The following is a 57,176-nucleotide window of genomic DNA, read 5'->3' as shown; positions in this document are numbered from 1 at the left end:
CGTAGCGGCGCACCTCGGCCCGGCAGTGCTCGGGCGAACCGTGCAGCACCAGTTCGTCGACCACCTCGTCCGGCACGGCCGCCCCGGCGCCACGCCGGTCACCGGCCGCCCAGGCGGCCCACATCGGCCCGAGCGCCGACTCCCGACCGAGCCAGCGGTGGAACTCGGCGTACGCGGGGACGGTGAGGTAACTGGTGATCAGCCGGCGGCCGAGGGCCCGGGCGTAGCCGGCGTCCTCGGTGGGGCAGACGAAGATCCGGGCGACGACCTCGAAGTCCGGCGCCCGGCCACCCAGCCCGGCGAGGGCCTTCGGCACGTCGTCGGCGGCGAGCCAGTTGAGGATCACCCCGTCGGCCTCGGCGGCGGCCAGGCGCAGCATGCCGGGGCGCAGCGCGGCCAGCAGCACCGACGGCGGCACGGCGGGCGGGCGTTCCAGGGTGAACCGGCGGACGGCGAAGGTGTCGAACGCGCCGTCGACGGTCTCCCCGCGCAGCGCCGTCTTCAGGAAGCGCAGCACGTCCCGGGTACGCCGGAACGGCTCGGTGAACTCGACGGCGTTCCAGTCGCCGACCACGACCGGCGAGGAAGCGCCGATGCCGAGGGCGAATCGGCCCGGCGCGGCGTCGGCGAGCGCGGCGGCGCTCATCGCGAGCAGCCCGGGCCCCCGGGTGAAGACCGGCGTGATCGCGGTGCCCAGGCGCAGCGTCGGTTGCCAGGCGGCGGCCAGGGCGAGCGGGGTGAACGCGTCGGCGCCGTTGACCTCCGACGACCAGACGTCGGTGAAGCCGGCCCGGTCCAGGGCCGCGTAGACCGCGGCGTGATCGGCGAGCGGGATGCCGCCCAGCGGCACCGTCATGCCCCATCGGTTCGTCATCCGGTCGATCGTGCCCGTTGCGCCGCAGCGGGACAAGAGCCTGATCCGTTCGCCGCCCGCCGTCCCGGCCTCCGGGATGCCCGGACACCGGCCGGACCGGACCGCCGGGATGCCCGACACCGACGGACGAGGCCTCGGCATGCCGCGGGGACCGGGCGGACGACATCGCCGGGGATGCCACCACGCCGGGCGGACGTCCGGATGTCACGAACATCGGGTGGGCGGTGCCGCCGGGATGTTACGAACGCCAGGTGGGCCGGGCCGAGGGTGAACGGCGACGATCGTGACGAGCGGGACGGGGGCCGGGCCCCTCCCGCTGGCCGGGCCGTCGCAGCGGGCGACCTTCCTGGAGCTCTTCTTCGACCTGGTCTACGTCTTCGCGCTGACCCGGATCTCGTTCCGCGCCTTCGAGGACCTCGCGCTGGAGCCCGGGGGCGCCGAGGGCTGGTCGCCGATCACCGGGGGCGGCAAGACGCTGCTGCTGCTGTTCGCGCTCTGGGCGGTCTGGCAGGGCACCTCCTGGACCACCAGCCGGTACGACCCGCGGCACATCTGGCTGCAGACGCTGGTGGTGACCGCGCTGATGTGCAGCATGGTGATGGGGGTGGCGGTCCCCCGCGCGTTCAGCGAGGCCGCGCTGGCGTTCGCGGTGGCGTACGTGGTGGCCCAGGTGTCCCGCCCGGGCATCCTGCTGCTGGCGTTGGGGCAGCACCAGTACCGGCGGCTCAAGTGGCGGATGCTGATCACCTTCTGCGTGACCGGCGTGCTGTGGGTGACCGGCGCGCTGCTGCCGACCAACCCGCAGGTGGTGCTCTGGGCGTCGGCGCTGGGCCTGGAGTACCTCGCGGCCCGGTTCGGCTGGCCGGTCCCGGGGCTGGGCCGCTCCACGATCAGTCGCTGGGACATCGCCGGGGAGCACCTCGCCGAGCGGTACCAGCAGTTCTTCCTCGTCGCCCTCGGCGAGACGGTCCTGGTCAGTGGGCTGGCGTACAGCAGGGGGGCGTTCGAACCCGCACAGAGCTCCGCGTTCGCGGTGGCGATGGTGACCTCGGTGCTGTACTGGCGGATCTACGTGCAGCGGGCCGGGCTGATCCTGGCCGAGGCGGTAACAAAGTCCCGGCACCCGGCGGCCACCGGCCGTTCGGCGGCCGACACCCATCTGGTGATGGTGGTCGGGCTGGTGGCGACGGCGATCGGCTACGAGCTGACCATCGAGCATCCGCTGGACCGTCCGGAGGCGGCGTGGGTGGCGATGGTGGTGGGCGGCCCGGTGCTCTTCCTGGCCGCCCGGGCCCGATTCGAGTACGAGGTGTTCGGCCGGGTGTCGCCGTCACGCTGGATCGCCGGCGGGGTCCTGGTGGCGCTGGTGCCGCTGCTGCTGCACGCTGCCCCGCTGATCTCGGCGGCGCTGGTCGCGGTGGTGCTGCTCGCGGTCGCGGTGGCCGACGCCCGCCGGGCCCGGGGCCGGCCGCCGGAGGAGGCGTCGCCACCGCTGTGACGCCGGCGGCCCCGGCGGATCGTTGGTACGGGGGCACGTGGGCCGTCGCCGGCCGGCGCTAACCTCCACGGGTGACCTTCTCGATCGTGGCCCGCTCCGCCGACGGACGCCTGCACGGCGTGGCGGTGGCCAGCAAGTTCCTCGCCGCCGGCGCGCTGGTGCCGGCCGCCGAGGCGGAGGTGGGCGCGGTCGCCACCCAGGCGCACGTCAACCTGGCCTACCGGCAGCAGGGGCTCGCCCTGTTGCGCAGCGGCGTGGCCGCCCCCGACGTGGTCGCCGGTCTGGTCGCCGCCGACCCCGGCCGGGACGACCGCCAGCTCGGCGTGGTGGGCGCGACCGGCGTCGGGGCCACCTGGACCGGCCCGCGTTGCCACCCCTGGGCGGGCGGCCAGGCCGGCGACGGCTGGGCCGCCCAGGGCAACATCCTCGCCGGCCCGCACGTCGTCGACGCGGTCCGGGACGCCTGGCTGGGCGGCGCGACGCTGCCGTTCGCGCGGCGGCTGCTCGCGGCGCTGCGCGCCGGGGACGAGGCCGGCGGTGACCGGCGCGGCCGGCAGAGCGCCGGCCTGCTGGTGGTCGAGCGCCGCGGCGGGTACGCGGGCACCGGCGACGAGCTGGTCGACCTGCGGGTCGACGACCACCCCGACCCGACAGCCGAGTTGGGCCGGCTGCTCGACATCCACACCATGCTCTTCGACCGGCCCGACCCGGCCACCCTGCTCGACCTGGCCGGTCCGCTCGCCGGGGAGGTCGCCGCCCTGCTGGCCGCCGCCGGCCACCCGGTGGCGGGCGCCCCGGCGCCGGTCACCGCCGGGCACCCGGTCGGTGCGGTGGCGGCCCCCGCCGGCCCGGTGGCCGTCGCGCTCGACGAGGCGCTCGCCGCGTGGGCCGGCTGGGAGAACCTGGAGGAGCGGCTGGTGCCGGAACGAATCGATCCGCTCGTCCTGGAGCATTTGCGCCGCAGCGCAGTGCACCTGCCGGCCCCGCGTGCGGGGGACTGACCGACCCTGCCCGCCCGGCCGGTTCAGCCGCCGAAGGAGAGCCGGCGGAAGCCGGCCGCCTCGACCACGGCCCGCTCCCCGGCCGTCAGCGGCGTACGGCCGGTGGCCTTGCGGATCAGGGTGAGCGGGTCCCAGCCCAGCCGCGCCGGCGCCGGCCGGCCGGCGGCCAGCAGATCGGCGACCACCCGGGCGGCGGCCGGGGTCAGCCAGGGTTCCCGGTGCAGCGCCTCGGCCAGGTCGAGGCCGTGCACCCCCACCTCCACGACCCGGGTGACCAGGAAGTCGGTCAGCGCCATCGCGTCGCCGTGCCGGGTGCGGACCAGCCGGCCGGGCGGCGCCGCCGCGAGCGCCGCGTCGGCGCCGCGCCAGGCGGCGGTGAAGGCCGCCGCGACGGCCGCCACGTCGACCCGGTCGCGTGCCACCCGTCGGGCGCCGTCGACACGGGCGGCGTCCACCTCCGGGACGAACTTGGCGGCGCCGAAGTAGCCGGCCGCGTCCATGTCGGCCCGGGGCGGGGCCGCCGCGGCGAGCATGTCCGCCAGGCGTCCGGCGCCGGTGCTCACGTGCGCGACGAGGTCGCGCACCGCCCACGGCGGGCACGGGGTGGGGCGGTCCAGGTCCGCCTCGTCGAGGGTACGCAGGACGCCGTCCAGCCGGGCGCACTCGTCGCGGAAGGCAGCGTGCGCGTTCTCCACCGTCGTACCCTCTCACGCGGTTTCGTCGGCCGGGCGACGGGTACGCGCCGGGCCGACGAGAGGGGGCGGGTGAGATGGCCGGGATCATGCTGCGCAGCACCGCGTTCACCGACCACGACCAGCTGCCGGGGCGCTTCGGCCGGGAGGACGGGAACGTCTCACCGCCGCTGGAGTGGTCCGACGTGCCGGAGTCGGCGACCGAACTGCTCCTGCTGGTGGAGGATCCGGACGCGGGGCGCAGTCCGTTCCTGCACTGGCTGGTCACCGGCATCTCCCCCACCTCGGGCGGGGTCGCCGAGGGCGCGGTGCCCGAGGGCGGCCGGGAGTGGCCCAACGGCTTCGGCACCACCGGCTGGGGTGGTCCGCACCCGCCGCAGGGCGAGGAGGCACACCGGTACTTCTTCCGGCTGTACGCGCTGGAACGCCCGCTGGACCTCGCCGACGCGCCGCAGGCCGCCGACGTGCACGCCGCCCTCGCCGGCCGTGAGCTGGCCAGCGGGACCCTGGTCGGGACGTACCGGCGTTAGCCCTTGTGCCGGGGCACCAGGCGGTGCACGGAGAGCAGCACCAGCGCCGCCACCACGCCCATCGTCCCGGCGATGCCGGCGGCGCTGCCCGCGTACCCGGTGAACAGGGTCCGCCGGCTCAGCTCGTCGACGGCGACCTGCTGCTGGTCGAGCAGCGATGTCACCGCCAGCCCGGAGACGACGACGGCGGCCAGGCCGCCCACGCCGAGCACCGTGGCGGCGACCCGGTGCGCGTCCTCGCCGGCGACCTGCGCCTGCTCCCGCTGGAAGACCAGCAGCAGCAGCCCGGCCAGCGCCGCCCAGACACCGACCACCAGGAACGCGGCCACCGCGTCGCTGGGCCGGTGCCAGCCGGCGGAGAGGGTGGCCACCCCGGCGACCGCGGCGTACGCGACGCCGAGGAACGCCCCGAGCGCACGCACCTTGGGCGGCAGCACCAGGATCAGCGCCAGCGCCACCGACGCGGCGATGGTGGTGTGCCCGCTGGGCAGGCTGTTGCCGACGGCGTCCCGCTCCGGGTCGATGCCGAGGGCGGGCCGGTCGATGACGTACTTGAGCACCTGGGTGGTGACGTTGGCGCCGGCGATGAGCAGGGTGGCGGCGAGGGCGAGCGCCTTGCGTCCCCGGATCAGCGCGATGAAGCCGATCACCGCCGTGGTGGCGAGCAGGGAGACCACGGACATGGCGTCGAGGATCCGGTTGACCAGCCCGTCGATGCGGTCCTGGCCGATCCGGTTGCCGGTCAACGCGACCGTGTCGAGCCACTGGCCCGTCCCGGTGTGCACGGCGAGCCGCCACACCACGGCCAACGCGGCCGCCTGGGCCAGAGCCAGTACGACCAACCAGACTGCCGTCCAACCCCTCGCCGTCGCGCGCACCCGCACACCGTAGCGGTACACCCGGCAGGTCGCTCGCGGGACCACCGGTGCGTCCCGGCTACGTTGGGGCCGGAGCACGGGAGGTGACGGTGGGCGGCACGTCGGAGCGGGAGCGTACGGGCGCGGGACGGCCGGAGTCCCTGGCGGATCTGCTCGGCGGGCGCAGCGGCGCGGTGGACGCCACGCTGCCGCCGGTGGCGTTCACCGTGGGCTGGCTGCTGACCGGCCGGTCCGTCGTCGGCGGGGTGGCGGTGGCCGTGCTGGCCGGTTCGGCGGTGGCGCTGTGGCGGTGGCGTCGCGGTGACCGGCCACGGTCGGTGCTGATCGGGCTGCTCGCGGTCTGCGTCGCCGCGCTGGTCGCCCTCCACACCGGACGGGCGGTCGACTTCTTCCTGGTGCAGCTCTTCTCCAACGCGGCCAGCGCGCTGGTCTGGGTGGTCAGCATCGTGGTGCGGTGGCCCCTGCTCGGGGTGCTGGTCGGGGTGGCGCTGGGGCAGCGGGGCCGCTGGCGTCGGGACCGGGCGCTGCTGCGGGCGTACGGCCGGGGCAGCTGGGTGTGGGCGGCGACGTACGCGCTGCGGGTGGCGGTGTTCCTGCCGCTGTACCTCGGTGGTCAGGTGGTCGCGCTGACGGTGGCCCGGGCGGCGCTGACCTGGCCGCTGGTGGCGACGGCGCTGACGGTGAGCTGGTTGGTGATCCGGCGGTCGCTGCCGGCCGGCCATCCTGGGCTGCGGCACCCGGTGACGCCCTCGGACGGGTGAGGCCCGGAACGTAAGAGGAGAGGCCGCCACGGGGGGAGCGGCCTCTCCGAGAAATACGGTACTCCGTCGTGGGGCGTCGTGTGATCCCACGACGCCCTCTTTTTTCGCGGCGTCCGCACGACGACTGGAACGGCGGACGGTGGGGTGGGCCTCCCGATCCGCTGCGTCGACCGGACGGTCGACCCACCCCCGGCCTGACCGTGGGAATCAGGCCGCCCGCCGACCGGGCGGTCCGCTCCCCCGGGCCCGGTCGGCCTCCGGGTGGGTGGCGCCGCGCCACCCACCCGGAAGGGTCACCTCACCCGTTCGGGAACAGGTGGCCGTAGTCGGCGTACGCCATGGCGACGTCGGCCTGCGCCCAGAACCGGTGGTAGTTGAAGACCGGCTCGGGGCCACCGTCGAGGTAGGCCTGGACCTTCGGCCAGGCGGGGTCGTTCTTGTAGAACGACCGGATGTCGGTGAAGCTCTTGCCGGCGGCGATGGCGTCGCCGTTGGGCATCCTGCCGGTCCAGCCCGGCGGGACGTAGAGGCCCTGGCCGGTGGCGGCGTCGTAGACGTCGTCGAAGCGCTTGTAGTCGCCACGCTTCTCCGGCATCGAGACACCCTTGTCGTCGCTGGCCGCGTGCAGCGCGTCCAGCAGACCCTTGGCGGTGTTCTTCGCCGACACGTTGCCGGACTTGGCCGCGTACGCGATCAGCGTGCGGGCGTAGGCCGCGGCGACACCGACGTCCTGGCCCTTGACCGTCACCTCGACGTGCAGGTTGGTGTTGGGCTGCGGGTTGGTCGGGTTCCAGTTGTTGGGCTGGCCGGTCCACTTCATGTCCGACGGGATGGACCAGTTGGCGCCCAGCGTGGTGTTGGCGATGGCCCACGGCACCCACTTGTCGAGCAGCGCCTTGGCCTTGGCGTTGCCGGTCTCCAGGTAGAGCTCGGCGATCCGCTGCATCGACCAGGCCTGCATGCCGAACCACTGGTTGGACGGCGGGTCGTTGTAGACCGGGTCGACGTCGTAGTACATGCCGTAGAAGGTGGCGGTGCCGGCCGGCGGCTGGGCGTAGCTGCCGTCCCAGCTGTTGGTGGCGCCACCGGCGATGCCGCCCTCGGCGGACTGGAGCCAGGTGTAGAACTCCAGCTGCCGCTCGAAGCTCTTCTGCCAGTCGGCGACCGCGGTCGGCGACTTCGGCTTGAGGGCGTCGACGTTGGTCAGGGCCCAGGCCGCGAACGGGTTCTGGTAGCCGAAGTGGTTGTGGCTGGAGCCGATCCGCCAGGACCAGTTCTGGCCGGCCTCGTACGCGCCGCCCCAGGCGTAGTACCAGGACATCAGGTAGTGCGCCGAGTCCTTGCCGGTGCCGGCCGGGCAGGTGGACGCGCCGACGCAGTTGCCGATCTTCTTGAAGTACTTGTCGAACATCGCGTAGCGCAGGTAGTCACCCATCTTGGCGGCCTTGGCGACGGTCGCCGCCACGTCGGCCTCCTTGCCCTGCGCCTTGGCCCAGGTCATCGCCCAGTACGCGGCCTGCACGGCGCGCGCGTCGGCGTCCGGGGCGTTGGTGTACTTCCACTGCTTGGCCGGAGCGTTCGACTCCTTGATGAACAGGTCGAGGTAGCCGTACTGGCCGCCGTGCTTGAAGGTGTCGCAGGACGGCTGCGGCACGGTCTCCCAGACCGACTCCTGGGTGCCCCGCTGGAAGGTGTTGATGTACGCCGGCCGGGTGGTGCCGTCACCGCAGCGGCCGAAGCCGTAGACGTTGTCGACGTCCAGCAGCCAGTGCATGCCGTAGATGTCACCGGTGCCGTAGGTGGACTGCAGCTCCGAGCGGAGCGGGTCCTGGCCGACGGGCACGCTCGGCTCGAGCTGCGACGGGTACTGGTTGGGCAGCGGGTGCTCCGAGGCGTACTGCGGGGTGCCGGCGGCGCCGGCGGTGGGCTGGTCGGCGTGCGACGGGATGATGTACTTCTCCATCACCGTCCAGGCGTTGTTGAACGGGGCCCAGTTCTGGGTGACCCGGCCGTAGTTGGCCTCCAGCCAGAGCCAGAAGCTGAACGCCTCCGAGGTGGTCTCGTGCCCGTGGTCGGGCGCCTCGACGATCAGCGTCTCGATGGAGTGGTACGGCACGCCCTCCGGGCTGAAGTACCCGGAGTTCTTGATCTTGCCGTACTGGTCGAGGAAGCGCGTGATGTAGGTGTTGTCGCCGCCGGGGGTGTCGTTGTCGATCTCGGTGGCGGTGATGGCGAGCGGGGCGAGCCCGCTGGCCGAGGCGGTAATGGTGGCGGTGCCGCCGACGGTGTCGGAGTCCTCCGCCGCCGCGACCGTGACGGTGACGCCGGTGTTCCAGTTGCTCGGGGTCAGCGTGACGGAGGTCGGCGAGACCGTCACGTCGGTGTCCCCGGTACGGGCCAGGGCGACCGCCACGTTGGCGCTCGGCGCGGCGCTCAGCTTGAGGTTGACCGTCGAGCTGCCGCCCTCGGTCACGCTGACCGCCGACGGGGTGGCCACGAGCACCGGGCCGGAGGCCGGGCTGACCGTGAACGCCTTCTCGGCGACCGCGCTGGCGTTCGCGTTGTCGTACGCCTTGGCCTGGACGGTGTAGCTGCCGGCCGGCAGGTCCTCCAGGGTGTAGCCGTACGGCGCGGTGGTGTCGGTGTTGACCAGCAGGCCGTTGCGGTAGAACTCGACCTTGCTGATCGTGCCGTCGGGGTCGCTGGCGGTCGCGGTCAGCGGCACGTCGGCCGGCGCCTCGAACGGTCCGGCGGGCACCCCGAGGGCGACCGTCGGCGGCTGGTTGGCGCCGACACCGTTGCAGGTCACCCCGTTGAGGGTGAACGAGGTGGGCTTCGGGTTGCTGCCGGAGTAGGCGCCGTTGAACCCGATGGTGGTCGAGGCGCCGGTGCCGAGGCTGCCGTTCCACGACTCGTTGGTCGCGGTCACCTCGCTGCCGGACTGGCTCCACTTGGCCGACCAGCCCTGGGTGACGCGCTGGCTGGTGTTGGGGAAGGTCCACTTGAGCGTCCAGCCGTTGACGGCGTCGCCCAGGTTCTTGATGGTGACGTTGCCGGTGAAGCCACTGCCCCAGTCGTTGGTCGCGTAGACCACGTCGCAGGCGGGGGCGGCCTGCGCGGCGCCGGCCGGCAGGGTCACCCCGCCGATGGCGAGGGCGGTGGCGGCGAGCATCGCCATCCGGCGACGTCTTGCCATGAGTCTCATGTGCGCGGTGTCTCCTCGGACCGGGCCGGGGCCGTACGGGCCGCCGGCGAGGCGCCTCCACGCGAGCAGGGTTCGCGGGGGGACGGAGGCGCCCGGGAAGGTGGTCGGTCTGGATCGGCCGTGCGCTGCCCAGCGGCAGCGTGCCGTCTCCTCGGGTGCCGTCCGGAGAACCGGATGCCCTCGGCGACCCGCGCTCGCGCGAGCTGGCTCCGCGTCGCGATGGCGACAGTGTGCCATGGAAGCGCTCCCACAACAACACCGCAGGTCAGACGCAGATCCATGTTTCGATCTGGTTTAGGGTCTTTCACAAAGCGGTGACGGGCGTTACAGTCGCTGCATCGCCGATGGGAGCGCTTCCATCGACGGAGATGCAATTAGTTGGATCGACCGTGGTCATCGGCCACGGGGTACAGCCCGAGGGGCTGACGACGGGCCAGCCCGGACACCGTCGTCAGCCGACACCCACCAGCAGGAGGGAGGTGGAACCAGAGCCACTCGCGTGGCCCGGCTCCCGCGCGACACGCACGGTCGGACAGCCAATTCCACACGTGCGTGTGTGCACCACAGGTGGGGACGGGGGTTGCCCTCCCCCGTCCCCACACTAAACCCCCGTACTCGACGGGAAAAGAGGCCGACGGGACAGGCGTGCGCGCCACCCGGCCGGCCTCGCTCGCTATCTGCGCACCGTCACAGGCCCCGGCCGAGCGGCCGACCCTGCGACCCCTCCCACACACCCCCATCCCGGCCACCCGCACGGGTCCGGCCCTTCTAGGCTGGCAGTCCGCCCGACGAGACGGCCGGGTCGCCACGCGCCCGATTTGGGAGCGCTCCCGGCCGTCGGGTGGCCCGCACCCGAGGAGAATCCCCATGTCGATGCTCACCCGACGGCGACTGCTCCGCCGCGCCGCGCTCTCCGCCACCGTCACGGCCGGTGCCGGGCTCTCCCCCGTCACCGCCGCCGCGGTCGGGGCCGCGGCCACGAGCTGCGACACCCCCACCGGGCCCGACGCCGACCCGACGGCCGCCACGGCCGCGCCCGGCCTGCGCTTCCCCCGCGACTTCGGGTGGGGCGCGGCCACGTCCGCGTACCAGATCGAGGGCGCCGCGAAGGAGGACGGCCGGGGCGAGTCGGTCTGGGACACCTTCAGCCGTACGCCCGGCCGTACCCGCAACGGCGACACCGGCGACGTGGCCGCCGACCACTACCACCGCTGGGTCGAGGACCTGGACCTGATGCGCGACCTCGGGCTGCGCAGCTACCGCTTCTCCATCTCCTGGCCCCGGATCCAGGCCGACGGCACCGGGCGGCCCAACCAGCGGGGACTCGACTTCTACCGGCGCCTCGTCGACGGCCTGCACGAACGCGGCATCGCCCCGATGGTCACCCTCTTCCACTGGGACCTCCCCCAGTCGTTGGAGGACGCCGGAGGCTGGGAGAACCGGGACACCGCCTACCGCTTCGCCGACTACGCCGACGCCGTCTTCCGAGGGCTGGGCGACCAGGTCCCGGTCTGGCTCACCGTCAACGAGCCGAAGACCGTGGTGCAGAACGGCTACCTCTGGGGCCACCACGCCCCCGGCCGGCAGGACCCGGAGGCGGCGTACCTCGTCGCCCACCACCTCCAACTCGCCCACGGCCTGGCGGTCCGCGCGCTGCGCGCCGGCGGCTCGGACGCCCGCATCGGCCCGGCACTGAACCTGCACCCCTGCTACCCCGCCGACGACACCCCCGGCGCCGCCGCGGCCACCCGCCTCTACGACGGGTACGAGAACCGCCTCTACCTGGACCCGATCCTCACCGGCGCCTACCCGGCGGACGTGCTGGCCGACCTCGGCGAGGGCAGCCGGATGGCGCGCGGCATCGCCGACGGCGACCTGGAGATCATCTCCAGTCCGGTCGACCTGCTCGCCGTGCAGTACTACACGCCGATCTACGTGACCGCCGACGGCGCCACCACCCGGCGCTGGTCGACCTCCGAGGCCGACTGGCAGCAGATCTACCCGGACGGGATGTACGACGTGCTGACCCGGGTCACCCGCGACTACGGGCCGGTCCCGATCACCGTCACCGAGAACGGCCTGCCCTGCCCGGACGTGCTCGGCCCCGACGGCACGGTCGACGACGCCGGCCGGGTCGCGTTCCTGCGCGACCACTTCACCGCCGCCCACCGGGCCATCGCCGAAGGCGTGCCGCTGGAGAGCTACCACGTCTGGTCGCTGCTCGACAACTTCGAGTGGGACCAGGGGTACGACCAGCGTTGGGGCCTGGTCTACGTGGACTACGCCACCCAGCGCCGGGTCCTCAAGCGCAGCGCGCACTGGTACCGGGGCGTCATCCGCGACAACGGGCTCTGAACGGCCGGCGGATCACCCGAGCCGGGTGGGCCGGACCGCGTGGGGGCGGTCCGGCGGGCCGGACGGCATCGCGTCAGCGGGGCAGCGCCTGCTGCAACTCGGCGCGCAGCGCCGGGGTGAGCATCTCCCCCGCCTGCTTGGCCAGCCGGGCCATCTCGTAGCCCACCACGCCGATGTCGGCCTCGGCCCCGGCCAGGGTGGCCAGGATCGAGCCGTCCCGGATCTGCATGACCAGGAAGTAGCCGCGGCCCATCTCGACGACCGTCTGCTTCACGATGTCGCCGTCGAACATCTGCGCCGCCCCGGCGGTGATGCTCATCAGCCCGGAGGTGACCGCCGCGAGCTTGTCGGCGTGGTCGCGCGGCAGGTGCGCCGAAATGGCGACCAGCAGCCCGTCCGACGAGACCACCACCGCGTGGGCGACCCCCGGCACCCGCTCGGCGAACGCGTTGACCAGCCAGCTCAGGTCGCGCGCCTCCTGGCTCAACGTCGTCACTGTCGTCCCCCTTCACTGCCCACGCCGCCCGGCGGCAAGATTATCTCTCTGGTCTCCTCGGCCTCCGCCTGGCGGACGCCGCTGTACAGCCGCGACAGCATTCCGCCGACCGCCTCCGGATCCGGATCCTCGCGCGCCGCGGGGACCGCCGCCCGGGCGGGCTCGGTGACAGCGGAGAGCTGCGCCATCGGCACCCGCACCGGGAGCCCCTGCGCGTTGGTGCCTCCGGTCACCGGCGTCGCGGGCGGCTCGGGCGTCACATGACCGGTCGAGGCGGGCGAGGACGGGGCCGGCCCCTGCCGGGACCACCAGCCGCCGCCGGTCGGCGCGGGCGGGGCCGGCTCGACCGCCGGGGCCAGCACGTCCTCCGCCCGCAGCGGCAGCGGACGACCCGCCACGGGCGTCGGGTCGGGGCGCCGACCGGCCACCGGCAGGTCGGCCGCGTAAGCGCGGCCCGCCCGGGGCAGGGTGCGCCGCCGGGCCGTACCCCCGCCGGCCGAGGTGAGCATCCGCTGCGGCGCCGGCGGGTCCAGCTCCGGCGCGGCGACCGGAGCAAGCAGCACCGGTGGGAGCAGCACCCGGGCGACCAGTCCCCCCGCGCCGCCGGAGAGATGCACCCGCACCCCGTGCCGGGCGGCCAGGTGGCTGACCACGAAGAGACCCATCCGCTCGGAGGCGGCCACGTCCGCGGCCGGCGGGGTGGCCAGCACCTCGTTGGCGGCCTTCAGCGCCGCCGGACTCATCCCGAGCCCCTGGTCGACGATCTCCACCAGGGCTCCGGGGCCCTCCCGGCGGGCGGTGACCCGGACCACGGTGTCCGGGCGGGAGAAGGCGGTGGCGTTCTCCAGCAGCTCGGCGAGCAGGTGCACCAGCTCGCCGACGGCGTGGCCGACGACGTGCAGGTCGGCCACCACGTCGTGGCGGACCCGCTGGTACTGCTCGATCTCCGCGCTGGCCGCCAGGAGCACCGCGCCGAGCCCGATCGGGCGGTTCCACCGCCGGGTGGACTCGGTACCGGCCAGCACCAGCAGGCTCTCGTCGTTACGGCGCATCCGGGCGGCCAGGTGGTCGAGCTTGAACAGGTTCTCCAGCTGGTCCGGGTCGCCCTCCTCCCGTTCCAGGTCGTCCAGCAGCTCCAGCTGCCGTTCCACCAGCACCTGGCTGCGCCGGGCCAGGTTGACGAACATCGCGTTGACGTTGCGCCGGGTCTCCGCCTGCTCGACGGCGACGCTGACCGCGCTGCGGTGCACCGCCACGAACGCCTCGGCCAGCTCGCCGATCTCGTCGAGCGAGGTCACCACCGGGGGCGCCACGTCGATCGCGGGCACGCCGCCGCCCTGGATCAGGCGCAGCCGCTCCAGGGCGTGCGGAAGCTCGATCTGGGCGATCCGCAGCGCCTGCCCGCGCAGCAGCTGCAGGGAGTTCGCGATGGACCGGCCGATCAGCAGGGCGAGCAGCACGGCCAGCCCCAGCACGACCAGGATGCCGCCCACCACGAGCAGGGTGGCCCGCAACTGCTCCCCGCTGACGTCGTCGGCCCGGGTCACCGCGTCGTCGAGCACCCTGGCCTCGATCTGGCGCAGCAGCTCCTGCCGCGCCGCGCTGGCGTCCCACCACTGCTCCGCGGGCAGCACCGCCGGACGGGCGCCACCGCCGGCCAGACTCCGCTCCTCCAGCTTCGTCGCCGCGACGAACGCCGGGTCGACGGAGGTGCGGTCGTAGAGCCGGATCTGCCCGGTGGTCGCGGCGACCCGGAACGCGCCGAGCGCGGAGAGCTGCTGGGCCCGCAGGTCGGTGAGGGTGACCTGGTCGTCCAGGTCGTACCGGCCGGCCCGGCCGGCGGCGTAGAGCTCGGCGCGCACCCGCGACGACAGCTCCTTGACCCGGGCCAGCTGCACGTAGCGCAGCACGGCGTCGGTCAGCTCCGGCTGGCCCTCGCCCGGCGACGGCTCAGCCAGCAGGTTGAGCAGCGCCTCGACGGCCCGGTGGTAGTTGCTCAGGATGGTGTCGTTGTTGAGCACCGCCGGCAGGATCGCCGCCCGGATGTAGCGCACCTGGTCGTACGCCTCCAGCACTTCGCCGTAGCCGACCCGCCAGGAGGCGTCGGCGTCGGCCAGCGGCTCGGCGGCCCGGCGCAGCTCGCTCACCGCCGCGTCGGTGGCGTCCTGCAACGGCCGCAACGCCAGCGCCGACGCGGCCCGGTCCGAGGCGAGCCCGTCGCGGCGCAGCTCGGCCAGCTCACCGGCAGTGCGGTCGCGTTCCTGCTGGATCCGGTCCACCAGCACGGTGATCTGCCGCCCGATGCCGACCTGCTCGGCGAAGTCGCTCAGCGCCGTCGTCCGCCCCACCAGCGTCGTGGTCTGCACCCCGGCCAGCACCAGGAACGCCACGGACGGAATGACCAGCACGGTGGCCAGCTTCGTCCGCATCCGCCAGTCCCGCAGCCGGAACGGCGAGCGCCGCCGGTGGGGTGCGACCCCGACGTCGGCCCGCCCACCGGGCTGCTCGCCGCCGGTCGTGTCGGGACCTGCGCCCACGCCTGCCTCCTCGGTCCCGCCCGACTCCCCCTCGCCGGGGAGCGGGGTCCATCCAACCAGGCCCGCGAGCTGTGTCAACGGCCCCCGGGGGCAACCCGTCAGGACGGGGCGCCGGAACGGCTCGGCGGAGCCGGGGAGGTGACCTCCTCCGTCCGGCCAGGGCCGGCGAGCCGCTGCGCCTCGGCGACGCGACCGAGCGCCACGAGCGCCGCTCCGGTCGCCCCGATCTCCGGCTCCGAACGGTGTCGCACGGGCCGCGGGGCGAGCGCCGCCACGAACGCGGTGCGCCACCACGAGGACGCCGTCACCGCGCCTCCGCCCAGCACCACGTCGACCGGGGCGTCCACGACGGACTCCAGCACGGTCAGGTCGTCGGCGATCATCCGGCACAGCCCGCTCATCAGGCCGGCCAGGATCTCCACCGCCGAGGTGGAGAAGCTGAGCCCGCGCAGCTCGCCCGCGCCCGCCGGGGCGAGTCCCGGTGGGCGGTCGCCGCCCAGGCGCGGGTTCGCGACCACCCCGCCCTCCGGCGGTACCCGGGCCAGCGCGGCCTCCAGCTGCGGCCCCCGCGGCAGCCGCAGTTCCCGGTTCGCCCAGGCGAACAGGTTGCCGCCGGAGGAGTAGGCCGCCCCGGTCACCACGTGCTCGTGGTCGACCCGGTACCGCCAGAGCCGCTCCGGCAGCGGCGGCAGCTCCGCCCCGGCCGGCACGCGCTGCACCAGCCGTACCGCGGCGGAGGTGCCCACGGTGACCGCGACGCGGCGCGGATCGACGCAGCCGGAGCCCACGTTGGAGGCGGCGCCGTCGCCGACCGGCGCGGCCCAGCGGGCGTGCGCCAGCTGGGGCCAGCGGCGGGCGTGCTCCGGGCGCAGCCGGCCGCGCCAGTCCATCGGCGCCAGGTCGGGCAACTCCCCCCGGCGGACGCCGGCCAGCTCACAGGCCTCGGCGTCCCAGTCCATCGTGCGCAGGTCCAGCAGTCCGGTGCCGGAGGCCATCGACACCGACATCGGCGCGGAGTCGAGCAGCTCGCCCAGCGCGTACTCCACCAGGCCGGTGAAGCGGGCCACCGGGGCGGGGGCGCGCTCGCGCAGCCAGGGCAGCCGCACCGACCAGTAGCAGCGGTGCCACCAGGTGCCGGTACGCCGGTGGAAGGCCGCCGGGTCGGTCGGGCCGGCGACCCCGGCGGGCCGCTCGGGCCGGGTGTCCAGCCAGGTGAGCACCGGCCCGAGCGGGGCGCCCGCGGCGTCGAGCGGCACCACCGAGTGCCACTGGGCGGAGACGGCGACCAGTTCCACGTCCTTCAGGTGCCCGCCCTCGGCCAACTCGTCCAGGCACGCGGCCAGGCACGCCAGGTAACCCGCGCTGTCGAGCGTCCCGGCGCCGTCGTCGGTCACGTGCACGCGCACCTTGCGGCGGGCCAGGGCGCCCGGCAGCGGGTCCGCGTCGGCGTCGAGCACCAGCCCGCGCACCGAGGAGGTGCCGAGGTCGAGAGCGAGAATGTTCATCGCGGGTCACGGTACCCAACGGCGGCGGTGGCGACGCCATGATCGGCCGTCGGCGCGCGCCGCCACGGAGTGGGAACGGCTACCCGCACCGGCGCGATCGCCGTATGGTGACGGCATGCTCGCGCATCTGTCCTGCTGGTGGCCCGCCGACCCGGCGGCCACCTTCCGCGCGTAGCTTCCACGCGGCCGCCCGACGAGGCGGCCGCCGGTTTCTCCCCGGCTCCGGGGCCGCCCCGCCGGGCGGCGTACAGCCCGGAGGAGATCCCGATGACCCGCCCGCACGACCTGCTCGCCGTCCTCGCCCAGGGCGCCGACCCCGGCCCGTTCGCGCTCGTCCGCCGTGCGGACGCCGACCACGTCGACCTCTTCACCGGCCCGGTACGCGTCGCCGACCGGCTCGCCGACCTGCCGCTGCCGGAGGGTCCGGCCGGAGCGCGGACGCTGGCGCTGGTGCCGTACCGGCAGGTCACCGAACGTGGCTTCGACTGCGTCGACGACGGCACGCCCCTGGAGTACCTGGAGATAGCGGGGCAGGCCCGGCTCACCCTCGCCGACACGCTCGCCGCGCTGCCCGAAGCCCCGGTGGTCACCACCGGCGCCGCCTTCGACGTCGACGACGACGAGTACGCCCGGACCGTCGAGCGGGTCCTCGCCGAGGAGATCGGCCGCGGCGAGGGGGCGAACTTCGTCATCCACCGCACCCTGCGCGCCACGGTGCAGGGCACCCCGCTGCGGGCGGGGCTGGCGGCGCTGCGTCGGCTGCTGCTCGGCGAGCGGGGCGCGTACTGGACGTTCCTGGTGCACACCGGCACCCGGATCCTGGTCGGCGCGAGCCCGGAACGGCACGTCAGCGTCGACGACGGCCTGGTCATGATGAACCCGATCAGCGGCACGTTCCGGCACACCGGCGCGGCTGCCGACCGCGACGCGCTGCTGCGATTCCTGCGCGATCCCAAGGAGGTCGAGGAGCTGTACATGGTCCTCGACGAGGAGCTGAAGATGATGGCCACGGTCGCCGAGCACGGCGGCCAGGTGGTGGGGCCGTACCTGAAGGAGATGGCGCACCTCGCGCACACCGAGTACCTGCTGGCCGGGCGGGGCACGCGGGACGTCCGGGAGGTGCTGCGGGAGACGATGTTCGCCCCGACCGTCACCGGCAGCCCGATGCAGAACGCCTGCCGGGTGATCGCCCGGCACGAGCGCACCGGCCGTCGCTACTACTCGGGGGTGCTGGCCCTGCTCGGCCGCGACGCCGAGGGCCGGCAGACGCTGGACGCGCCGATCCTCATCCGGACGGCGGAGATCTCCCCCGCCGGCGAGCTGCGGGTGCCGGTGGGCGCGACCCTGGTGCGGCACTCCACGACGGCCGGCGAGGTCGCCGAGACGCACGCGAAGGCCGCCGGCGTGCTGGCCGCGCTGGGACTGGGCCCGCAGGCCCCCGCGTCGGGTCCCGAGGAGGCGGTACGCCTCGCCGACGACCCCGAGGTACGCGCCGTCCTCGCCGAGCGGAACACGCCGTTGGCCCGGTTCTGGCTCGACCAGCGCGCGCCCGGGGCCACCGTCCTGCCGGGGCTGGCCGGCCGGCGGGCGTTGATCGTGGACGGTGAGGACACCTTCACCGGGATGCTGGCGCACCAGCTCGGCGCGCTCGGTCTCGCCGTCGACGTCCGCCCGTGGCGGCGACCCGGCCCGCTGGACCGGTACGACCTGGTCGTGGTCGGCCCCGGGCCGGGCGATCCGCGGGCGGTGACCGAACCGAAGATGGCGGCGCTGCGGGAGCTGCTGGCCGACCGGTTGACCGCCGGCCTGCCGACGCTGGCGGTCTGCCTCGGCCACCAGAACCTCGCCGGCCTGCTGGGGCTGCCGCTGCACCGCCGCGAGGCGCCCTACCAGGGACTGCAACGGGACGTGCGGGTCTTCGGCACGCCCCGGCGGGTGGGCTTCTACTCCACCTTCACCGCGCTGGCCGACGCCGACCGGATCGGCACCCCGTACGGACCGGTGGAGCTGTCCCGCGACCCGGCCGACGGGGCGGTGCACGCGCTGCGCGGGGCGGGCTTCGCCGGGGTGCAGTTCCACCCGGAGTCGGTGCTCAGCCGCGACGGGCTGGCCGTGCTGGCGGACCTGCTCGGGCACCTGCTGGCGCATCCGGCGCTGACCGCGCATGGTTCGCCGGATCGCGGGTAGGGGTTGCGGCGACCGGTGGACCGGGCGGGTCGAGAGCCCTCGCCCGGGCCACCGGTCCCCGGTCAGCCGGCGGCGAGTCCCCGCTTGAGGGCCGCGCCCATCTGCACCGCCCGCTTCGCGGTCAGCGCGGTGGCTCCCAGCGCCACGTTGTCCGGGGCGATCTCGCCGTTGTTGCTGGTGTGCGACGCGCCGTACGGGTTGCCGGCGACGTACTGGCTCGGGTCGGTGTAGCCGGGGGTCACCACCACGCCACCCCAGTGGTAGAAGATCGTGAACAGCGACAGCAGGGTGGACTCCTGCCCGCCGTGCTCGGTGGCGGTGGAGGTGAAGCCACTGTAGACCTTGTTCGCCAGCGCGCCGTTGGCCCAGAGCGGGCCGGTGGTGTCGATGAACTGCTTGAGCTGCGCGGCGATCATGCCGTAGCGGGTGGGCGAGCCGAGGATGACCACGTCGGCCCAGGCGAGGTCGTCGATCTCGGCCTCCATGACGTCCTGGGTCTCCAGACGGTGCGCCTGCCAGCCCGCGTTCGAGCGGATCGCCTCGTCCGGCGCCAGCTCCCGCACCTTGCGCAGGCGGACCTCGGCGCCCGCCTCGCCGGCGGCCTCGCTCGCGGCCTGCGCCATCTGGTAGGTGATGCCGGTCGCGCTGTAGTAGATCACCGCGACCTTGACCTGGCCGTCCATCAGACGTTTCCTCCTCGATTCGGTCAGCTTCGGCGACTACCCGGTACTTGCCACGTCAAACGTCGGCCGTGGCATGCTCGGGGTGTGCGGATCAGGGCGGCGACCGACGCGGACTGGCCCGCCGTCTGGCCCTTCCTGCGCCAGATCGTCGCGGCCGGGGAGACGTACACCTGGCCACCCGACGTCGACGAGGCCACGGCGCGCGGGATGTGGCTGCTCCGGCCACCGGGTCGGACGGTGGTGGCCGTGGACCCGGACGGCACGGTGCTCGGCTCGGCGAAGCTGACGCCCAACCAGGCCGGCCCGGGCGACCACGTCGCCAACGCCAGTTTCATGGTGGCCCCGGCCGCGGCCGGGCGGGGCGTCGGCCGGGCGCTCGGCGAGCACGTGCTGGACCTGGCACGCGCCGACGGCTACCGGGCGATGCAGTTCAACGCGGTGGTGGCCACGAACACCCGGGCCGTGGCGCTCTGGCGCTCGCTCGGCTTCGAGGTGGTCGGCCGGGTGCCGGACGGCTTCCGGCACCCCACCGAGGGGTACGTCGACCTGCTGGTGATGCACCGGCGGCTCTGAGCGCCGGCGGCGCAGCTCAAGATTTCCGCAAGTTCCGTGCCACGGTGGTGCCACGGCCGTCGCCGGCCGGGATCCTGTTTCCACGGGTGTCGGCGGCGCGGGACCGCCGCCCGACACTCCGACGAACCTGAACGGGGGATCGCGCTCCGCTCGTGAAACGGCGGGCGTAGCGCGATCAGGGGGCCCGTTCTTCGGCTGGGGGGCTCCGCCAGCGGGTCGACGGCCCGTACCGCTCACTCGTTGAGCTTGTCGCGCAGGTCGTCGACCCGCTGCTGGAGGCGGTCCACCGCCCCCTCGTCGTTCACGAACGTGGTGATCCCGGCGGCCAGGGCCAGCCCGAGCAGCACCGCCAGCGCGCTGAGCACCAGCCCGCCGATCGCCACCCCACGACCGGTCACCCCGGGACGACGGCTCATCTTCAGCCCGACGATCCCCAGGATCACCCCGATGATCCCCAGCACCAGGCCGATCCACGCCAGGATGGCGGTCAGCACGCTGAACAGCGCGGCCACCCCGAACACCAGGGCGAAGGCGGCGGCGGCGCTGGTCTTGGCCGGAGTGCCGGCGTTCGGCGGTCGCACACGGCCGGCGCCCCGGGCCGGCTCACTGGACGCGGTCATCTCGGTACCTCGCATTCCTCGCGTCGGTCGCGGGCGGCGCATTCCCCCGGCACGGACACTCATGCGTCCGCATCCGCGCGCCCGGTCGCCGCCGCTGCTGCTATCCGTGCCGGCCGACCCGAATGCTGCTCACCGCCGTCGGGTAGCCACGTCGTGACCCACGAGAGGAAGGACGAACCATGCGACTGACCGAGCAGCAGATCCGTTCGCTGTACGGACAGGACGTCCAGGACCGATCGGGTGCGAAGATCGGCAGTGTGGGCCAGGTCTGGGCCGACGCCGCCGGCGAGCCGACCTGGGTCAGTGTCAAGACCGGCGTGATGGGCCACCACGAGTCCATGGCGCCGCTGGCCGGAGCCGGAATGGCCGAGGGTCGGCTGAAGGTGCCGTACGACAAGGCGACGGTGCGCAGCGCGCCGGCCGTCGAGCCGGGCACCGAGCAGCCGCTCGACACCGACCAACTGGCCCAGCTCTACCGGCACTACCAGCTCCAGCAGCAGGAGCGTCCGCCGCAGCGGATGCCGGGCTCGCCGGAGCTGACCCGGTCGGAGGAGCGGCTGCGGGTCGGCACCGAGAGCGAGCCGGCGGGCACCGCCCGGCTGCGCAAGCACGTGGTCACCGAGGACGTGCACACGACCGTGCCGGTCGAGCACGACGAGGTCAGCGTGGTGCACGAGCCGATCACCGCGGCGAACCGGGGTGACGCCCGGGCCGACATCGGCGACGAGCAGCGGGAGATGGAGCTGCGCGCCGAGCGTGCGGTGGTCGGCAAGGAGCAGGTCCCGGTCGAGCGGGTCCGGCTGACCAAGGACGAGGTGGTCGAGGAGCAGCCCATCGACGCCCAGGTGCGTCGGGAGATGGTCGACGCCGACGTGCCCGAGCGGGCGCGGCGACGCCGCTGAGCGGCCACGAGCGGGAAGCCGGGCGGGTGGGCCGACAGGCCCGCCCGCCCGGGCGTGCCCGGCGGGACCGGCCACCTCGGCGTGTCCGACCACCCCGGCGGGGACCGGCCACGCCGGGGCGGCGAGGCCCCCGACGGTGTCGGACCCGCCTCCTATGCTGGCCCTGCACCGAGGAGAGGGCGACGGCGTGGACGTGCGGTTGACCGATGCTGAGGCGCTGGCGTTGCGGATGACCAGCCTGCTGCTGCGCGAGCACCCGCGCGGCCGGCCCGGCACCGTGGCCGGCGTGGTGGAGTGGTTCGGGGCCATGCAGGCCCAGGACGCGGCGAGTGGGATGTGGTCGTTGGGCGCCCGGCTACCCGGGGCCACCGTCGCCGACGTGCACGAGGCGCTGGAGCGGCGGGAGGCGCTGCGCACCTGGCCGATGCGGGGCACCGTGCACCTCGTACCCCCGCGCGACGCCCGGTGGATGCTGGCGGTGACCGGCGTGCGGGCATTGGCCGGCGTGCAGGCCCGCCGGGCGACGCTGGGCCTGAGCGAGGCGGAGGCCGACCGGGCGGCGGACGTGCTCGGCACGGCGCTGGCCGGCGGCGGCCGACTGACCCGCGCCGAGTGCCTGGCCACGCTCGCCGCGGCCGGCATCGAGACCACCGGCCAGCGCGGTTACCACCTGCTCTGGTACGCCAGCCAGCGCGGCGTCACCTGTATCGCCCCGCACGTCGGCGCCGAGCAGACCTTCGCGCTGCTCGACGAGTGGGCCCCCGACCCGCACCGGCCCGAACGGGACGAGGCCCTGGGCATCCTCGCGCTGCGGTACTTCCGCAGCCACGGGCCGTCCACCCGGCAGGACTTCGCGGGCTGGACGGGGTTGACCGCGACCGACGCCAGGCGGGCCATCGCGGTCGCCGGCGACGCGCTGGCCACGGTACGGGTGGGCGAGACGGAGGCCGTGCTCGACGCGGCCCTGCTCGACGCGCCCCGGCAGCCGCTGGACGACGTGCTGGCGCTGCCCGGCTTCGACGAGTACCTGCTGGGCTACAAGGACCGCGCGCTGATGCTCGACCCCGCCCACAAGCAGGCCGTCATCCCGGGTGGCAACGGTGTGTTCCAGTCCACCGTCGTGCGCGGCGGACGGGTGGTCGGGACGTGGAAGCGGACCATGGGCAAGACCCGCGTCAGCGTGACGGTCCGCCCGTTGGCCGACGTCGACCGGGCGCCGGTCGAGGCGGCGCTGACCGGGTACGCCCGCTTCGTCGGCCTGCCGTTGAAACTGACCTGGCCGGCCTGATCGCCCCGTGACATGACCACGCCGGACCCGCACGCCGACCGTGGTCGCCGTCGGCGACCCGGGAGCCGGGCGCGGCACGACGCACGGCGAGGGGGCCGGCGGTGGGCCGGCCCCCTCGCGTCGCGATCCGTCAGTCGGCGAGCGCGCCCGCCGACCGGCCCTCGTGCAGGGTCAGGTTGCGCCCGTTGGTCGGGTCGAACAGGTGGATCTTCTCCAGGTTGAACCAGACCCGCCGGTGCTGCCCCTCTCGCACCGGCGACTCGGCCGACAGCCGGGTCACCAGGCTCGCTCCCCCGCCGCTGAAGTCGGCGCCGGCGTCGGCCGCCAGCTCCTCCAGTTCGGCGGCGCTGGCCCGCTCCCCCTCGACGGTGAAGTAGACGTACTTGTCCGAGCCCATCGACTCGACGATGTCCACCGGCGCCTCGAACTCCATGCCCCGGCGGCGGGTGTCGTCGTCGATCAGCTCGGCGTCCTCGAAGTGCTCGGGACGGATGCCGAGGATCAGCTCCCGGGGCGCGTCGGCGGACTCCAACTCCCGGCGGATCCGCTCGCCGATCGGCACGTCACCCAGCGCCGTCCGCAGCTTGCCGTCCTCCACGGCGGCGTGCAGGAAGTTCATCGACGGCGAGCCGATGAAACCGGCGACGAAGAGGTTGCGGGGGTGGTCGTACAGCTCCTGCGGCGGGCCGACCTGCTGCACCGCGCCGCCGCGCATGATCACCACCCGGTCACCGAGGGTCATCGCCTCGGTCTGGTCGTGGGTCACGTAGACGGTGGTGGTGCCGAGCTGCTTCTGCAGCCGCGACACCACGGTGCGCATCTGCACCCGCAGCTTGGCATCCAGGTTGGACAGCGGTTCGTCCATCAGGAACGCCTTGGGCTGGCGGACGATCGCCCGCCCCATCGCCACCCGCTGCCGCTGGCCGCCGGAGAGGTTGGCCGGCCTGCGGTCCAGCAGCGGGGTCAGCTCCAGGACCTTCGCCGCCTCCTCGACCTTGGTGGCGATGGTCTCCTTGTCGAGCTTGGCCAGCCGCAACGGGAAGGCCATGTTCTCCCGCACCGTCATGTTCGGGTAGAGCGCGTACGACTGGAAGACCATGGCGATGTCCCGGTCCCGGGGGGCCTTGTCGTTGACCCGCTGCCCGCCGATGCGCAGCTCACCGGAGCTGATGTCCTCCAGCCCGGCGATCATGTTGAGAGTGGTCGACTTGCCGCAGCCCGACGGGCCGACCAGGATGACGAACTCGCCGTCGGCGATCTCCAGGTCGACGTCCTGCACCGCCACGGTGCCGTCCGGGAACCGCTTGCTCACCTTGTCCAGCACGATGTCAGCCATTGTTGTCACCTATCCCTTGACTGCGCCGGAGGTCAGGCCGGAGACGATGCGGCGCTGGAAGAAGAGCACGAACAGGATGATCGGGATCGTGATCACCACGGCGGCGGCGCAGATCGCCCCGGTGGGGTCCTCGAACTGCGACTCGCCGGTGAAGAACGACAGCGCCACCGGCACCGTACGGGCCCGCTCGGTCGAGGTGAGCGTGATGGCGAACAGGAAGTCGTTCCAGCAGAAGATGAAGACCAGGATCGCCGTGGTGAACAGCCCCGGCGCGGCCAGCGGGGCGATGACCCGCCGGAACGCCTGGCCCTGGGTGGCGCCGTCCATCTTCGCCGCCTTCTCCAGGTCCCACGGGATCTGCTTGAAGAACGCCGACAGCGTGTAGATCGCCAGCGGCAGCGCGAAGGTGATGTACGGCAGGATCAGGCCCGGCCAGGTGTCGAAGAGGCCGAGCTGCCGCTCGATCTCGAACAACGGCGACACCAGCGACACCTGGGGGAACATCGCGATCAGCAGGGACACGCCGACCAGCAGCCGCTTGCCGGGGAAGTCCAGCCGACTGATGGCGTACGCGGCCATCGCGCCGAGCACCACCGCGATCAGGGTGGCGATCAGGGCGATGCCGATGGAGTTGACCAGGGCCCGGACGAACTGGTCGGTGGAGAAGATCGTCCGGTAGTTGTCCAGCGTCCACTCCCGCGGCAAGAACTTGCCGTCGGTGAGGGTGGCCGGGGTCTTGAACGACAGCGAGGCGATCCAGAGCACCGGGATCAGCGCGAAGACGACGACGATGACGTCCAGCAGACCCCAGCGCAGCTTCGCCCGCGTGGTGGTTTCGACTGACATCTCAGCGCCTCTCGGAGTCGTCGCTGCCGGGGGCAGCGGTGCCGAACAGCTTCACGAAGACGAAGGCGATGATCGCCACGGTGAGGAAGATCAGCACTGACATCGTCGACCCGATGCCGAGGTTGAGACCCCGGATCAGGTTGTTGTAGGCGAGCATCGACACCGACGAGGTCTCGTTGCCGCCCGCGGTGAGCACGAAGATGTTGTCGAAGACCCGGAACGCGTCCAGGGTGCGGAACAGCAACGCGACCAGGATCGCCGGCTTCATCACCGGCAGCATCACCTTGGTGAACCGTTGCCAGGCGGTGGCGCCGTCGGTGGAGGCGGCCTTGAGCAGGTCCTCCGGCACCAGCGCCAGACCGGCCATCAGCAGCAGCGCCATGAACGGCGTGGTCTTCCAGATCTCGGCCAGCATGATGATCGCCAGCGAGCTGGCCCGCTCGGTCAGCGGCGCGCCGTCGGAGAAGAGGTTGGCCAGGTAGCCGGTGCCGGGCGTCCAGGCGTACCGCCAGGAGAACGCGGCGACGACCGTGACGATGCCGTACGGGATCAGCGCCGCGGTGCGGACGATGCCCCGGCCGACCAGGGTCCGGTGCATGATCAGCGCCAGCCCCATGCCGAGCACCAGCTCGACGGCCACGGTGACCACCGTGATCAGCATGGTCACGCCGAACGCGGTCCACCAGAACTCGTTGGTGAGCACGGTGACGTAGTTCTCCAGCCCGATGAACTCGCGCTGGTCGGGGAAGCGCAGGTCGAAGCGCTGCAACGACAACCAGACCGAGTAGATGATCGGGTACGCGGTGACCAGCACCATCACCAGCGCGGCGGGGGCGCAGAGCAGCCAGCCCAGCCGCCGTTCGGCCTTCTTGTTCTCGCTCAGCGGGCTTTTGGTCCGGCGGGAGGCGCGCTGCGCCGGCACGGTGGCGTGCCGGCCGGTGGGACGTTCGGCCTCGGCGCTCACCTCGGCGCCGGCCGGTGTGGCGTTGACGCTCATGCGGTCACCTCCGGGCGGTCGCCGGTACGGGCCGGCAGGGGGCGGTGGACGGTCACGGCAGGACCCCCTTCGACTCCAGGGCGTCGGCGATGGCCTGACGCAGCTCGTCGGCGGTCTGCTCCGGCTGGATCGCCGAGGGCGGCGACAGGATCGCCGACATCACCGTGGAGATGCTCTGGTACGCCGGGGTCAGCGGTCGGACCGCCGGCTCCTTCAGCTCCTCCAGGATGGTCTCCTTCATCGGGTACGCCTCGGCCATCTCCGGGTCGTCGTAGACCTTCTCGATGGTCGGCGGCACGCCGTCGTTGATCGCGGAGAACTTCTGGTTCTTCTCGTTGCGGATGCACCTGGCCGCCTCGAAGGACTCCGTCGGGTGCTTCGAGTAGGCGCTGACGGCCATGTTGACCCCGCCGATGGTGACCTTGCTCGGGGTGTTGGCGTCGATGCCCGGGACCCGCGCCCACCTGACCTTCTCGGCCAGTTCCGGGTCGGCCTCCTGCAACGCCGGGTAGACGAAGGGCCAGTTGACCTGGAAGGCGCCGCCGCCGGACTGGAACTCCAGCCGGACCGGGTCCTCGGTGGCGTTGCTGAACGACGGCGACGTCACGCCCGACGTGGCGAAGCGCTTGAGCTGGTCCAGGGCCTTGACGGTGCCCTCGTCCATCACGGCCTGCTTGCCGTCGTCGCTGAGGATCTTGCCGCCGGCGCTCTCGGCCAGGGTGTTGTAGAGGACGACCAGGCCCTCGTACTGGGCGCCCATGGTGAGCACCTGGTACGGCTTGCCCTGCCCCTTGAGGTCCTGGGCGACCTTGATCATGTCGTCCCAGGTCTTCGGCGCCTCCGGCACCAGGTCGGTGCGGTACCAGAGCAGCTGGACGTTGGTGTTCTTCGGCGCGCCGTAGAGTCGGCCCTCGTAGCGGGCGGTGTCCAGCGGGCCGGTGAGCGTCCCCTGCTCCACCTCGGCCTTGTCCTGGCCGGTCCACTCGCGGATCCAGTCCGCGCTGGCGAACTCCTGGGTCCAGGTGACGTCCAGGCCGAGCACGTCCATGCCGCTGTCCTCGGCGGCGAGCCGGCGGACCAGCTGCACCCGCTGGTCGTCGGCCTGCCGGGGCAGCACCCGGTAGGCGATCCGGTACCGCCCCTGCGCCTGCGCGTTGCAGTCGTCGACCACCTTCTGCAGGTTCTGCTCGGGCGGGTAGTACAGGTTGATGGTGGGCGTACCGCCCTCGTCACCGGAGCCGCACGCCGCCAGCGGCGCGAGCAACGCCAGCGCGACCGCGGCCGCGCCGACCCGCACACCCGGCCGGCGCCGATGTCGGGTCGCTTCGGGGTCCCTCGTCATCGCCCTCCCCCTTCCTTCGGCGATGGACCGGGGAAAGGGCACCCGTGCCCCGGCGCACGGCGAAACGCTTCCGGGGGAGATCAGTTGCGGAGATCCCCTGGCCCGGACGTTTCGTGCGCCTACACTGCCCGACCTGCGAAGTCGCGAAACCTGACCGTCACGAGACCGGCCCGACAGCCCCTGCTGTGGCGAGGATCACCGTCAGGCGGCGGGCCGAGGCCGGGTTCCGGGAAGCCGGGGGCGGAGCCGGTGGCGGGGCGGAGCCGGACGGCGCGGCGGCACATCCGGCCGGCATGATGAGGCGATGATCGCGCGCTTCAAGGACCTGTGCATGGATGCCGCCGACCCCCAGGCGCTCGGCCGGTTCTGGACCCACCTCCTCGACGGTGACCTCGTCGACACCGGCGACGGGGACGCCCGGGTCGACCCACGCGCCGCCCGGTCCTCCGCCGAGTCGATCTGGGTGAACCGGGTGCCCGAGCCGCGTACCGGCAGGACCCGCGTCCACCTGGACCTCCGGTCGGCCGACACCGGCCCGCAGGGGCTGCTGGCCGCCGGCGCGCGACTGGTCCGCGAGCCGGACACCGAGATCAGCTGGTGGGTCCTGGCCGACCCGGAGGGCAACCAGTTCCGCGCCTTCGCCCGCCGCGAGGACGTTCGGCCCGGCGCCTTCCGCCTGGTGGTGGAGAGCGCCGACCCGGTCGCCCAGGCGACCTGGTGGGCCGGCGTGACCGGCGGGGCGGTGGAGACCGCGGAGGAGGGGCACGCGTCGGTGACCGGCGCCGCCGGCTTCCCCTGGGAGAGCTGGGTGTTCGACCCGGTGCCGGAGCGCAAGCGGGTGAAGAACCGGGTGCACTGGGACGTCGAGCTGACCGGCCCGGACGCCACCGCGCTGATCTCGGCCGGCGCGACGCTGCTGCGCGAGCCGGACGAGCGGGTCGGTTGGTGGGTCCTGGCGGATCCGGAGGACAACGAGTTCTGCGCCTTCCGCCCGCGCCCCACGGCCTGACCGGCGCGTCCCACCAGGTGGGCGCGGTGGGGCTACCCTGCGCCCGCCGGGTGGACTAGCGTCAGGTCTGCTCCCCCGCCAGCGCGTCGCCGTCGAAGTCGATACGCCTCCGGCCGACCCCAGCCCGCCCGATCGGTTGGTTCTCGCGCGAACTCCCCTCTGCCGTTCCACCGGTTGGGCAGGATCGTCCCCAACGAGGAGGTGCCGTCGTGCAGGACACCCGCGCTCTCGCCCTGACGTTCGAGGTGAGCGGCCTGCCACCGGTCAAGACCGAAGCGCTGTCCATCTTCGCCGCCGGGCACCGGCAGGCGACGAGGGTCCGCGCCCTGCTCCAGGCGGCCTGCGCCGCGGCCCAGCGCACCGGCTGGACGCCACTGTCCGGGCCGGTCGAGGTCGACCTGATCCTGCGCTGCCCGCCGGGGCACCGCACCTCGGACGCCAGCACCCTGCTCGGCGGGGTGTGCGCGGTGCTCCAGGACAAGAAGCGGGTGGCCAACATCGGGCTGGCCCACCTCGGTGTCCTGGTCGACGTCGCGCTCTACGACGACGACCGGCAGATCCGGCGGCTGTCGTACGTCGAGGAGCCCGCGGAGGACTTCTCGTACCAGGTGCGGGTGGCCGCCGTACCGGTCGTGGTTTGACCATGGCCCGCGGTGGGGTACCGCGGACGCCGACGAAGGGAGCGCCGATGTCGGAGCCACATGTCACGTTGGACCCTCGCGGGCTGGACCCGGTGCAGCAGAAGCTGCGCGGCCCGCTGGAGGACCAGCTGACCTCGGCTTTGCAGGCGGCCACGGACCGGGTCCGCGCCGGCTACGCCGGCGAGCCGGTCGAGCAGGTCTGCCAGCGGTTGCTGGACGAGACCCGCTCGGGCCTGCACCCCGACATCGCCGCCGGGTTCAACCCGGACATGGACGAGTTCTGCCGGGTGGCGGTGGCGATCGTCCGCGGTGAGGTCTCCTGACCCACGGCTGGACCGACGCGCCGACGCTCTGCCGGCGTCGTCGGTCCCATTCGGATGAGGTGCGCGTCCGGCCACTGTCCCGGCGGCCGCGAAATAGTGCGCCCCGCAATTACGGCGGGTCGATGTAACGCGGGCGGGGCGGCCGACGCTTCTGATTCCCCGGGGGACCGGATCGACTCCGGTGACAATTGTGCCGGCGGGTCAGGACCGGGTCCGCAACTCCCCGGTCCTGACCGCCAACCGTCCGGCGTGGTAGCGGAATTCGCCGATGGGCGCGGCGGGCGTGGCACGCCGCTCACGCCGGGCCCATCACGGCGAGCCGGCCCGCCTGCACTCAGCTCCACGGTGCCCAACTACCGGACTTCGGCGCGTTCGGCGACTCACCCCGAAGAGTCGCGAACGCGCGCTCAGGTTAGGCAGTCGAGGGCCGGCCGGACAAGCATTCCGGGGCGTCCGAGAATGTGATTGACACCAATTCTGAATTGCGGCATGTCCGCGTAACACCGTCAGCCGGGCTGGCGCTGTTTCCCCTCGAAGCGACCCGTCTGCTCGGGGGCCGGCGGGACGGCGGAGAGCGCTCCCGCCCGCCATGCCCCGACGATCGAGGCGAGGGCCGCCAGGTGCAGCAGCCGCACCCCGGTGGGCCCCGGGGCGGCGGCGGCCGGCAGGCCGGGCACCACCACCGTCCCGACGCCGGTGACGACGAGCGCCGCGCCCCAGAAGGCGGCCGGCCGGGCCGGCGGCACCGGCGGGCGTACCCCGTCGAAGATCTCCCGGCGGCGCGCCGCCCGCAACGCCAGCACCAGCACGGCGACGGCTCCGACGGCGGTGCAGACCAGGTCCGAGAACGTCCACCAGTGGATGCCGGTGGCCGCGTGGAAGTCCTGCACCCCGACCAGGCGCAGCCAGCGTTCGGTGTGGGAGACCCGGTCCCAGGCCACGTGGCTGAACGCCCCGATCAGCGCCGAGCACACGGTGACCTGCCAGGGATGGCGGACCGTGCCGAGCGCCGCGTGGTCGGGCCAGGCGAAGGCCCGCTGGGCCGGCAGGTGCACGGCGACGCCGGCGATGACGCGGCGGACGATCCAGGCGTACGTCAGCGCCACCGGCAGGCACCACCAGAGCAGCCCGCCCAGCGTGTGGGTCCGCATGCCCAGGTCGAGGCGGGTGCCGCTGAACAGGTACGCCACGTCCGGCGCCACCGCGCCGGTGGCCAGCGCCACGCCGTCGAACCAGTGCGGCCGCCACAGTTTCAGCGGCAGCACCGGCGCCAGGTGCGACGGGAAGGTCAGGGGCACGAGCCGGACGTTACCCCGCGCGGGCCGCTCAGAAGTGCCGAAGCAGGTCGGTGAACTCTTTCAGACACAGCACCCCGGGGTCGTCCGGGTCGAGTTCGTCGTGTTCGAGCACCCAGGTGTTGTCGTTCGGGATGAAGACCGCGTTCATCCCGGCCGCTCGGGCCGGCAGGATGTCCGACCTCGGGGAATTGCCGATCATCCAGGAGCGCCCCGGGTCGAAGTCGTGCTCGCGGGTCAGCCACCGGTACGTCGCCACGTCCTTCTCCGGCACGATGTGCGCGGCGTCGAAGTGGTGCAGCAGCCCGCACGCGTCGAGCTTGCGCTGCTGCTCCTCCCGCTCGCCCTTGGTCAGCAGCAGCAGGTCGTACCGGCCGGCGAGGGCGTCGAGGGTGTCCGCGACGCCCGGCATCAGCTCGACCTGGTGGGCGACCAGCGCGGCGGCCAGTTCGTCGATCTCGCGGCGCTCCCGCTCGGTGGTCGGGCGCTCGCGCAGCCGCTCCAGGCACTCGCCCAGGCTGCGCAGGAAGACCTTGCTGCCGTACCCGTGCACGACGGCGTTGGCCCGCTCGACGTCGTCGAGGACGGCGCGGATCTCGGCCCGGTCGAGCGTGGGATGGGCCAGCCAGTCCAGGAAGTCGTCGATCACCCGCTCGAACACGACGTTGTTCTCCCAGAGCGTGTCGTCGGCGTCGAAGACGAGCACCGCCGCGTCCCGTCGCTGTTCCATCCGTCCCTCCCGGTCAGCGTTGCGCGCCACGCTACTGCGCGGCGTCGGCCCGGTCATCCGGGTTCCGCCGGACCCGGCGCCGCACGGTGGGCCCGGACGGCGCCACGGCCCGACCCTGCGCGCGATGGTCCGGACGGGCTCACGACCCGGCCAGCAGCCCGACCGCGATCATCTGCTCCCGCTGTTCCTGGGTGTCCGGGCGCAGCCGGCCGCCCCGGGTCAGCATGACCGTGCCGTGCAGCAGCGCCCAGCCCACCTCGGCGAGCGTGTCCGGGTCGCGCCCGGCGGCCATCGGCGCCAGGGCCGCGCGCAACTCGGCGAAGACGGCCCGGGGCGCCCCCGGCACCGGGTCACGGCCGAGGGTGAGGTCCGGGGTGTGCGCGAGCATCGCGTCGTACACCTCCGGGTTGGCGTACGCGAAGTCGAGGTAGGCCGTCACCACGGCCGGCCAGCCGCTGCCCTCGCCGGTGGCGGACCGGGCGTCGGCGAGCGCGGTGGCGAGGTCGGCGAAGCCGCCCAGCGCCACGGTCTCCATCAGCTCGGCCGGGTCCGGGAACTGGCGGTACAGGGCCTCGATGTCGGTCCCGGTCCGCTCCGCCAACCGGCGACGGGTCACCGCCGCCCACCCCTCCGCCTCGGCCAACTGCCGGGCGACCGCGACGACGCGGGCCTGCTCGGCCGTTTCGGCGTCTGCTCCGTCTGTCGGCGACATCTGGCCGATGCTAGCGATCCGCACCCTCGGCAGCCGGCTCGCGACGGATTGTCGACTGTCGGTCCGGCCGCCACCCGGACGGCGCGGAGGCGGCCAACCGCCTGTCAGGCGAGAGCCAGCCGGGCCCGGCTGCCCGGGCGGCCGGCGAGAGGCGAGCCCAGCCGGCGGACGGCGCGGAGACAGCCCCGACCGTCAGCGGCGGAGGGTGAGGATGAGGTCGACGACCAGCGCCGTCCAGCCGGTCTGGTGCCAGGCGCCCAGTCCGGCGCCGTTGTCGCCGTGGAAGTACTCGGGGAAGCAGATCAGGTCCCGCCAGTCCGGGTGGGTCTGGAAGAGCTGGGCGGCGCCGTAGATCGGCCGCCGGCCCCAGCCGTCCCGGGTGAACAGCGAGATCAGCCGGGCGGAGAGGTCGTCGGCGATCTGGTCGAGGGTGCACTTGCGCCCGGAGCGGGTCGGGTACTCGACCTGCAGGTCGTCGCCGAAGAACGCGGCGTAGTCGCGCAGCGCGCTGATCAGCAGGAAGTTCGTCGGCATCCAGATCGGCCCGCGCCAGTTGGAGTTGCCGCCGAACAGGCCGCTGGTCGACTCGGCCGGCTCGTAGCCGACGCTGAACTCGTGCCCGCCCAGGGTGACCGAGAAGGGCTCCTCGAGGTGGGCCCGGCTCAGCGTACGCAGGCCGTACTCGGAGAGGAACTCGTCGGTGTCGAGCATCCGGGCGAGCAGGCGGACCACCTGCTCCGGGCCGACCATGGACAGCAGCCGCTGCTGCCGGCCGTCCGGGCCGATCCGGCGGGCGCCGATCACGTCGGCGTATTCCGGTCGCTGGCTGAGGAACCAGCGCAGGCGGGCCCCCAGCTCGGGCAGGCGGTGCAGGGTACGCGCGCTGAGCCGGGTGGTCGCGGCCAGCGGCAGCAGCCCGACCACCGAGCGGACCTTCAACGGCACCTGACTGCCGTCGGCCAGCCGCAGCACGTCGTAGAAGAAGGCGTCCTCGTCGTCCCAGAGTCCCTGCTCGTACGCCGCCGCGGCGATGTAGGCGAAGTGCTCGAAGAACTTGGTGGCGGTGTCGACGTACGCGTGGTCGTGCTCGGCGAGCACGATCGCCATGTCGAGCAGGTTGAGCGCGTACATGGCCATCCAGCCGGTGCCGTCGGACTGCTCCAGCACCCCGGCCACCGGCAGCGCCGCCGAGCGGTCGAACGGGCCGACGTTGTCCAGCCCGAGGAAGCCGCCCTCGAAGACGTTGTTGCCGCCGGTGTCCTTGCGGTTGACCCACCAGGTGAAGTTGAGCAGCAGCTTGTGCATCACCCGGGCGAGGAACTCGTGGTCGGACGAGCCGTCGATCTCGAACACCTTCAGCGCGGCCCAGGCGTGCACCGGCGGGTTGACGTCGCCGAACGCCCACTCGTACGCCGGGATCTGCCCGTTGGGGTGCAGGTACCACTCGCGCAGCAGGAGCAGCAGCTGCTCCTTGGCGAAGCCCGGGTCGACCCGGGCGATGCTGACGCAGTGGAAGGCCAGGTCCCACGCCGCGTACCAGGGGTACTCCCAGGGGTCGGGCATGGAGATCACGTCGAAGCTGTTCATGTGCCACCAGGCGCTGTTGCGCCCGTGCCGCCGCCCGGGCGGCGGTGGGGCGGAGCCCGGGTCGCCGTCGAGCCAGCGTTTGACGTCGAAGTGGTAGAACTGCTTGCCCCACATCAGCCCGGCGATGCCCTGCCGGGCCACCAGGGCCTCGTCGGCGCTGGCCCCGGCGGGGACGATCCCGGCGAAGAAGCGGTTCGCCTCGGCCCGCCGGGCCCAGACGACCGCGTCGAAGCCGGCGGCCAGGTCGGCCGGGGGCGGCGGGGTGCTCCCGGGCGGCGGGGCGGTGCGGGTCAGCCGCAGCCGGATCTGCCGCTGCCCACCGGCCGGCACGTCGAGGACGTAGTGCAGGGCGCCCTTGGTCCCCTCCCGGTCCGGGTTGACCGTGGCCGCGCCGGCCACCACGTGGTCGTTGATGCCGTCCTTCGGGTACGACGACCGCCCGGGCAGGCCCCACAGCCGCTCGGCGTTGGAGTCGTTGTCGCAGAGCAGCGGCGTGGGCGTGCCGTCACCCTCCAGCAGGATCTGCCCGAGCACCCAGTGCTCGCCGACCAGCCGGGAGCCATCGCCGGCCAGCCGGGGCACCCGGTCGGCGCCGGGCAGCCCCCAGGCCCAGGTGTTGCGGAACCACAGGTGCGGCAGCACGTGCAGGGTGGCCGCCTGGTCACCCCGGTTGGCGACGGTCACCACGATGCACATGTCGGTCGGGGACGCCTTGGCGTAGTCGACGGTCACCGCCCAGTACCGGTCGTCGTCGAAGATCCCCGTGTCGACCAGCTCGTACTCGGTCTCGTCCCGGCCGCGCAGCGCGTTGACGGCGACCAGTTCGTCGTACGGGAAGGCGGCCTGCGGGTAGTGGTAGCGCCAGCGCATCCAGGAGTGGGTGGGCGTGGAGTCCTCGTACCACCAGTAGTCCTTGACGTCCTCGCCGTGGTTGCCGCCGTCCCCGCCGAGGCCGAACATCCGCTCCTTGAGGATCGGGTCCTCGCCGTTCCACAGGGCGAGCGCGAAGCAGAACGTCTGCCGGTCGTCGCAGACGCCCGCCATGCCGTCCTCGTTCCACCGGTAGGCTCGGGACCGCGCGTGGTCGTGGGGGAAGTAGTCCCACGCCGTACCGTGCTCGCTGTAGTCCTCCCGTACCGTCCCCCACGCCCGCTCGGACAGATAGGGACCCCATGCGCGCCAGTCCTGCTCGCCGGCATCGGCCTGGGCGAGCCGGAGCCGCTCGGCGTCGGGAGACGGTGCGTCGGAGGGCGAACTGTCGGTGAACACGTGCACATCTTCGACGCCGCCCGGGTACTTCACCACAGCGGCCATTGTCGTCGTGGCGTGTTACACCTCACCGCAGTGGGAGGAAACCACTTGATCGAGATCGCCTTCGGCCCTCAGGTCTGCGCCGATCCGGCCACCGGGACGACCCGGGAGTGGCTGGTCACCGACGGCCGGGGCGGGTACGCCATGGGCACGGTGAGCGGGTTGCGGACCCGGCGCTACCACGGGTTGCTGGTGACCGCCGACGAGACCCCGGCGGCCCGCCGGGTCGGGCTGGTCAGCCTGGACCCGGCGGTGACCCTGCCGTCCGGCGCACGGGTGCGCCTCGGCGCGCACGAGTGGTCCTCGGGGACGGTCGACCCGCGCGGCTTCGAGCTGCTGGAGCGCTTCGACCTCGTCGACGGGCTGCCCCGGTGGCGGTGGCGCATCGGTGACGTGGTGATCGAGCGGGAGCTGGCCATGACGCACGGCCGCTCCTGCGTGGCGGTGGTGCACCGGCTGCTCGCCGGGGGCCCGGTGCGGCTGGAGCTGTCGGCGGCCTGCACCTGGCGCGACGCGCACGGCGAGCGCCGCGCCGACGGCCCGGCGCCCCGGATGGAGCCGGTCGACGGCGGGGCGGTGATCGAGGGCTCGTACCGGCTGTCGGGGCCGGACTGGCGGCCCGAGGGGCAGTGGTGGCTGGGCGTGCGCCACCGTGAGGAGGCCGCGCGTGGCCTGCACCCGGAGGAGGACCTCTGGTACGCCGGCCGGTTCGCCGGCGCGCTGGACCGCCCGGGCGACACCGTGTCGGTGCTGGCCTGGGCCGACGACCTGGCCGCACCGCCCCCGGCGGCAACCGAGGTGGTCGCGGCGGCCCGGGCGCGGCACCGCACGGTGGTCGCCGCCGCGAAGCCGGCCGATCCGGTCGAGGCGACGCTGGCCCTGGCGGCCGACGCGTTCGTGGTGCGCACCGGCGCCGGGCCGGACGTAGTGGCCGGCTACCCGTGGTTCGGCGCCTGGTCCCGGGACACGATGACCTCGTACGAGGGGTTGTTCCTCTGCACCGGCCGGGCCGACGAGGGCCGGGAACTGCTGCGCTCGTACGCGGCCACGCTGTCGGAGGGGATGCTGGCGAACACCGCCGACACCGGGCGGGTGGAGTACAACACAGTCGACGCGACGCTGTGGTTCCTGCACGCGGTGAGCCGGCACGTCACCGCCACCGGCGACACCGACCTGGGCGACGAGTTGCTGCCGGCGCTGCACGGGGTGGTCCGGGCCCACCTGGCCGGCACCCGGTACGGCATCGCGGTCGACCCGGCCGACGGGCTGATCACCCAGGGCGGGACCCCGGGCACCGCGCTGACCTGGATGGACGCCCGGGTGTACGGGGTGCCGGTGACCCCGCGCACCGGCAAGCCGGTGGAGGTCAACGCGCTCTGGGTGAACGGGCTGGCCGGCCTGGCCGAGCTGACCGAGCTGGCCGGGCAGGACGCCGCCGAACTGTGGCGGCTGCACGCCCGTGCCACCGACGCGTTCCGGCGACGGTTCCCGGCGCCGGCCGGCTGGCTGCACGACGTGGTGGACGCGCCCGCGCCGGCGTACCCGCTGGGCGGGGCGGCGCACCACGACGACGACCTGCTGCGCCCCAACCAGCTGCTGGCCTGGTCGTTGCCGTACGCCCCGCTGGAGCCGGACCCGGCGACGCTGCGCCGGGTGGCGGCCGGGCTGGGCACCCCGCTCGGCCCGCGCAGCCTCTCCCCCGACTCGCCGGACTTCGCGCCCCGGCACCGGGGCGGGCCGGCGGAGCGGGACACCGCCTACCACCAGGGGACCGTCTGGCCGTGGCTGATCGGACCATACGTCGACGCGTACCGGAAGGCCGGCCTGGCCACCGATGACCTCTTGGTCGGGCTGGTGGGCCATTTGGGGGAGTTCGGCCTGGGCTCGGTCAGCGAGACGGCCGACGGCACCGCCCCGCACGCCGCCACCGGCTGCCCGTTCCAGGCGTGGTCGGTGGCCGAGCTGCTGCGCGTCCGCAAGGCCGGCTAGGCACGCGTTACACACCGGCAATCACCGCGTCTCCGCTGGTTATCCACCGGTCGGCAGGATGGGCCCCGACCCGGGCACGACGGCGCCACCCTCGCCGGTGGCTCCGCGCGCACCCAGGTGGACACAACTCAAAGGGGGCCGCATGTCACCTGACGCCGACGTGATCGACATCCACCCCGCCCGGCACCAGCGCGTGCTGATGCTCTCCTGGGAGTACCCGCCGGTGCTCGTCGGCGGCCTCGGCCGCCACGTGCACGCCCTCTCGGTGGCCCTGGCCGCCGCCGGGCACGAGGTCACCGTGATCACCCGGCACGCCGACGGGGCACCCCTGGAGGAGTACGCCGACGGCGTACGGATCGTCCGCGCCGCCGAGGACCCGGTCACCTTCCCGCTGGCCACCAACTCCCTGCTGGCCTGGACCATGGCGTTCAACCACACGCTCACCCGGGCCGCGCTGCGCGCCACCGAGTCCGGCACGTACGACGTGATCCACGCCCACGACTGGCTGGTCGCACACACCGCGGTCACCCTCGCCGAACACCTCGACCTGCCGCTGGTCACCACGATCCACGCCACCGAGGCGGGCCGGCACCAGGGCTGGCTGCCCGAGGAGATGAACCGCACCATCCACGGTGTCGAGCACTGGATCAGCAACGCCTCGGCCCGGGTCATCGCCTGTTCCGGGTACATGCGCGACCAGGTCACCCGGCTCTTCGACGTGCCGGCCGACCGGGTCGACGTGGTGCCCAACGGCGTCGACGACCGGGCCTGGCACGCCCGCCCGCGCGCCGTCGCCTCGGCCCGGGCCCGGTTCGCCGGCGACGGCCCGCTGGTCGGGTACGCCGGCCGGCTGGTCTACGAGAAGGGCGTGCAGCACCTGGTGCACGCCGTGCCGTACCTGCGCGACCGGCACCCGGGGCTGCGGGTGGTGATCGCCGGCGACGGGCCGTACCGCGACGAGCTGGTCGACCAGGCCCGGCGACTGCACGTCGACGACACCGTCCGGTTCGCCGGCTTCCTGGGTTCCACCCAGCTCCCGGCGGTGCTGGCCGCCACCGACGCGACCGTCGTGCCCAGCCTCTACGAGCCGTTCGGCATGATCGCGCTGGAGGCCGCCGCGGCCGGCGCGCCGCTCGCCGTGGCCGACACCGGCGGGCTGGCCGAGATCGTCGAGCCCGGCGTGACCGGGGTGACCTTCCCGCACAGCGATCCGGACGCCCTGGCCGGCGCGGTCGACCGGCTCCTCGGTGACGAGGTGTTCGCCCGGCGGGTGGCCCGGCGGGCGCGCACCATGGTCGGCGAGCGGTACGGCTGGGCCACCATCGCCGCCCGCACGGCCGGCAGCTACGCCGCCGCGAGCCGCGAGCACGGCTCGTTCCAGGCCCGCCGGGCCGCCATGCTGCTCGGCGGCGGCCGGGCCCGGATCGCCATTCCGGAGGGGAACCTGCTGGCGATGGACGGCGCCGCGTGCTGACCCCCGACAACCGATAGGTCCGCCCCGATCCATTGGCTACGGTGTACGTCGGCCAAGGGTGAGGAGAGCGGTGCAGCACGTGATGATCGCCGGCCGGTACCGTCTGGTCGAGCTGGTGGGCCGGGGCGGGATGGGTCGGGTCTGGCGCGCGCGGGACGAGGTGCTGCACCGCGAGGTGGCGGTGAAGGAGGTCCTGCCGCCGCACTGGCTGGCCGAGTCCGAACGCGACGAGCTGCGGCTGCGGACGCTGCGCGAGGCGCGTACCGCGGCCCGGCTCAGCCATCCCAACGTGGTCCGGCTGTACGACGTCGTCCGGGTCGACGAACACCCGTGGATCGTGATGGAGTACGTCCCCTCCCGCACGTTGCAGGCCGTCCTGGACGGCACCGGTCCGGTCGACCCGGTCCGGGCGGCCGGCATCGGCCGGGCGCTGCTGGCCGCGCTGCGCGCCGCGCACGCCGCCGGGGTGCTCCACCGGGACGTCAAGCCGCAGAACGTGCTGATGGCGCACGACGGGCGGATCATGCTCACCGACTTCGGGCTGGCCACCTTCGAAGGAGGGGACGGCCTGACCACCCGGCCCGGTCTGGTGCTCGGCTCTCCCCAGTTCGTCGCCCCGGAACGCGCGGCCGAGGGGGTGTCCAGCGTGGAGGCGGACCTGTGGTCGCTCGGCGCCACGTTGCACGCCGCTGTGGAGGGCCGCTCGCCGTACGCCCGCAGCACCGCGATGGCCACCCTGGCGGCGCTGGCCACCGAACCGCCGGACCCCGCGCCGCACGCCGGGCCGCTGACGCCGGTGCTGGCCGGGCTGCTGTGCCGGGACCCCGGCCGGCGGATCGGGCACGACGAGGCCGAACGGCGGCTGCTGGCCGCCGAGCGCCCGGCGTCGCGGTCCGACACCGAACCTCCGACGGTGGTGCTGCCCGTCGCCCGCTCGGCGGCCGGGGCGACGCCACCGCCGGCCTGGCCGGGCGCGTCCGACCGGCCCACCGAGGGCGCGGAGGCGCTCCCGCCCGTGCCGGAGGGCGTGCTGCGGGTGGGTGGCGGGCCACCCGTCCCGGCACCGGCGACACCGGACGGCGCAGCGTCCGGGCACCGGCCGGCGACCGCCGGATCGGACGACCACGCCACCCCGGCCCGGGCCCCCGCCCTGCTGCCGCCCCGGCGGCGCTGGGCGCTGGTGGGGACGGCGTTGGGGGTGGCGGCGGCGACCGGGATCGGCACCGCGCTGGCCCTCGCCGACCACGACCACGACGCCACGCCCCTGCGGGCGCCCGCCAGCGTGTCGCTGCCCGAGGAGCAGCCCACCCCACCCCGGGACGACCGGCCCCTGCCACCGCCGGGCGCCGGGGCACGTCCGGTGGTCCCGCCGCCCTTCCCCTGCCTGCGGCCCTACGCGTTCGGCGACCCGGTCACCGCCGCCCCGGTCGGCGACCACGCCGGCTACCGACCGCCGTCGGGCTGGACCTGGCAGACCGGGGAGGGCTGGCGGGTCGCCGTCCCGGTCGGCTGGCTCCGCTCCCAGGACGACGGCGCCACCTGCTTCCGCGACCCGGCCAGCCGCCGCACGCTGAGCATCACCCCGATGACCGCCGACCTGGTCGACCAGGAGGCGTTCCTGCGGGCGGAGCAGCGGCGCGTGGTCGACGAGGGCAAGCTGCCCGGGTACGAGGAGTTGCGCCTCGGCGGCGTGGGCGGCCGGGACGTCGGCTGGGAGTGCCGGTGGACGACCCCGTTCGGCGAACGCGAGCACGCGCTGCGGCTGCTCCCCGGCGAGGAGGCCGGCGGCTGGATCCTGACCTGGAGCGCGGCGGACCGGGACTGGGACGCCGCCGTCGGGCAGCTGACCGTGGCACGGCAGAGCTTCCGCGACCGCGCCGCCGAGGCCGTGCCGCCGACCTGACGCCGCTCGGGTCCCATGGTTGACACAGCAGCTCGGCGGGGCCATCGACGCGACATACTTCCTGATGGTCCGGCCGGACGCCGACCTCCACCCGACGCCACTCTCCGCTGTGGACCGTCCGGGTGATTGCCCCTCGGCGACGGCTCTGACACAGTGGCGTAGTTTTGTCGATCAAGGGAACTGGGGAGGGCGAGGCGACATGATGGGTCCGTCCCACGCGCTGTCCGGCGCGGCGGTGTGGTTGACCGGCTCGTGGGCACTGGACCACTTCGCCGACTACCACCAGTCCCCGCTGGCGCTGGCGGTCGGCACGGCGGTCTGCGCCGGTGGCGCCCTCTTCCCCGACCTCGACCTCTCCGGCAAGGTCACCCGCAACCAGGGTGGCGCGACGGTGGCCCGCACCTTCGGCGTCTTCTCGCTCTTCATCGCCGAGGTGATGGAGAAGATCTCGCTCGGCGTCTACTACGCCACGAAGCTGAGCCGGGACCCGCGCCGCAACAACGGCCACCGCACCCTGACCCACACCCTGCCGTTCACCGCGCTGGTCGGCTGGGGCACCACGGCGCTCTGCACGGCGTACGGCAAGTGGGCCGTGGTGGGCATCCTGTTCTTCATGATCGGGCTGGCCCTGCGCGGCCTGTTCGACCAGTGGGCGGAGCGGGCCGGCTGGGTGATCGTCACCCTCGCCTCGGCCGCCGCCGCCTGGTACACGTTCGCCAACCTGCCCGGCGACCGGGGCTACCCGATGATCGGGCTGGCGGTCGGGGTGGGCTGCTTCACGCACATCCTCGGCGACATGATCACCAAGGCCGGCGTGCCCATCCTCTGGCCGATCCCCATCAAGCGTCGGATGTGGATGATGATCGGGCTGCCGAACGGCATCGCGCTACGGACCGGCAGCAAGGCGGAGGTGGTCGTGCTGCGCACCGCGCTGACCGTGCTCTCGGTGCTCGCCGCGGTGGGCCTGGTCGCGCCGTCGGTGCTGCAACGCTTCAACATCGAGGTGTGAGCGACCGGCTGCCGGTCGACGACGAGGCCGTGCCCGCGTTCTGGCGCGGACTCGGGCTGCCCGGCCTCGCCGACGTGCACGTGCACTTCCTGCCGCCCCGGCTGCTGCGCCGGGTCTGGGCGTACTTCGACGCGGCCGGGCCGCTGCTCGGCACCGAGTGGCCGATCCGGTACCGGTGGAGCGACGCCGATCGGGTCGCGCACCTGCACCGGATGGGCGTGCGGGCGTTCGGCGCGCTGGCGTACCCGCACAAGCCGGGCATGGCGGCGGAGCTGAACCGGTGGACGCTGGACTTCGCCCGACGCACCCCCGGCTGCCTGCCCTCGGCGACGTTCTTCCCCGAGCCGGAGGCTCCCGGGTACGTCGCCGACGCGCTGGCGGCCGGCGCCCGGCTGTTCAAGGTGCACGTCCAGGTCGGCGGCTTCGCCCCGACCGACCCGGCGCTGGACCCGGTGTGGGGGCTGCTCGCCGAGGCCGGCGTGCCGGTGGTCGTCCACGTCGGGCACGCGCCGGTGGGCACCGCGCACACCGGACCGGACGGCTTCGCCGCGCTGATGGCCCGGCACCCCCGGCTCGCCGCGATCGTGGCGCACCTCGGCGCGCCCGATCACACCGCCTTCCTGACCCTGGCCGAACAGCACGAGCGGGTCCGGCTGGACACCACGATGGCGTTCACCCCGTTCTTCGACCGGTTCGTGCCGTTCCCCGCCGCCGAACTGCCTCGGCTGCGCGAGCTGGGTCTGGCCGGCAAGGTGCTGCTGGGCAGCGACTTCCCGAACATCCCCTACCCGTACGCCACGCAGCTGGCCGGGCTGGCCCGGCTCGACCTGGGCGACGACTGGCTGCGCGCGGTGTGCTGGGACAGCGCCGCCGCCCTGTTCGACCTGGACCAACCGGTAGGGCCGGCCTCCTGACCCCCTGCGGGCCGCCGAGGTGGTGGCGACCGGCGGCCCGGATGGGGTCCTCGGCGGGCTGGGACGCGGCGGCGTCAGCGCGTGCCGACCGCCGGCGCGTCGGTGCCGACCGCCTCGGTCCTCCGGCGAAGCCGGGCCAGCAGCCGAGGCACCTCCCCGGCACCCCGCACGATGCCCGCGTGCGCCAGGGTCGGCGGCAGCACCAGCAGCACCCCCACGACGCAGGCCACCGCGAAGCCGAGCGGTGAGCCGCCGGCCACGAGTGCGACACCGACCACGGCGAGCAGAGTGAGTACGCCGGCCACGCCGGCGGCAGCCAGCGTCCCGGCCAGACCGCCGCGACGGCGCCCGGTCAGCTCGGCGACCACTCCGGCCGGGACGACGAACAGCGGCACCAGGACCAGGCCGGTCAGCGCGGCCGCCAGCACCATCACCGGCCCGGCCAGCGGACCACCGGCACCGGCACCGCTCACCAGGGCGTAGCCGAGCAGCAGGAGATAGCAGGCCAGACCCTCGACGGCGAACATGACCCAGGCGACCACCGCCCCGGCGAGGTGCCGGCTCACCGCAGCGACCATCGACCGCACCTCCCCGCGCGGCGCGCCCACCGAAGGCGTCGCGACCGATGAACTGTAGCGCAGCGGGCGGCGTGCCCGGGACGGCTCAGGCGCCGACGCGCTGCGGCGGGACGGTCAGCCCGTAGAGCGCCATCAGCTCCGGGGAGTCCACCCGGCTGCCGTCCGCGACGGAGTCGCAGGAGATGTCGACGATCTGGTTCTTGTGCGCCAGCAGGTACGGCCGGGCGCCGACGTCCGCGCTGGCCAGCGTGGCGATGCCGGACCAGTGCCGGCGGCCGAAGAGCATCGGGTACCCGCGCAGCCCGTCGTAGGTGGCGCAGACCAGCACGTCCGGGTACGGCAGCGCGGCGACCCGGCGTACCGCGGCAGGGGTGAGTCCGGGCATGTCGACCGGGACCACCACCACGGCCTCGATCCCCTCGTCGGTGAGCGCGGCCAGGCCGGCGCGGATGGAGGAGCCCACCCCGGTGCCCCACGCGCGGTTGACCACCACCGTGGCCCGGGACAGGTCGGCGGTCTCGCGCACCTGGTCGGCGGCCGCGCCCAGGACGACCACGATCTGCTCACAGCCCGCCTCGGTCATCGTGTCGATCATCTGGTCCACCAGCGGCTTCTCCCCCTGATGCAGGAGGGCCTCCGGGCCACCGATCCGGCGTCCCCCGCCCGCCGCGATGATCATCCCTGCGATCCGGTTCAGCTGCGCCACCTCCGTCGTGAAGACGGACCGAGCTGAGCCGCCCGGTCCGTTACGCACACCGGACCCAACGAGCGCCCCGGGCGGAGGGTGTCGGGGCAAAAGGGAAATTCGTCCGCTATGCCGCGGCTGATGCCGTCCCCGACGGACACGGCAGCGCCCGCCCGCCGGAGCGGCAGCGGCGTCGCGTGGCCGTCAGGCGGCGTCGGCGTAGCACTCCACGATGGACACGTCGAGCGGGAAGCGGACCGGAGTGTCGCCGAAGAGCAGCGCCGAGGCCCGCGCGCCGGACCGGGTGACCGCGTCGGCCACCGCGTCGGCCCGCTCGGCCGGGCAGTGCACCAGCACCTCGTCGTGCTGGAAGAAGACCAGCTCACCGCCGGTGCCGGCCAGCTCACCGCGCAGCGTGGCGAGCAGCGTGGAGGCCCACTCGGCGGCGGTGGCCTGGATGACGAAGTTGCGGGTGAACCGGCCCCGGGACCGGGCCGCCCGGGCACGCGGGGACTGCGGGTCGGCCCCGGCGTCCGGGTCGGACCCGGCGTCGTCGGCGTCGGTGAACCCCGCCGTCCCCGGTGGGCAGGTCCGACCCAGCCAGGAGCGGACCAGCCCGCCCGCCTCACCGGTGCGGGCCGCCGCCTCGACGTAGGCGAACGCGGTCGGATAGCTGCGCCGGAGCACCGCCAGCGCGGGCACGGCCGCCCCGCCGGTCTGTCCGTACATCGCGCCGAGCAGAGCCACCTTGGCCCGGGCCCGGTCACCGGCGAAGGCGTCCTGGGCGAGGGCGGCGTAGAGGTCACCCGCCGCGCCCGCGGTGGCGAGCCGGGCATCGCCGGAGACCGCCGCCAGCACCCGCGGCTCCAACTGGCCGGCGTCGGCGACCACGAACCGCCGGCCCGGATCCGCCACCACCGCCCGCCGGATCACCTTCGGGATCTGCAGGGCGCCGCCGCCCCGGGTCGCCCAGCGGCCGGAGACCACCCCGCCGGGCACGTACTCCGGCTGGAATCGGCCGTCGCGGACCCAGGCGTCACGCCAGGCCCGGCCGTGCGCCGTCCAGATCCGGTAGAGCTCCTTGTACTCCAGGACCAACGGCACCGCCGGGTGGTCGACGCCGCGCAGCACCCAGGCCCGGGTGTTGGGCAGCTCCACCCCGGCCCGGGCGAAGGCCCGCAACAGCTCCGCCGGGGAGTCGGCGTGCACCTGGCGTACGCCGAACGCGTCGGCGATCCGCGCCGCCAGCTCGGCCAGCCGCCGGGGTGGCCCGCCCACCGGGGACGCCTCGCCGAGAAGCTCGGCGAGGATCGCGTCGTGCACGTCGACCCGCCAGGGCAGGCCCGCCGCGCCCATCTCCACCGCGATCAGCGCGCCCGCCGACTCGGCGGCCACCAGCAGCCGGAACCGGCCGGGGTGCGCGGTCGCCGCGATCCGGGCGAGCTGGTCGGCGTACACCTCGGCCAACGCCGCGACGCCGGGACCCGCCGGCCCGGGGACGGCGTCGAAGAGCGCGGCCTGGCCGTGCCCCGGGGGTGCGGGCGGCCGGGGCGGCGGGTCGGGTGGGACGGCGGCACCGGTGAGCCGGGCGTGGGCGGCGGCGAACGAGCGGGGCTCGCCCCACCGGCCCGCGTGGCCGAGCAGCAGCGCCTCGGTCAGCTCGACGTCGTGGCAGCGCTCCAGCCGGACGCCGGCCCGCAGCAGCGCCGGGTAGACCGACGCCCCGGACGCCCACACCCAGCGCGGCCGGTCGGCGGCCTCCCGGGCGGCGACGGCCGCGACGAGGTCGGCGACCCGCTCGACGGGCCCCACCGGCCGCCCGTCGACCCCGAGCGGCTGGAGCTCTCCCCCACCCCGCTCGTCCGCCACCATCGCCACCAGCACGGATGCGATTCTGCCTCGCCCCTGTGACACCCGTCCGGCAGGCGGGCGCGCCCCCGGCACGACGGGGGCGAAACGGGGCGGTGCGGTGGCGGCCGGATCGGTAGCGTGGGCGGGTGCCACCACAGATCCCCCATCCGGACCCCGGAACACCGGACGCCAGGGGCCCGATGCGCTACCTGTGGTGGCTGACTCGCTGCCAGCCGGGTCGGGTGCTGCGCGGCAGCCTGCTCGGCACCGCCTGGATGGTCGGGCTGTCGGCCCGGCCCTACCTCATCTCCCGCGCCGTGGACGACGGGCTGCGCGCCGGTGACACCCGGGCCCTGGCCCTGTGGGTGACGGCGATCGTCGCGGCCGGCGTGGGACTGGCCTGCCTGGGGACCATGCGGCACCGGACGATGACCTTCATCCGCGAGGACGCGAAGGCCCGCTCGGCCGCCGTGGTGCTGCGCCAGCTGTCCCGGCTCGGCGCGGCGCTGCCACGCCGCACCGCGACCGGCGAGGTGGCCACCGTCGGCGGCACCGACGTCGACCGGACCGGGCAGGTGCTGACGGTGACCGGGCCGGGCGTGGGCGCGGTGATCGCGTACCTGGTCGTGGCCGTGCTGCTCTGGTCGATCTCGCCCCTGCTGGCGCTCTGCGTGCTCATCGGCGTGCCGGCCGTCGGGCTGGTGGTGCTGCCCCTGCTGCGCCGGCTGGAGCGGGCCGAGTCGGTCTACCGGCAGCAGCAGGGCGCGCTCACCGCCCGCTCCGGCGACATCGTGGCCGGCCTGCGGGTGCTCGCCGGGGTGGGCGGCCGGGCCCTGTTCGCCCGCCGGTACGCCGCCCGCTCCCGGGAGCTGCTCGCCGAGGGCTACCGGGTCGGCGCGGTCAACAGCTGGATCGACGCGGCGACCGTCGCCCTGCCCGGGCTGTTCCTCGCCGCCGTGGTGTGGCTGGCCGCCCGGATGGCGGCGACCGGGGAGATCACCGTCGGCGAACTGGTCGGCGTGTACGGCTACACGGCGACCCTCGTCGTGCCGGTCTGGTTCCTGCTGGAGGGCGGTCACCAGATCATCCGCGGACGGGTCGCCGCCCGCCGGATCATCGCCCTGCTCGACGCGCGGCCGGACGGGGTCGACGGCCCGCCGGACACGCCCCACGACCGGCCCACGACGGGCACCCCGGCGGTGCCCGAGCCGCGCCGGCCGGACACGGTGGGGCGGCGGCCGGTGGACGCGCCCGACCGGCCCGCCGACCTGTACGACCCGGCGAGCGGGCTGACCGTCCCCGCAGGCCGGCTGACAGCGGTCGCCACCGCCGACCCGGCCGACGCCGCCGCCCTGGCCGACCGGCTCGGCCGGTACGTCGTCGGCGACGTCACCTGGGGCGGGGTGCCGCTGACCCGGATCGGCCTCGACGAGGTACGCGCCCGCGTCCTGGTCGCCGAGCACGACGCGTACCTGTTCGCCGGCACCCTGCGCGAGGTGCTGCGCGCCGGCCGGCCGGACAGCGACGCGGGGATCGTCGCCGCCCTGCACGCCGCGTCGGCCGGGGACGTGCTCGACTCCCTGCCCGACGGCCTCGACAGCCGCCTCGACAGCCGGGCCCGGTCCCTCTCGGGTGGGCAGCGGCAACGGATCCGGCTCGCCCGGGCGCTGCTCGCCGACCCCGAGGTGCTGATCCTCGTCGACCCGGCCTCCGCCGTGGACGCGCACACCGAGGCCCGCATCGCCGAGCGGCTGCGCGCAGGCCGGGCCGGCCGGACCACCCTCGTGCTCACCACCTCGCCGCTGCTGCTCGGCCACGCGGACACCGTCGCCCACCTGCAGGCCGGTCGGGTCGTCGGCACCGGCACCCACACCGAACTGCTCGACACCGACCCGGCGTACCGCCGGCTGGTGGCGCGCGACGACGCCGAGCAGGTGCTGCGGTGAGCGGGCTGCCGGTGGCCGACCGGGCCGCCGTACGCCGGGCGACCCGGGAGCTGATCGTCCGGGACCGGCGCGCCGTCGCCGCCGTGCTGGCGCTGCACACGGCCGCCACGGTCGCCGGGCTCGCCCCGCCGTGGCTGCTCGGCGCCGTCGTCGACCGGGTCGGCGCGGGAGCCGGCGTCGACGCCGTCGACCGGCTGGCCCTGGGCATCGTCGGCGCGGTGCTCGCGCAGGCGCTGCTGTCCCGGTACGCCCAGTACGCCGGCCACCGCTTCGGTGAGCGGGCCGTGGCCCGGCTGCGCGAGGACTTCGTCGACCGGACGCTGGACCTGCCCGTCTCCGTCGTCGAGCGGGCCGGCTCCGGGGACCTGGCCACCCGCAGCTCGGTCGACGTGTCCACGGTCGGCCTCACCGTCCGGGACGTGGTGCCCACCATGGTCATCGCCTCGGTGCAGCTGGCCCTGCTGTTCGGGGCGGTCTTCCTGCTGCACCCGGTGCTCGGGCTGGCGGCGCTGGCCGGGCTGCCGACGATCGCCCTGGTGACCCGCTGGTACCTGCGCCGGGCCAGCACCGCGTACCTGGCCGAGGGGGCGGCCGCCGCCGAGCTGACCGAGACACTGACGAGCACCGCCGAGGGTGCCCGTACGGTGGAGGCGTTCCGCCTCGCCGACGAGCGGATCCGGCACGGCGCGGCGCGCATCGGGCGGGTGTGGGCCGCCCGGCGGGCCACCCTCGCGCTGCGGACGGTCTTCTTCTCCACGGTGGAGGCGAGCTACCCGCTGCCCATCGCCGCCGTGCTGCTGGTCGGCGGGGCGCTGCTCGCCCGGGGCCAGGTCACCCTCGGCGCGGTCGTCGCCGCCGCGCTCTACCTGCAACAGGCGATCGACCCGCTGGACCGGATCCTGCAGTGGACGGAGCAGGCGCAGCGCGGCCTCGCCTCCTTCGCCCGGGTGCTCGGCGTCGGCCAGGTCCCCCCGGAGCGGACCGGCCGGGCCGCCGTGCCGGCCGACGAGCGTCTCGTCGTACGCGGCGCACGGTTCTCGTACGGCGACGGGCCCGACGTGCTGCACGGCATCGACCTGGAGGTACGCCCCGGCGAGCGGCTCGCCGTCGTCGGCCCGTCGGGCGCCGGTAAGTCCACCCTGGCCCGGCTGCTCGCCGGGATCGACGCGCCCCGGCAGGGAGTGGTCGCCATCGGCGGCTGCCCGGTCACCGACCTCGACCCGGCCGAACGCCGCCGCCGGATCGCCCTGGTCACCCAGGAGCACCACGTCTTCATCGGCTCGCTGCGCGACAACCTCGCCTTCGCCGCACCGGACGCCACCGACGACCGGATGCGGGCCGCGCTGGCCACCGTGGGCGCCGACTGGTACGCCGCCCTGCCCGAGGGTCTCGACACCGTGCTCGGCGACGGGGCGAGGCAGCTCGGCGCGGCCGAGGCCCAGCAGCTCGCCCTGGCCCGGCTGGTCCTCGCCGACCCGCACACGCTGATCCTCGACGAGGCGACCGCCGCACTCGACCCGACCACCGCCCGGCGTACCGAGCGGGCCCTCGCGGCCCTGCTCACCGGGCGTACCGTCATCGCGATCGCGCACCGGCTGAACACCGCGCACGACGCCGACCGGGTCGCGGTGCTCTCCGAGGGCCGGATCAGCGAGATCGGCAGCCACGACGAACTGGTCCGCGCCGGCGGGGCGTACGCCGCCCTCTGGCGCTCCTGGCACCACTGACCATCCCACCCCGCGCCCGCCCCGCCCCGTCGAGGGGCCACTTTCGGAGAAAGAGTGGCTATTCCGCGCGGAATAGCCACTCTTTCGCTGAAACTGCGGGCACGTGACGACGCGAGGTGCGGTGGGGTGGGGTGGGTGGGGTGGGGTGGGGTTACTTGACTGCGCCGGAGGTGAGGCCGGACTGGATCTGTCGCTGGAAGACCGCGTACACGAGGATCATCGGAAGGATGGCGATGGTCAGGGCGGCGAAGAGACCGGACCAGTCGGCCTCGTAGCCGGCGTTGACCGAGATGTCGGCGATGCCCTGGGTGAGCACCCACTTGTCCTTCGCGTTCGAGAGCAGCACCAGCGGAAGCTGGTACTGCGCCCACTGGCCGATGATGTTGAAGATCGCCACGCTGATCAGGCCCGGCTTCGCCATCGGCAGCATCACCTGGAAGAAGAGCCGGGTGTGCGAGCAGCCGTCGATCATCCCGGCCTCGGCGACCGAGTTCGGCAGCGTCCGGAAGAACGCGGCCAGGAAGAAGATCGTGAACGGCAGCGAGTACGCGATGTAGACCAGGATCACCCCGGTGTGGGTGTCCAGCAGGCCCAGGTTCTTCACCACGAAGAAGAGCGGCACCAGGGCCAGGAAGACCGGGAAGGCCAGCCCCGAGACGAACAGGTAGTAGATCGCCCGGTTGCCCCGGAACTTGTACCGGGCCAGCACGTACGCGGCCATCGAGCCGAACAGCATGGTGCCGAAGGTGCTGCACGACACCACGAACACGCTGTTGAGGAAGTACCGGCCGACGTGCGCCTTGGTCCAGGCCCGGCCGAAGTTCTCGAAGCGCAGTTCGGCCGGCAGCGTCCACGGGCTGCTGAAGATCTCGCTGGTGTTCTTGAACGCGGCCAGGAACGTCCAGAGGATCGGCACGATGACGATCACCGCCCAGACGGCGAGCGCCACGTGCCCGAGGCCGGCGAAGAGCCGTACCTCCTGGTGCGGGCCCCGGCGGCGGCCCTTCGCCGGGGCGGCCGGGCGGGGCGGTGTGGTGGCCGGAGCCGGCGGCAGCGTCTGCGACGTCATCTCAGTACTCCACGCTTTCCCGCTTGGTCAGCCGCAGCGTCAACGCCGCGAAGGTGATGGTGAGGAAGAACAGCGCCACACCCATCGCCGAGGCGTAGCCGTACTTCGAGTAGACGAAGGCGTTGCGGTAGATCTCCATCGCCAGCACGGTGGTGGCCCCGTCCGGACCGCCGCTGTCCACCGAGAGGACCGCGACGATGGCGAACGCGTCGAACGCGGCGATGCCGAGGTAGACCCAGGCCACCTGAAGGGTGTCCCAGAGCAGCGGCAGGGTCACCCGGAAGAAGAGGGTCACCCGGGTCGCCCCGTCCATCTCGGCCGCCTCGTAGATCTCGCCCGGGATGGAGGCCATCCCGGCCGAGAAGAGCACCACGTAGAAGCCGACCGCCTGCCAGACCAGCACCGCGATGATCGACCAGAGGGCCAGGTTCGGCCTGATCAGGAAGAGCACCGGGTCGAGGCCCAACTTCATCAGCACGCCGTTGATCAGGCCGGACTCGTTGGGCCGGTAGACCATCTGGAACAGCACCGCGATGATGGCCACCGCCAGGACCTGGGGGAAGAAGAACACCACCCGGTAGAACTTCGACCCGGCGACCCCCTGCCGCTGCCCGCCCACGCTCCGGCCCCCCACGTTGAGCAGGAAGGCGAAGAAGAGCGCGATGACGATGGTGATCAGCGGCAGGGCAAGCAGCAGTACGCCGTGGTGCTGGACGGCCTTCCAGAAGCTGCCGTCGTCGAGCAGCCTCCGGTAGTTGTCGAAGCCCACCCACTGCGGGGCCGACAGCCCCCGCCAGTTGGTCATCGAGATCTGGAACGCCTGCGCGTACGGCGCGATGACGAAGACCACGTACAGCGTGACCGGGGCGAAGAGGAACCCGATGACGAACGGATACTTGCCGTGCCGCATGACCCCACGCTCCGATCGGTCAGCGCTTGAACTTGGCGACGGAGCTGTCCTTCTTGATCGCGTCGGCGCGCTTCTGGATGCGCTCGCAGAAGGCGTCCGCGTTGATCCGGCCGAACATCAGCTCGTTGGTGGCGGTACGCGCCTCCGTGTCGAGCTCCTTGTACCAGCCGTCGAAGTACAGGTTGAACACGTCCTGGCCGGCGGCCTTGAGCGCGGCCTGGGAGCTGGCCACGCCGGGCGGGAAGGCGAAGCCCTCGCTGCCGGCGGTGACCACGGTCGGGGCCTTGACCACCTCGGTGAAGCCCTTCGCGCCGGCCACCGAGAGCATCTGACGCATGTACTCCAGGCCGCCGCGCGGGTTCTTCGACTTCGCCGAGACGAAGTAGCCCTCACCGGCGGTGGCCCGCACCGCGGTGCCCGGCAGCTTGTCCGAGGCGGACAGGCTCGGCACCGGCATCAGCTGGTACTCGAAGCCGGCCGGGGTGTCCTTCTTCTGCTCGCCCTCCAGCCAGTCGCCGCTGGGGTAGAAGGCCAGCTTGTACTGGTTCTGCCGCAGCTGCACGTCGGTGTGCTTGAGCCCCTCGAAGCTCTTGTCGACGTACTTGGCGCCGATCTCGGCCCACGCCGCGGCGGCCTGCTTGACCGCGTCCTGCTGCCAGGCGCCGTCCTCCAGGTTGTCGATGTTCTTGAGCACGTCGGTGCCGCCGATCTTCGCGGCGTGGGTGAGGATCACGTTCCACTGGTAGTAGGCGGCGTTCGCCCCGGCGTAGCCGTACGGGGTGATGCCCTTGGCCTTGATCTTGTCGAGCAGGGCGGTGAACTCCGACCAGGTCTTCGCCGGGGCCCAGCCGTTGTCCCGGAACAGCTTGCCGGAGTACCAGATGCCGAAGACCGTGGAGACGTAGTAGAGGACGTACGGCTTGCCGTTGAACGAGCCGGCCTCGACGGTGCCGGGGACGACGGTGTCGCGGACCTTCTTGTTCGGGTCGTCGACCGACGGGGCGTCCCACAGCTCGGTGAGGTCCATCAGCTGGCCGTCGGCGACCAGCGAGCCGAAGTCGATCAGCTTCTCGCCGGAGTTGTTGACGAACTCCGGCGGGTTGCCCGAGGCGAACCGCGGCTGGAGCACGGTGGAGACCGCCTGGGTGGACTGGTGCTTGATCTCCGCCTTGGGGAACGCCTTCTTGTACAGCGGCTCGTGCACGTCGGTGGCGTACTTCTCGCCGTAGCCGCCGTTGAAGATGACCACCTCCAGCGGGGCGTCGTCCTTGACGCCGAGCGGGTTGGTGGCGCTCTTGGTGCCCTCCTCCGCCTTGGTGGCGCCCTCGTCGGAGCCGCTGGTCGCGCAGGCGCCGAGCAGGCTGACCGCGCCGGTGGCGAGCAGGCCCGCCGCGGCGGTGCGGCCGAGCAGGGTACGGCGGCTCAGCTCGGCCGGGTTGTCGGGGGTAATCGACATCGTCGTCTCTCCTTGTGTGTTCGGGTCAGGCGGTGCGCCGGAGACGTCCGGCGTACCGCGACTCGAGGGCGAGGTTGTGCGCGTCCCCACCGGGGACGTTGGCGGAGAGGTAGATAGGGGGTACCTCCCCGGCCTGGTGGAACCGTCGTACGACCTCCGCGGTCACCAACTGCGCCAGCAGCGCGGCGGTGACCGAGGAGACCGCACAGACCGCGCCGCCGCCCTCCAGCGGCAGCAGTGCGTCGCCGTACGGCGCGCCGTTGTCCAGCACGACGTCGGCGAGATCGGCGAGCCGGTGACCGGACGGGTGCCGTGGGGCGACCCGTGCGGTGTGGGCGACCGAGGTGACCGCGATCAGCGGGTGTCCGTGTTCCCGGACCAGCAGCGCCAGCTCGACCACCGAGCCGTTGATGCCGGACTGGGAGGCGACCAGGAAGACGTCGGCGGGCTGCGCCCCGGCCAGCGGGTAGAGCTCGTGCGCCACCGCCGGGTCGCGTTCCAGCTTCGGGTCGGCGAGCACGTCGCGGGGCGCGTCGCCGTGCAGGACCAGGTCGTGCAGGGAGAGCCGGTTGGTGGGGACCAGCCCCCCGGCCCGGGCGACCAGTTCGGCGGCGAACGCCTCGGAGTGCCCGGCGCCGAAGGCCTGGAGCACCCCGCCGGCCCGCAGGCTGGTCACGATGAGGTCGGCGGCCCGGCCGATCGCCTCGGTCTGCGACTCGACCACCCGGTCGAGGACGGGGCGGACGGCCTCGGCGTACCCCTGGGCGCTGATCATGAGGCTCCCTTCGCGGCCTTGTGCCCGTCGACGGCCTGGGCGGTACGCCGGAAGGCCGCGTGGGCGCGGTCGTGGGTGCGCTGCGCCACGGCGATGTAGAGCAGGTCGAGCACGACGAGCTGGGGGTGCCGGGCGGAGAGCGCGTCCGGCCGGAAGGTGGTGGCCTGGCTGGCGGTGAGCAGCACGATGTCGGCCAGCTCGGCCAGCGGGGAGCGGGGGAAGCCGGTCAGCGCCACGGTGGTCGCGCCCCGGCTGCCCGCCTCGGCGAGCATCTCGATGGTCTCCCGGGTCTGCCCGGTGTGCGAGATGCCCAGCGCGACGTCCCCCGTGCCGAGCAGGGCGGCGCTGGCCAGCCCTTCGTGCACGTCGCTCCAGGCCCAGGCGGCCACCCCGATGCGGTGCAGGCTGAACTGCATCTCCTCGCCGACCAGGGCGCTGCCGCTGGCGCCGAAGATGTTGACCCGGGCGGCCCGGGCGATGGCGACCGCGGCGCGCTCCACCTCGACGAGGTCGAGCAGGGCGGCGGTGTCGTGCATGGCCCGGGTGTCGGCGGCGATGATCTGGCCGAGCACCCGCTCCAGGGGGTCGCCCGGCTGGATCTCCCGCCCGATGTCGACCGTCCAGCCGGCCGAGCGGGCCCGGCCGGTCTCCGAGGCGATGCCGAGGCGCAGGTCGGCGTAGCCGTCGAAACCCATCGCCCGGCAGAACCGGGTGATGGTCGCCGGCGAGGTGCCGCTGCGCTCGGCGAGTTCCACGATGGTCGCCCGGGCGGCTGCCTCCGGGTCGCTGAGCACGTGCTCGGCGACCCGACGCAGCGCTCCGGTCAGCTCTCCCGCACCGGCCCGGACCCGGGCCAGGACCCCGTCGACGCCCCGCCGGTCGACCGTGTCGGCGTCGACCACCGCGGTCCCCGCGGGGGTGTCCACCTCGTGATCCACCATCGGACGCCTTTCGGAAAGACTGTTAACTGTTAGTGGTAAAAGTTCTTACTGAAGGGCCCTCCGTGTCAAGGCCGTGGGCGAAGTTTTCAAACTGTTACCTGGCGCACACGCTCCCCCGGGGCCGCCGATCTTGCCCGACGGGGCAAAGGCCGACCAGCATGAACAGGTCCGCACCCCCGCACCGGGAGGCACGTGAGCATGTCCGACACCGTGGTGGTCGGTCTCGACGTCGGAGGTACGTCCACCCGCGCGGTCGCGCTGACCCTGACCGGGGAACGCCTCGGTGCCGGCCGGGGCGGCGGCGGCAACCCGACCAGTCACGGGGCCGAACGGGCCGCCGCCGAACTGCTGACCGCGCTGCGCGGCGCGCTCGGCACCGTCGACCCCGCCCGGGTACGCGCCGGCACCATCGGCCTGGCCGGAGCGGCGCGCCTGCTGGCCGACCCTGCCGGGCGGGCCGCCTTCGACCGGGCGTGGGCACAGGCCGGACTGCGCTGCCCGTACGTGGTGCACGGCGACGCCCTCGTCGCGTACGCCTCGGGCACCGCCGCCCCCGACGGCACCGTGCTGATCGCCGGCACCGGCGCGATCGCCGCACAGGTCCGCGACCTGCGGCTGGACCGGGTCGCCGACGGGCACGGCTGGCTGCTCGGCGACGCCGGCTCGGGCTTCTGGCTGGGCCGCGAGGCCGTGCGCCACCTGCTGGCCGACCTGGACCGGGGGTCCGCGCCCGGTCCGCTCGGCACGCGGGTGCTGACCGGACTGCTCGGCTCCGCCGAGGTGGCGCCCCGCCCCCGGGACACCGTCGACACCCTGGTCCAGGCGGTGACCCGGCAGGCCCCGGTGGAACTGGCCCGGCTCGCGCCACTGGTGGTCACCGCCGCGGTCGAGGGCGAGCCGGCGGCGGTGCAGCTGATCGGGCAGGCCGCCACGCACCTGGTGGAGAGCGCGTCCCGGATCCGGCCCAGCGCGACGGTCGAGCCGATCGTCCTCGGCGGCGGGCTGCTCACCGGGGACACCCCGCTGGCGGCGGCGGTCCGCGCCGAGGCGCGACGGCGTTGGCCGGACGCACCGGTGCGCACCGCCGGGGACGGGGCCGCCGCTGCCGCCTGGCTCGCCGCCCGGGACCTCCCCGAGGTCACCGACCCGGTCGCCCTGCACGCCCTCCTGGTCCCCCCGACCGGCTGACCCCGCCTACCGACGCCGGCCGTGCCTTCGCGCGGACTCGCGCCCGGCAGTCCCCACGGTCCGCGGCTCCACAGCCCCGCCCCGCACTGCCCCCCGCACTGCCCGTCAGGGCCGGCCGCCCGCCGCCTCGCGCTCCACAGCCGCAAGATCGTGCTCGATCCAGGAAACAGGGCCATCGCGGAACGAGGGGCCAATATCCACATCGAGCACGATCTTGCAGGGGTCGGCCGAGACCGCAGGGCGTGGAAGCCGGCGGCCGGGCCCGAGCGACTCCCTGGGACACGGCCGTTCCGCACGGAGCCGCCCGTACGGAGCCGCCCGCACGGAGCCGCCCGCACGGAGCCGCCCGCACGGAGCGCTGATCGTTTCCGGACGAGGAGCTGTGGTTACTTGAGCTGGCCGGCGGTGAGGCCGGACTGCACCTGCCGCTGGAAGGCGACGTAGACGGCGAGCACCGGCAGCACCGCGATGCTCAGCCCGGCGAAGAGCCGGGCGTAGTCCCCGGCGTAGCCCTGACTGACCGAGAGGGCGAAGAGGCCCTGGGCGAGCACCCACTTCGACTCGTCGCCCTGCATCAGCACCTGTGGCAGCAGGAACTGGTTCCAGTGGCTGAGGAAGTTGAAGATCGCAACGCTGATCATTCCCGGACGGGCCATCGGCAGCATCACTCGGAAGAAGAGCCGGAAGTGGCCGCAGCCGTCGACCATCGCGGCCTCCGCCACCGTGGTCGGCAGGGTGCGGAAGAACGCGGTCAGGAAGAAGACCGTGAACGGCAGCGAGTACGCCGCGTACACCAGGATCAGCCCGGTCCAGGTGCCGAAGAGGCCGGCGTTGCGGACCACGAAGAAGAGCGGCACCAGGGCGAGGAAGACCGGGAACATCAGCCCGCCGACGAACAGGTAGTAGACGAACTGCCGGCCACGGAACTCGTACCGGGCGAAGACGTACGCGGCGGTGGCGCCGGCCAGCATGGTGAGCGACACCGAGCCGGCGACCACGACCAGGCTGTTCAGGAAGTACCGGCCGATGTGCGCCCCGGTCCAGGCTCGGGCCCAGTTGTCCCAGCGCAGGGTCTCCGGCAGCCCCCACGGGTCGGCGAGGATCTCGCCGTTGCTCTTGAACGAGCTGAGGAACATCCACACCAGTGGCAGCACGGTCAGCGCGGCCCAGACCAGCAGGAAGCCGTGCGAGAGGACGTTGGCCACGCCGAGTTCCCGGCGTACCGGCCGGTCGGCGGTCCGGGCGGCGGGGGCCGTGACGGCGGCGACGTCGTCCAGAGTGGTCATGAGTACTCGATCCGGTCGCGTCGGCCCAGGCGCAGCGAGAGCACCGCCACCGACAGGGTCAGGAAGAACATCACCACGCCGATCGCCGAGGCGTAGCCGAACTTGGTCTCGCTGCCGAACGCGGTGTCGTACATCCGCACGCCGATCACGTCGGTGGAGAAGTTCGGCCCGCCGTTGGTCATCAACTGCACGAGGATGAAGCCGTCGAGGGCGAAGATGGCCAGGTAGACCCAGGCGACCTGGACGGTGTCCCAGAGCAGCGGGAGGGTGACCCGGCGCAGCGTGGTCAGCCGGGACGCCCCGTCGAGCATGACCGCCTCGTAGATCTCCTTCGGCACCGCCGACATGGCCGCGCCGAAGAGCACCACGTAGAAGCCGACGTTGCTCCACACCATCACCGCCAGCACGCACCAGAAGGCGGTACGCGGGTCGCCGAGCCAGGTGGGCGAGCCGAGCCCGAGGGCGTGCAGCGCGCTGGTGAGCAGGCCCTTGTTGGGGTGGTACACCTCCTTCCACAGCAGCGCGATGATCACCACCGAGAGCACCTGCGGGAAGAAGTAGACGGTGCGGTAGAGCGCGCTGCCCCGTACGCCGGTGACCCCGGCCCGGCCCCGCCGGCCGCCCATGTTGAGCATGGTGGCGAAGAAGAGCCCGAGGACGATGGTCAGCACCGGCACCAGGGCCAGCAGGATCGCGTTGTTCTTCAGCGCGTTCCAGACGTAGTCGTCGTGCCACAGCGCCCGGAAGTTCGCCAGCCCGAC

The 57,176-nt window shown here is 73.7% G+C and carries 47 protein-coding genes (2 of these 47 cut by a window edge); 20 read left to right on the top strand and 27 right to left on the bottom strand.

All coding sequences use genetic code 11. The features are described from left to right. Positions 1-856: the 5' portion of an LLM class F420-dependent oxidoreductase gene (locus ACPFP2_RS00495; protein WP_424085667.1), read on the bottom strand. The gene continues 119 nt to the left of window position 1, outside the view; 856 of the gene's 975 nt are visible here — the first part of the coding sequence; it begins with the start codon at positions 854-856; its stop codon lies beyond the left edge, outside the window. Between the two features lie 301 nt (positions 857-1,157). On the opposite strand from ACPFP2_RS00495, the gene ACPFP2_RS00490 reads away from it, so the two are divergent. After that, on the top strand, positions 1,158-2,372 hold the full coding sequence (locus ACPFP2_RS00490) for a low temperature requirement protein A (RefSeq protein ID WP_424084910.1): 1,215 nt from the start codon (positions 1,158-1,160) through the stop codon (positions 2,370-2,372). A gap of 71 nt (positions 2,373-2,443) precedes the next feature. After that, complete coding sequence (locus ACPFP2_RS00485) at positions 2,444-3,373, top strand: DUF1028 domain-containing protein (RefSeq protein ID WP_424084909.1); 930 nt, start codon at positions 2,444-2,446, stop codon at positions 3,371-3,373. Between the two features lie 23 nt (positions 3,374-3,396). On the opposite strand, the gene ACPFP2_RS00480 is transcribed toward ACPFP2_RS00485, so the two are convergent. After that, the gene (locus ACPFP2_RS00480) at positions 3,397-4,068 is read right to left on the bottom strand and encodes a maleylpyruvate isomerase family mycothiol-dependent enzyme (RefSeq protein ID WP_424084908.1); all 672 of its coding nucleotides are present in this window, start codon (positions 4,066-4,068) and stop codon (positions 3,397-3,399) included. A 74-nt stretch (positions 4,069-4,142) separates the two neighbouring features. On the opposite strand from ACPFP2_RS00480, the gene ACPFP2_RS00475 reads away from it, so the two are divergent. Further along, positions 4,143-4,595, top strand: coding sequence for a YbhB/YbcL family Raf kinase inhibitor-like protein (locus ACPFP2_RS00475; RefSeq protein WP_424084907.1), 453 nt, complete (start codon positions 4,143-4,145; stop codon positions 4,593-4,595). On the opposite strand, the gene ACPFP2_RS00470 is transcribed toward ACPFP2_RS00475, so the two are convergent. Beyond that, complete coding sequence (locus ACPFP2_RS00470; protein WP_424085665.1) at positions 4,592-5,479, bottom strand: phosphatase PAP2 family protein; 888 nt, start codon at positions 5,477-5,479, stop codon at positions 4,592-4,594. The genes ACPFP2_RS00475 and ACPFP2_RS00470 overlap by 4 nt on opposite strands. A gap of 83 nt (positions 5,480-5,562) precedes the next feature. Between ACPFP2_RS00470 and ACPFP2_RS00465 the strand changes: the two genes are divergently transcribed. Beyond that, complete coding sequence (locus ACPFP2_RS00465; RefSeq protein WP_424084906.1) at positions 5,563-6,234, top strand: DUF3159 domain-containing protein; 672 nt, start codon at positions 5,563-5,565, stop codon at positions 6,232-6,234. A 298-nt stretch (positions 6,235-6,532) separates the two neighbouring features. On the opposite strand, the gene ACPFP2_RS00460 is transcribed toward ACPFP2_RS00465, so the two are convergent. Continuing rightward, the gene (locus ACPFP2_RS00460) at positions 6,533-9,430 is read right to left on the bottom strand and encodes a glycoside hydrolase family 48 protein (protein ID WP_424085663.1); all 2,898 of its coding nucleotides are present in this window, start codon (positions 9,428-9,430) and stop codon (positions 6,533-6,535) included. 876 nt (positions 9,431-10,306) lie between these two features. On the opposite strand from ACPFP2_RS00460, the gene ACPFP2_RS00455 reads away from it, so the two are divergent. After that, positions 10,307-11,794: a GH1 family beta-glucosidase gene (locus ACPFP2_RS00455; protein WP_424084905.1), complete on the top strand. Its 1,488-nt coding sequence runs from the start codon at positions 10,307-10,309 to the stop codon at positions 11,792-11,794. Positions 11,795-11,867: 73 nt separating this feature from the next. On the opposite strand, the gene ACPFP2_RS00450 is transcribed toward ACPFP2_RS00455, so the two are convergent. The 3 genes from ACPFP2_RS00450 to ACPFP2_RS00440 all read right to left on the bottom strand — a co-directional run bounded on the left by ACPFP2_RS00450 (position 11,868) and on the right by ACPFP2_RS00440 (position 16,332). Next, on the bottom strand, positions 11,868-12,281 hold the full coding sequence (locus ACPFP2_RS00450; protein ID WP_363879513.1) for a roadblock/LC7 domain-containing protein: 414 nt from the start codon (positions 12,279-12,281) through the stop codon (positions 11,868-11,870). 5 nt (positions 12,282-12,286) lie between these two features. Further along, positions 12,287-14,827 carry a nitrate- and nitrite sensing domain-containing protein gene (locus ACPFP2_RS00445; RefSeq protein ID WP_424084904.1) on the bottom strand — a complete coding sequence of 847 codons (2,541 nt, stop codon included), beginning with the start codon at positions 14,825-14,827 and terminating at the stop codon, positions 12,287-12,289. 98 nt (positions 14,828-14,925) lie between these two features. Continuing rightward, entirely contained in the window at positions 14,926-16,332 is a 1,407-nt protein-coding gene (locus tag ACPFP2_RS00440; protein ID WP_424084903.1) for an FGGY family carbohydrate kinase, read from the bottom strand. 267 nt (positions 16,333-16,599) lie between these two features. Between ACPFP2_RS00440 and ACPFP2_RS00435 the strand changes: the two genes are divergently transcribed. Continuing rightward, positions 16,600-18,519, top strand: coding sequence for an anthranilate synthase family protein (locus tag ACPFP2_RS00435; protein WP_424084902.1), 1,920 nt, complete (start codon positions 16,600-16,602; stop codon positions 18,517-18,519). 62 nt (positions 18,520-18,581) lie between these two features. Here ACPFP2_RS00435 and wrbA read toward each other — a convergent pair whose 3' ends face one another. Continuing rightward, positions 18,582-19,202 (bottom strand): NAD(P)H:quinone oxidoreductase, encoded by a 621-nt coding sequence (wrbA, locus tag ACPFP2_RS00430; RefSeq protein WP_424084901.1) that lies wholly within the window; start codon positions 19,200-19,202, stop codon positions 18,582-18,584. A gap of 84 nt (positions 19,203-19,286) precedes the next feature. Here wrbA and ACPFP2_RS00425 point away from each other — a divergent pair, with 84 nt between their 5' ends. Beyond that, entirely contained in the window at positions 19,287-19,775 is a 489-nt protein-coding gene (locus ACPFP2_RS00425; protein ID WP_424084900.1) for an N-acetyltransferase family protein, read from the top strand. 233 nt (positions 19,776-20,008) lie between these two features. Here ACPFP2_RS00425 and ACPFP2_RS00420 read toward each other — a convergent pair whose 3' ends face one another. After that, the gene (locus ACPFP2_RS00420; protein WP_424084899.1) at positions 20,009-20,395 is read right to left on the bottom strand and encodes a DUF4190 domain-containing protein; all 387 of its coding nucleotides are present in this window, start codon (positions 20,393-20,395) and stop codon (positions 20,009-20,011) included. A 179-nt stretch (positions 20,396-20,574) separates the two neighbouring features. Here ACPFP2_RS00420 and ACPFP2_RS00415 point away from each other — a divergent pair, with 179 nt between their 5' ends. Together ACPFP2_RS00415 and ACPFP2_RS00410 are read left to right on the top strand one after the other, a co-directional pair. Then, the gene (locus ACPFP2_RS00415; RefSeq protein WP_424084898.1) at positions 20,575-21,297 is read left to right on the top strand and encodes a PRC and DUF2382 domain-containing protein; all 723 of its coding nucleotides are present in this window, start codon (positions 20,575-20,577) and stop codon (positions 21,295-21,297) included. A gap of 229 nt (positions 21,298-21,526) precedes the next feature. After that, positions 21,527-22,585, top strand: a complete 1,059-nt coding sequence (locus ACPFP2_RS00410) for a winged helix DNA-binding domain-containing protein (protein WP_424085660.1) — start codon at positions 21,527-21,529, stop codon at positions 22,583-22,585. A gap of 130 nt (positions 22,586-22,715) precedes the next feature. On the opposite strand, the gene ACPFP2_RS00405 is transcribed toward ACPFP2_RS00410, so the two are convergent. The 4 genes from ACPFP2_RS00405 to ACPFP2_RS00390 are packed head-to-tail and all read right to left on the bottom strand — an operon-like array spanning position 22,716 to position 27,106. Next, complete coding sequence (locus tag ACPFP2_RS00405; RefSeq protein ID WP_424084897.1) at positions 22,716-23,921, bottom strand: ABC transporter ATP-binding protein; 1,206 nt, start codon at positions 23,919-23,921, stop codon at positions 22,716-22,718. A 9-nt stretch (positions 23,922-23,930) separates the two neighbouring features. Continuing rightward, positions 23,931-24,767, bottom strand: a complete 837-nt coding sequence (locus tag ACPFP2_RS00400) for a carbohydrate ABC transporter permease (RefSeq protein ID WP_424084896.1) — start codon at positions 24,765-24,767, stop codon at positions 23,931-23,933. A gap of 1 nt (position 24,768) precedes the next feature. Then, complete coding sequence (locus tag ACPFP2_RS00395; protein WP_424084895.1) at positions 24,769-25,764, bottom strand: carbohydrate ABC transporter permease; 996 nt, start codon at positions 25,762-25,764, stop codon at positions 24,769-24,771. A 52-nt stretch (positions 25,765-25,816) separates the two neighbouring features. Continuing rightward, positions 25,817-27,106, bottom strand: coding sequence for an ABC transporter substrate-binding protein (locus ACPFP2_RS00390; protein WP_424084894.1), 1,290 nt, complete (start codon positions 27,104-27,106; stop codon positions 25,817-25,819). Between the two features lie 304 nt (positions 27,107-27,410). On the opposite strand from ACPFP2_RS00390, the gene ACPFP2_RS00385 reads away from it, so the two are divergent. The 3 genes from ACPFP2_RS00385 to ACPFP2_RS00375 all read left to right on the top strand — a co-directional run bounded on the left by ACPFP2_RS00385 (position 27,411) and on the right by ACPFP2_RS00375 (position 29,079). After that, the gene (locus tag ACPFP2_RS00385) at positions 27,411-28,115 is read left to right on the top strand and encodes a VOC family protein (protein ID WP_424084893.1); all 705 of its coding nucleotides are present in this window, start codon (positions 27,411-27,413) and stop codon (positions 28,113-28,115) included. A gap of 209 nt (positions 28,116-28,324) precedes the next feature. Beyond that, positions 28,325-28,756: a hypothetical protein gene (locus ACPFP2_RS00380; RefSeq protein ID WP_088975028.1), complete on the top strand. Its 432-nt coding sequence runs from the start codon at positions 28,325-28,327 to the stop codon at positions 28,754-28,756. A gap of 47 nt (positions 28,757-28,803) precedes the next feature. Next, the gene (locus ACPFP2_RS00375) at positions 28,804-29,079 is read left to right on the top strand and encodes a hypothetical protein (RefSeq protein ID WP_424084892.1); all 276 of its coding nucleotides are present in this window, start codon (positions 28,804-28,806) and stop codon (positions 29,077-29,079) included. Positions 29,080-29,585: 506 nt separating this feature from the next. On the opposite strand, the gene ACPFP2_RS00370 is transcribed toward ACPFP2_RS00375, so the two are convergent. From ACPFP2_RS00370 to ACPFP2_RS00355, 4 genes are all read right to left on the bottom strand, one after another. After that, positions 29,586-30,377 (bottom strand): DUF4184 family protein, encoded by a 792-nt coding sequence (locus tag ACPFP2_RS00370; RefSeq protein WP_424084891.1) that lies wholly within the window; start codon positions 30,375-30,377, stop codon positions 29,586-29,588. Between the two features lie 28 nt (positions 30,378-30,405). After that, on the bottom strand, positions 30,406-31,104 hold the full coding sequence (locus ACPFP2_RS00365; protein ID WP_424084890.1) for an HAD family hydrolase: 699 nt from the start codon (positions 31,102-31,104) through the stop codon (positions 30,406-30,408). 139 nt (positions 31,105-31,243) lie between these two features. Further along, positions 31,244-31,816, bottom strand: coding sequence for a TetR/AcrR family transcriptional regulator (locus tag ACPFP2_RS00360; RefSeq protein ID WP_424084889.1), 573 nt, complete (start codon positions 31,814-31,816; stop codon positions 31,244-31,246). 192 nt (positions 31,817-32,008) lie between these two features. Beyond that, positions 32,009-34,717 carry an MGH1-like glycoside hydrolase domain-containing protein gene (locus tag ACPFP2_RS00355; protein ID WP_424084888.1) on the bottom strand — a complete coding sequence of 903 codons (2,709 nt, stop codon included), beginning with the start codon at positions 34,715-34,717 and terminating at the stop codon, positions 32,009-32,011. 45 nt (positions 34,718-34,762) lie between these two features. Between ACPFP2_RS00355 and ACPFP2_RS00350 the strand changes: the two genes are divergently transcribed. The 5 genes from ACPFP2_RS00350 (at position 34,763) to ACPFP2_RS00330 (ending at position 42,003) form a co-directional block, all read left to right on the top strand. After that, positions 34,763-36,703 (top strand): amylo-alpha-1,6-glucosidase, encoded by a 1,941-nt coding sequence (locus ACPFP2_RS00350; RefSeq protein ID WP_424084887.1) that lies wholly within the window; start codon positions 34,763-34,765, stop codon positions 36,701-36,703. Positions 36,704-36,845: 142 nt separating this feature from the next. After that, complete coding sequence (locus ACPFP2_RS00345; RefSeq protein ID WP_424084886.1) at positions 36,846-38,177, top strand: glycosyltransferase family 4 protein; 1,332 nt, start codon at positions 36,846-36,848, stop codon at positions 38,175-38,177. 82 nt (positions 38,178-38,259) lie between these two features. Beyond that, positions 38,260-40,080 carry a protein kinase domain-containing protein gene (locus ACPFP2_RS00340; RefSeq protein WP_424085658.1) on the top strand — a complete coding sequence of 607 codons (1,821 nt, stop codon included), beginning with the start codon at positions 38,260-38,262 and terminating at the stop codon, positions 40,078-40,080. A 199-nt stretch (positions 40,081-40,279) separates the two neighbouring features. Continuing rightward, complete coding sequence (locus ACPFP2_RS00335; protein WP_424084885.1) at positions 40,280-41,089, top strand: metal-dependent hydrolase; 810 nt, start codon at positions 40,280-40,282, stop codon at positions 41,087-41,089. Next, positions 41,086-42,003: an amidohydrolase family protein gene (locus ACPFP2_RS00330; RefSeq protein ID WP_424084884.1), complete on the top strand. Its 918-nt coding sequence runs from the start codon at positions 41,086-41,088 to the stop codon at positions 42,001-42,003. Before ACPFP2_RS00335 ends, ACPFP2_RS00330 begins: the two co-directional genes overlap by 4 nt. Positions 42,004-42,077: 74 nt before the next feature. Here ACPFP2_RS00330 and ACPFP2_RS00325 read toward each other — a convergent pair whose 3' ends face one another. The 3 genes from ACPFP2_RS00325 to ACPFP2_RS00315 form a co-directional block, all read right to left on the bottom strand. Continuing rightward, entirely contained in the window at positions 42,078-42,581 is a 504-nt protein-coding gene (locus ACPFP2_RS00325; protein WP_424084883.1) for a hypothetical protein, read from the bottom strand. Between the two features lie 85 nt (positions 42,582-42,666). Then, positions 42,667-43,260 (bottom strand): nucleotidyltransferase family protein, encoded by a 594-nt coding sequence (locus ACPFP2_RS00320; RefSeq protein ID WP_088979260.1) that lies wholly within the window; start codon positions 43,258-43,260, stop codon positions 42,667-42,669. A 210-nt stretch (positions 43,261-43,470) separates the two neighbouring features. Further along, positions 43,471-45,138, bottom strand: coding sequence for a bifunctional 3'-5' exonuclease/DNA polymerase (locus tag ACPFP2_RS00315; protein ID WP_424085655.1), 1,668 nt, complete (start codon positions 45,136-45,138; stop codon positions 43,471-43,473). Between the two features lie 179 nt (positions 45,139-45,317). On the opposite strand from ACPFP2_RS00315, the gene ACPFP2_RS00310 reads away from it, so the two are divergent. After that, the gene (locus ACPFP2_RS00310; protein ID WP_424085653.1) at positions 45,318-47,063 is read left to right on the top strand and encodes an ABC transporter ATP-binding protein; all 1,746 of its coding nucleotides are present in this window, start codon (positions 45,318-45,320) and stop codon (positions 47,061-47,063) included. Next, positions 47,060-48,790 carry an ABC transporter ATP-binding protein gene (locus ACPFP2_RS00305; protein WP_424084882.1) on the top strand — a complete coding sequence of 577 codons (1,731 nt, stop codon included), beginning with the start codon at positions 47,060-47,062 and terminating at the stop codon, positions 48,788-48,790. Before ACPFP2_RS00310 ends, ACPFP2_RS00305 begins: the two co-directional genes overlap by 4 nt. A gap of 151 nt (positions 48,791-48,941) precedes the next feature. On the opposite strand, the gene ACPFP2_RS00300 is transcribed toward ACPFP2_RS00305, so the two are convergent. From ACPFP2_RS00300 to ACPFP2_RS00280, 5 genes are read right to left on the bottom strand one after another with little or no spacing between them, the layout of a single operon-like run. Beyond that, positions 48,942-49,859, bottom strand: coding sequence for a carbohydrate ABC transporter permease (locus tag ACPFP2_RS00300; protein WP_424084881.1), 918 nt, complete (start codon positions 49,857-49,859; stop codon positions 48,942-48,944). A gap of 1 nt (position 49,860) precedes the next feature. After that, entirely contained in the window at positions 49,861-50,769 is a 909-nt protein-coding gene (locus ACPFP2_RS00295; RefSeq protein WP_424084880.1) for a carbohydrate ABC transporter permease, read from the bottom strand. A gap of 19 nt (positions 50,770-50,788) precedes the next feature. Further along, positions 50,789-52,225, bottom strand: a complete 1,437-nt coding sequence (ngcE, locus tag ACPFP2_RS00290; protein WP_424084879.1) for an N-acetylglucosamine/diacetylchitobiose ABC transporter substrate-binding protein — start codon at positions 52,223-52,225, stop codon at positions 50,789-50,791. A gap of 25 nt (positions 52,226-52,250) precedes the next feature. Further along, positions 52,251-53,000, bottom strand: coding sequence for a sugar isomerase domain-containing protein (locus ACPFP2_RS00285; RefSeq protein ID WP_424084878.1), 750 nt, complete (start codon positions 52,998-53,000; stop codon positions 52,251-52,253). Further along, entirely contained in the window at positions 52,997-53,941 is a 945-nt protein-coding gene (locus ACPFP2_RS00280) for a MurR/RpiR family transcriptional regulator (protein WP_424084877.1), read from the bottom strand. The genes ACPFP2_RS00285 and ACPFP2_RS00280 overlap by 4 nt, the downstream gene beginning before the upstream one ends. 198 nt (positions 53,942-54,139) lie before the next feature. On the opposite strand from ACPFP2_RS00280, the gene ACPFP2_RS00275 reads away from it, so the two are divergent. Then, positions 54,140-55,129, top strand: a complete 990-nt coding sequence (locus ACPFP2_RS00275; RefSeq protein ID WP_424085651.1) for an N-acetylglucosamine kinase — start codon at positions 54,140-54,142, stop codon at positions 55,127-55,129. Between the two features lie 386 nt (positions 55,130-55,515). On the opposite strand, the gene ACPFP2_RS00270 is transcribed toward ACPFP2_RS00275, so the two are convergent. Then, entirely contained in the window at positions 55,516-56,415 is a 900-nt protein-coding gene (locus ACPFP2_RS00270) for a carbohydrate ABC transporter permease (RefSeq protein ID WP_424084876.1), read from the bottom strand. After that, positions 56,412-57,176, bottom strand: partial view of a carbohydrate ABC transporter permease gene (locus tag ACPFP2_RS00265; protein WP_363879386.1) — the 3' portion only. The gene runs 144 nt beyond the window's last position; 765 of the gene's 909 nt are visible here — the last part of the coding sequence; its start codon lies off the right edge, out of view — the gene reads right to left on this strand; it ends in the stop codon at positions 56,412-56,414. The genes ACPFP2_RS00270 and ACPFP2_RS00265 overlap by 4 nt, the downstream gene beginning before the upstream one ends.

The sequence above is a fragment of the Micromonospora citrea genome (assembly GCF_049629545.1).
In the GTDB taxonomy this organism is placed as follows: domain Bacteria; phylum Actinomycetota; class Actinomycetes; order Mycobacteriales; family Micromonosporaceae; genus Micromonospora; species Micromonospora citrea_A.
Note: the sequence above shows the minus strand (reverse complement) of the source record. Positions and strands in the feature narration are given on the sequence as shown.

Coding starts and splice junctions, on each gene's coding strand:
- ACPFP2_RS00375 (WP_424084892.1), top strand. CDS start 28,804: ATGTCGGAGCCACATGTCACGTTGGACCCTCGCGGGCTGGACCCGGTG.
- ACPFP2_RS00295 (WP_424084880.1), bottom strand. CDS start 50,769: ATGCGGCACGGCAAGTATCCGTTCGTCATCGGGTTCCTCTTCGCCCCG.
- ACPFP2_RS00270 (WP_424084876.1), bottom strand. CDS start 56,415: ATGACCACTCTGGACGACGTCGCCGCCGTCACGGCCCCCGCCGCCCGG.
- ACPFP2_RS00475 (WP_424084907.1), top strand. CDS start 4,143: ATGGCCGGGATCATGCTGCGCAGCACCGCGTTCACCGACCACGACCAG.
- ACPFP2_RS00460 (WP_424085663.1), bottom strand. CDS start 9,430: ATGGCAAGACGTCGCCGGATGGCGATGCTCGCCGCCACCGCCCTCGCC.
- ACPFP2_RS00365 (WP_424084890.1), bottom strand. CDS start 31,104: ATGGAACAGCGACGGGACGCGGCGGTGCTCGTCTTCGACGCCGACGAC.
- ACPFP2_RS00400 (WP_424084896.1), bottom strand. CDS start 24,767: ATGTCAGTCGAAACCACCACGCGGGCGAAGCTGCGCTGGGGTCTGCTG.
- ACPFP2_RS00440 (WP_424084903.1), bottom strand. CDS start 16,332: ATGAACATTCTCGCTCTCGACCTCGGCACCTCCTCGGTGCGCGGGCTG.
- ACPFP2_RS00420 (WP_424084899.1), bottom strand. CDS start 20,395: ATGACCGCGTCCAGTGAGCCGGCCCGGGGCGCCGGCCGTGTGCGACCG.
- ACPFP2_RS00285 (WP_424084878.1), bottom strand. CDS start 53,000: ATGATCAGCGCCCAGGGGTACGCCGAGGCCGTCCGCCCCGTCCTCGAC.
- ACPFP2_RS00395 (WP_424084895.1), bottom strand. CDS start 25,764: ATGAGCGTCAACGCCACACCGGCCGGCGCCGAGGTGAGCGCCGAGGCC.
- ACPFP2_RS00345 (WP_424084886.1), top strand. CDS start 36,846: ATGTCACCTGACGCCGACGTGATCGACATCCACCCCGCCCGGCACCAG.
- ACPFP2_RS00310 (WP_424085653.1), top strand. CDS start 45,318: ATGCGCTACCTGTGGTGGCTGACTCGCTGCCAGCCGGGTCGGGTGCTG.
- ACPFP2_RS00280 (WP_424084877.1), bottom strand. CDS start 53,941: ATGGTGGATCACGAGGTGGACACCCCCGCGGGGACCGCGGTGGTCGAC.
- ACPFP2_RS00325 (WP_424084883.1), bottom strand. CDS start 42,581: ATGGTCGCTGCGGTGAGCCGGCACCTCGCCGGGGCGGTGGTCGCCTGG.
- wrbA (WP_424084901.1), bottom strand. CDS start 19,202: ATGGACGGCCAGGTCAAGGTCGCGGTGATCTACTACAGCGCGACCGGC.
- ACPFP2_RS00355 (WP_424084888.1), bottom strand. CDS start 34,717: ATGGCCGCTGTGGTGAAGTACCCGGGCGGCGTCGAAGATGTGCACGTG.
- ACPFP2_RS00415 (WP_424084898.1), top strand. CDS start 20,575: ATGCGACTGACCGAGCAGCAGATCCGTTCGCTGTACGGACAGGACGTC.
- ACPFP2_RS00340 (WP_424085658.1), top strand. CDS start 38,260: ATGATCGCCGGCCGGTACCGTCTGGTCGAGCTGGTGGGCCGGGGCGGG.
- ACPFP2_RS00435 (WP_424084902.1), top strand. CDS start 16,600: ATGACCCGCCCGCACGACCTGCTCGCCGTCCTCGCCCAGGGCGCCGAC.
- ACPFP2_RS00455 (WP_424084905.1), top strand. CDS start 10,307: ATGTCGATGCTCACCCGACGGCGACTGCTCCGCCGCGCCGCGCTCTCC.
- ngcE (WP_424084879.1), bottom strand. CDS start 52,225: ATGTCGATTACCCCCGACAACCCGGCCGAGCTGAGCCGCCGTACCCTG.
- ACPFP2_RS00385 (WP_424084893.1), top strand. CDS start 27,411: ATGATCGCGCGCTTCAAGGACCTGTGCATGGATGCCGCCGACCCCCAG.
- ACPFP2_RS00300 (WP_424084881.1), bottom strand. CDS start 49,859: ATGACGTCGCAGACGCTGCCGCCGGCTCCGGCCACCACACCGCCCCGC.
- ACPFP2_RS00405 (WP_424084897.1), bottom strand. CDS start 23,921: ATGGCTGACATCGTGCTGGACAAGGTGAGCAAGCGGTTCCCGGACGGC.
- ACPFP2_RS00315 (WP_424085655.1), bottom strand. CDS start 45,138: ATGGTGGCGGACGAGCGGGGTGGGGGAGAGCTCCAGCCGCTCGGGGTC.
- ACPFP2_RS00320 (WP_088979260.1), bottom strand. CDS start 43,260: ATGATCATCGCGGCGGGCGGGGGACGCCGGATCGGTGGCCCGGAGGCC.
- ACPFP2_RS00335 (WP_424084885.1), top strand. CDS start 40,280: ATGATGGGTCCGTCCCACGCGCTGTCCGGCGCGGCGGTGTGGTTGACC.
- ACPFP2_RS00275 (WP_424085651.1), top strand. CDS start 54,140: ATGTCCGACACCGTGGTGGTCGGTCTCGACGTCGGAGGTACGTCCACC.
- ACPFP2_RS00410 (WP_424085660.1), top strand. CDS start 21,527: ATGACCAGCCTGCTGCTGCGCGAGCACCCGCGCGGCCGGCCCGGCACC.
- ACPFP2_RS00360 (WP_424084889.1), bottom strand. CDS start 31,816: ATGTCGCCGACAGACGGAGCAGACGCCGAAACGGCCGAGCAGGCCCGC.
- ACPFP2_RS00390 (WP_424084894.1), bottom strand. CDS start 27,106: ATGACGAGGGACCCCGAAGCGACCCGACATCGGCGCCGGCCGGGTGTG.